The 55621-nt window shown below is 71.8% G+C and carries 57 protein-coding genes (2 of these 57 only partly in view); 18 read left to right on the top strand and 39 right to left on the bottom strand.

Features of this window, described 5'->3' with window-relative positions:
- Together FJ657_RS16365 and FJ657_RS16360 are read right to left on the bottom strand one after the other, a co-directional pair.
- Positions 1–588, bottom strand: the 5' portion of a protein-coding gene (locus FJ657_RS16365) for an NAD(P)-binding domain-containing protein (protein ID WP_141164780.1). It extends 795 nt beyond the left edge of the window; only the first 588 of its 1383 coding nucleotides appear in the window; it begins with the start codon at positions 586–588; its stop codon lies beyond the left edge, outside the window.
- Positions 585–1004: an arsenate reductase ArsC gene (locus FJ657_RS16360; RefSeq protein WP_141164779.1), complete on the bottom strand. Its 420-nt coding sequence runs from the start codon at positions 1002–1004 to the stop codon at positions 585–587. Before FJ657_RS16360 ends, FJ657_RS16365 begins: the two co-directional genes overlap by 4 nt.
- 96 nt (positions 1005–1100) lie before the next feature.
- Between FJ657_RS16360 and FJ657_RS16355 the strand changes: the two genes are divergently transcribed.
- The 9 genes from FJ657_RS16355 to FJ657_RS16315 all read left to right on the top strand — a co-directional run bounded on the left by FJ657_RS16355 (position 1101) and on the right by FJ657_RS16315 (position 8379).
- Complete coding sequence (locus FJ657_RS16355) at positions 1101–1457, top strand: ArsR/SmtB family transcription factor (RefSeq protein ID WP_141164778.1); 357 nt, start codon at positions 1101–1103, stop codon at positions 1455–1457.
- A 128-nt stretch (positions 1458–1585) separates the two neighbouring features.
- Positions 1586–2308, top strand: a complete 723-nt coding sequence (locus FJ657_RS16350) for a VIT1/CCC1 transporter family protein (protein WP_141164777.1) — start codon at positions 1586–1588, stop codon at positions 2306–2308.
- Entirely contained in the window at positions 2309–2986 is a 678-nt protein-coding gene (locus tag FJ657_RS16345; RefSeq protein WP_141164776.1) for a response regulator transcription factor, read from the top strand.
- The gene (locus tag FJ657_RS16340) at positions 2983–4317 is read left to right on the top strand and encodes a sensor histidine kinase (RefSeq protein WP_141164775.1); all 1335 of its coding nucleotides are present in this window, start codon (positions 2983–2985) and stop codon (positions 4315–4317) included. The genes FJ657_RS16345 and FJ657_RS16340 overlap by 4 nt, the downstream gene beginning before the upstream one ends.
- An 89-nt stretch (positions 4318–4406) precedes the next feature.
- Positions 4407–5816, top strand: coding sequence for a ferredoxin reductase family protein (locus tag FJ657_RS16335; RefSeq protein WP_141164774.1), 1410 nt, complete (start codon positions 4407–4409; stop codon positions 5814–5816).
- 2 nt (positions 5817–5818) lie between these two features.
- Positions 5819–6331: an FMN-binding protein gene (locus FJ657_RS16330; protein ID WP_369407415.1), complete on the top strand. Its 513-nt coding sequence runs from the start codon at positions 5819–5821 to the stop codon at positions 6329–6331.
- A complete protein-coding gene (locus FJ657_RS16325) occupies positions 6331–7089 on the top strand; it encodes an FAD:protein FMN transferase (RefSeq protein ID WP_141164772.1) in 759 nt (252 codons plus the stop codon). Before FJ657_RS16330 ends, FJ657_RS16325 begins: the two co-directional genes overlap by 1 nt.
- A 7-nt stretch (positions 7090–7096) precedes the next feature.
- Positions 7097–7534, top strand: coding sequence for a DUF1003 domain-containing protein (locus FJ657_RS16320; protein ID WP_255447403.1), 438 nt, complete (start codon positions 7097–7099; stop codon positions 7532–7534).
- A 512-nt stretch (positions 7535–8046) separates the two neighbouring features.
- The gene (locus FJ657_RS16315; RefSeq protein ID WP_141164771.1) at positions 8047–8379 is read left to right on the top strand and encodes a hypothetical protein; all 333 of its coding nucleotides are present in this window, start codon (positions 8047–8049) and stop codon (positions 8377–8379) included.
- Between the two features lie 53 nt (positions 8380–8432).
- Here FJ657_RS16315 and FJ657_RS16310 read toward each other — a convergent pair whose 3' ends face one another.
- The 6 genes from FJ657_RS16310 to FJ657_RS16285 all read right to left on the bottom strand — a co-directional run bounded on the left by FJ657_RS16310 (position 8433) and on the right by FJ657_RS16285 (position 12296).
- Positions 8433–8732 (bottom strand): hypothetical protein, encoded by a 300-nt coding sequence (locus FJ657_RS16310; RefSeq protein ID WP_181409019.1) that lies wholly within the window; start codon positions 8730–8732, stop codon positions 8433–8435.
- A gap of 76 nt (positions 8733–8808) precedes the next feature.
- The gene (locus FJ657_RS16305) at positions 8809–9591 is read right to left on the bottom strand and encodes an SDR family oxidoreductase (RefSeq protein WP_141164769.1); all 783 of its coding nucleotides are present in this window, start codon (positions 9589–9591) and stop codon (positions 8809–8811) included.
- A 248-nt stretch (positions 9592–9839) separates the two neighbouring features.
- Entirely contained in the window at positions 9840–10655 is an 816-nt protein-coding gene (locus tag FJ657_RS16300; RefSeq protein ID WP_141164768.1) for an ABC transporter permease, read from the bottom strand.
- Positions 10655–11464: an ABC transporter ATP-binding protein gene (locus tag FJ657_RS16295; protein WP_439653950.1), complete on the bottom strand. Its 810-nt coding sequence runs from the start codon at positions 11462–11464 to the stop codon at positions 10655–10657. Before FJ657_RS16295 ends, FJ657_RS16300 begins: the two co-directional genes overlap by 1 nt.
- 71 nt (positions 11465–11535) lie before the next feature.
- Positions 11536–11907 (bottom strand): DUF1048 domain-containing protein, encoded by a 372-nt coding sequence (locus FJ657_RS16290; protein ID WP_141164767.1) that lies wholly within the window; start codon positions 11905–11907, stop codon positions 11536–11538.
- 2 nt (positions 11908–11909) lie between these two features.
- Positions 11910–12296 (bottom strand): PadR family transcriptional regulator, encoded by a 387-nt coding sequence (locus tag FJ657_RS16285; RefSeq protein ID WP_141164766.1) that lies wholly within the window; start codon positions 12294–12296, stop codon positions 11910–11912.
- Positions 12297–12435: 139 nt separating this feature from the next.
- Between FJ657_RS16285 and FJ657_RS16280 the strand changes: the two genes are divergently transcribed.
- Positions 12436–13200, top strand: a complete 765-nt coding sequence (locus FJ657_RS16280; protein WP_141164765.1) for a Pr6Pr family membrane protein — start codon at positions 12436–12438, stop codon at positions 13198–13200.
- Here the strand turns inward: FJ657_RS16280 and FJ657_RS16275 are convergent.
- Complete coding sequence (locus FJ657_RS16275; protein ID WP_219995946.1) at positions 13124–13693, bottom strand: DUF6328 family protein; 570 nt, start codon at positions 13691–13693, stop codon at positions 13124–13126. The genes FJ657_RS16280 and FJ657_RS16275 overlap by 77 nt on opposite strands.
- A 182-nt stretch (positions 13694–13875) precedes the next feature.
- Between FJ657_RS16275 and FJ657_RS16270 the strand changes: the two genes are divergently transcribed.
- Both FJ657_RS16270 and FJ657_RS16265 read left to right on the top strand, forming a co-directional pair.
- Positions 13876–15540 carry a glycoside hydrolase family 31 protein gene (locus tag FJ657_RS16270; RefSeq protein WP_141164764.1) on the top strand — a complete coding sequence of 555 codons (1665 nt, stop codon included), beginning with the start codon at positions 13876–13878 and terminating at the stop codon, positions 15538–15540.
- A 91-nt stretch (positions 15541–15631) separates the two neighbouring features.
- A complete protein-coding gene (locus FJ657_RS16265; RefSeq protein WP_181409018.1) occupies positions 15632–16378 on the top strand; it encodes a GntR family transcriptional regulator in 747 nt (248 codons plus the stop codon).
- A 79-nt stretch (positions 16379–16457) separates the two neighbouring features.
- Here the strand turns inward: FJ657_RS16265 and FJ657_RS16260 are convergent, their stop codons facing one another.
- The 9 genes from FJ657_RS16260 to FJ657_RS16220 form a co-directional block, all read right to left on the bottom strand.
- Positions 16458–17807: an FGGY family carbohydrate kinase gene (locus FJ657_RS16260; RefSeq protein ID WP_141164762.1), complete on the bottom strand. Its 1350-nt coding sequence runs from the start codon at positions 17805–17807 to the stop codon at positions 16458–16460.
- A gap of 112 nt (positions 17808–17919) precedes the next feature.
- On the bottom strand, positions 17920–19428 hold the full coding sequence (locus FJ657_RS16255; RefSeq protein ID WP_141164761.1) for an FGGY-family carbohydrate kinase: 1509 nt from the start codon (positions 19426–19428) through the stop codon (positions 17920–17922).
- 64 nt (positions 19429–19492) lie between these two features.
- Positions 19493–20938, bottom strand: a complete 1446-nt coding sequence (locus FJ657_RS16250) for an FGGY-family carbohydrate kinase (protein WP_181409017.1) — start codon at positions 20936–20938, stop codon at positions 19493–19495.
- 44 nt (positions 20939–20982) lie between these two features.
- Positions 20983–21822 (bottom strand): class II fructose-bisphosphate aldolase, encoded by an 840-nt coding sequence (locus FJ657_RS16245; protein WP_141164759.1) that lies wholly within the window; start codon positions 21820–21822, stop codon positions 20983–20985.
- Positions 21823–21989: 167 nt separating this feature from the next.
- Positions 21990–22556 (bottom strand): SIS domain-containing protein, encoded by a 567-nt coding sequence (locus tag FJ657_RS16240; RefSeq protein ID WP_141164758.1) that lies wholly within the window; start codon positions 22554–22556, stop codon positions 21990–21992.
- A gap of 118 nt (positions 22557–22674) precedes the next feature.
- On the bottom strand, positions 22675–23694 hold the full coding sequence (locus tag FJ657_RS16235) for an ABC transporter permease (RefSeq protein ID WP_219995945.1): 1020 nt from the start codon (positions 23692–23694) through the stop codon (positions 22675–22677).
- A 5-nt stretch (positions 23695–23699) separates the two neighbouring features.
- Positions 23700–25208, bottom strand: a complete 1509-nt coding sequence (locus FJ657_RS16230) for a sugar ABC transporter ATP-binding protein (RefSeq protein WP_141164757.1) — start codon at positions 25206–25208, stop codon at positions 23700–23702.
- Between the two features lie 28 nt (positions 25209–25236).
- Positions 25237–26298 carry a sugar ABC transporter substrate-binding protein gene (locus tag FJ657_RS16225; RefSeq protein WP_181409016.1) on the bottom strand — a complete coding sequence of 354 codons (1062 nt, stop codon included), beginning with the start codon at positions 26296–26298 and terminating at the stop codon, positions 25237–25239.
- 304 nt (positions 26299–26602) lie between these two features.
- Complete coding sequence (locus FJ657_RS16220; RefSeq protein ID WP_181409015.1) at positions 26603–27910, bottom strand: MFS transporter; 1308 nt, start codon at positions 27908–27910, stop codon at positions 26603–26605.
- Positions 27911–28211: 301 nt separating this feature from the next.
- On the opposite strand from FJ657_RS16220, the gene FJ657_RS16215 reads away from it, so the two are divergent.
- The 3 genes from FJ657_RS16215 (at position 28212) to FJ657_RS16205 (ending at position 30907) form a co-directional block, all read left to right on the top strand.
- The gene (locus tag FJ657_RS16215; RefSeq protein ID WP_141164754.1) at positions 28212–28850 is read left to right on the top strand and encodes a hypothetical protein; all 639 of its coding nucleotides are present in this window, start codon (positions 28212–28214) and stop codon (positions 28848–28850) included.
- A 139-nt stretch (positions 28851–28989) separates the two neighbouring features.
- Entirely contained in the window at positions 28990–30072 is a 1083-nt protein-coding gene (locus tag FJ657_RS16210) for a trans-sulfuration enzyme family protein (protein ID WP_141164753.1), read from the top strand.
- Positions 30073–30448: 376 nt separating this feature from the next.
- Complete coding sequence (locus FJ657_RS16205) at positions 30449–30907, top strand: DUF3817 domain-containing protein (RefSeq protein WP_255447400.1); 459 nt, start codon at positions 30449–30451, stop codon at positions 30905–30907.
- Here FJ657_RS16205 and FJ657_RS16200 read toward each other — a convergent pair.
- On the bottom strand, positions 30904–31488 hold the full coding sequence (locus FJ657_RS16200; RefSeq protein ID WP_141164751.1) for an SRPBCC family protein: 585 nt from the start codon (positions 31486–31488) through the stop codon (positions 30904–30906). The two genes, FJ657_RS16205 and FJ657_RS16200, sit on opposite strands and share 4 nt — an antisense overlap.
- A gap of 1 nt (position 31489) precedes the next feature.
- Positions 31490–31831, bottom strand: coding sequence for an ArsR/SmtB family transcription factor (locus FJ657_RS16195; RefSeq protein WP_141164750.1), 342 nt, complete (start codon positions 31829–31831; stop codon positions 31490–31492).
- 143 nt (positions 31832–31974) lie between these two features.
- Between FJ657_RS16195 and FJ657_RS16190 the strand changes: the two genes are divergently transcribed.
- Entirely contained in the window at positions 31975–33207 is a 1233-nt protein-coding gene (locus FJ657_RS16190) for an MFS transporter (RefSeq protein WP_141164749.1), read from the top strand.
- A gap of 31 nt (positions 33208–33238) precedes the next feature.
- On the opposite strand, the gene FJ657_RS16185 is transcribed toward FJ657_RS16190, so the two are convergent.
- The 6 genes from FJ657_RS16185 to FJ657_RS16160 all read right to left on the bottom strand — a co-directional run bounded on the left by FJ657_RS16185 (position 33239) and on the right by FJ657_RS16160 (position 39474).
- Positions 33239–33748 (bottom strand): FBP domain-containing protein, encoded by a 510-nt coding sequence (locus tag FJ657_RS16185; RefSeq protein ID WP_141164748.1) that lies wholly within the window; start codon positions 33746–33748, stop codon positions 33239–33241.
- 369 nt (positions 33749–34117) lie between these two features.
- Positions 34118–35275 carry a bifunctional 2-methylcitrate synthase/citrate synthase gene (locus FJ657_RS16180; RefSeq protein ID WP_141164747.1) on the bottom strand — a complete coding sequence of 386 codons (1158 nt, stop codon included), beginning with the start codon at positions 35273–35275 and terminating at the stop codon, positions 34118–34120.
- Between the two features lie 138 nt (positions 35276–35413).
- Positions 35414–36337, bottom strand: a complete 924-nt coding sequence (prpB, locus tag FJ657_RS16175) for a methylisocitrate lyase (protein WP_141164746.1) — start codon at positions 36335–36337, stop codon at positions 35414–35416.
- Positions 36337–37869, bottom strand: coding sequence for an MmgE/PrpD family protein (locus FJ657_RS16170; protein ID WP_141164745.1), 1533 nt, complete (start codon positions 37867–37869; stop codon positions 36337–36339). The genes prpB and FJ657_RS16170 overlap by 1 nt, the downstream gene beginning before the upstream one ends.
- Positions 37866–38627 carry a GntR family transcriptional regulator gene (locus FJ657_RS16165; protein ID WP_141164744.1) on the bottom strand — a complete coding sequence of 254 codons (762 nt, stop codon included), beginning with the start codon at positions 38625–38627 and terminating at the stop codon, positions 37866–37868. The genes FJ657_RS16170 and FJ657_RS16165 overlap by 4 nt, the downstream gene beginning before the upstream one ends.
- Positions 38628–38733: 106 nt before the next feature.
- Positions 38734–39474, bottom strand: a complete 741-nt coding sequence (locus tag FJ657_RS16160; RefSeq protein WP_255447399.1) for a YitT family protein — start codon at positions 39472–39474, stop codon at positions 38734–38736.
- A gap of 99 nt (positions 39475–39573) precedes the next feature.
- Between FJ657_RS16160 and FJ657_RS16155 the strand changes: the two genes are divergently transcribed.
- Positions 39574–40050, top strand: a complete 477-nt coding sequence (locus tag FJ657_RS16155) for an Lrp/AsnC family transcriptional regulator (RefSeq protein ID WP_141164743.1) — start codon at positions 39574–39576, stop codon at positions 40048–40050.
- Positions 40051–40244: 194 nt separating this feature from the next.
- On the opposite strand, the gene adhP is transcribed toward FJ657_RS16155, so the two are convergent.
- From adhP to FJ657_RS16130, 5 genes are all read right to left on the bottom strand, one after another.
- The gene (gene adhP, locus FJ657_RS16150; protein ID WP_141164880.1) at positions 40245–41273 is read right to left on the bottom strand and encodes an alcohol dehydrogenase AdhP; all 1029 of its coding nucleotides are present in this window, start codon (positions 41271–41273) and stop codon (positions 40245–40247) included.
- 200 nt (positions 41274–41473) lie between these two features.
- Positions 41474–41884, bottom strand: a complete 411-nt coding sequence (locus FJ657_RS16145) for a hypothetical protein (RefSeq protein ID WP_141164742.1) — start codon at positions 41882–41884, stop codon at positions 41474–41476.
- Positions 41885–41979: 95 nt separating this feature from the next.
- A complete protein-coding gene (locus FJ657_RS16140; protein ID WP_219995944.1) occupies positions 41980–42939 on the bottom strand; it encodes a carbohydrate-binding family 9-like protein in 960 nt (319 codons plus the stop codon).
- A 120-nt stretch (positions 42940–43059) separates the two neighbouring features.
- A complete protein-coding gene (locus FJ657_RS16135; RefSeq protein WP_141164741.1) occupies positions 43060–44733 on the bottom strand; it encodes an amidohydrolase in 1674 nt (557 codons plus the stop codon).
- Complete coding sequence (locus FJ657_RS16130) at positions 44730–46157, bottom strand: purine-cytosine permease family protein (RefSeq protein ID WP_141164740.1); 1428 nt, start codon at positions 46155–46157, stop codon at positions 44730–44732. The genes FJ657_RS16135 and FJ657_RS16130 overlap by 4 nt, the downstream gene beginning before the upstream one ends.
- 83 nt (positions 46158–46240) lie before the next feature.
- Here FJ657_RS16130 and FJ657_RS16125 point away from each other — a divergent pair, with 83 nt between their 5' ends.
- Complete coding sequence (locus FJ657_RS16125) at positions 46241–46903, top strand: TetR/AcrR family transcriptional regulator (RefSeq protein ID WP_141164739.1); 663 nt, start codon at positions 46241–46243, stop codon at positions 46901–46903.
- 21 nt (positions 46904–46924) lie between these two features.
- Here FJ657_RS16125 and FJ657_RS16120 read toward each other — a convergent pair whose 3' ends face one another.
- The 8 genes from FJ657_RS16120 to FJ657_RS16085 all read right to left on the bottom strand — a co-directional run.
- On the bottom strand, positions 46925–48163 hold the full coding sequence (locus FJ657_RS16120; protein WP_141164738.1) for an alpha-hydroxy acid oxidase: 1239 nt from the start codon (positions 48161–48163) through the stop codon (positions 46925–46927).
- A gap of 13 nt (positions 48164–48176) precedes the next feature.
- The gene (locus FJ657_RS16115; protein WP_141164737.1) at positions 48177–49658 is read right to left on the bottom strand and encodes a rhamnulokinase; all 1482 of its coding nucleotides are present in this window, start codon (positions 49656–49658) and stop codon (positions 48177–48179) included.
- On the bottom strand, positions 49655–51730 hold the full coding sequence (locus FJ657_RS16110; RefSeq protein WP_439653948.1) for a bifunctional aldolase/short-chain dehydrogenase: 2076 nt from the start codon (positions 51728–51730) through the stop codon (positions 49655–49657). Before FJ657_RS16110 ends, FJ657_RS16115 begins: the two co-directional genes overlap by 4 nt.
- Positions 51727–52893, bottom strand: a complete 1167-nt coding sequence (rhaI, locus tag FJ657_RS16105; RefSeq protein ID WP_141164735.1) for an L-rhamnose isomerase — start codon at positions 52891–52893, stop codon at positions 51727–51729. The genes FJ657_RS16110 and rhaI overlap by 4 nt, the downstream gene beginning before the upstream one ends.
- Positions 52890–53234, bottom strand: coding sequence for an L-rhamnose mutarotase (locus FJ657_RS16100; RefSeq protein ID WP_141164734.1), 345 nt, complete (start codon positions 53232–53234; stop codon positions 52890–52892). The genes rhaI and FJ657_RS16100 overlap by 4 nt, the downstream gene beginning before the upstream one ends.
- A gap of 132 nt (positions 53235–53366) precedes the next feature.
- Entirely contained in the window at positions 53367–54401 is a 1035-nt protein-coding gene (gene rhaS / locus FJ657_RS16095) for a rhamnose ABC transporter substrate-binding protein (RefSeq protein WP_141164733.1), read from the bottom strand.
- Between the two features lie 62 nt (positions 54402–54463).
- Positions 54464–55501, bottom strand: a complete 1038-nt coding sequence (locus FJ657_RS16090; protein WP_141164732.1) for an ABC transporter permease — start codon at positions 55499–55501, stop codon at positions 54464–54466.
- Positions 55498–55621: the 3' portion of an ABC transporter permease gene (locus FJ657_RS16085; protein ID WP_141164731.1), read on the bottom strand. It continues 908 nt past the right edge of the window; the window shows 124 of its 1032 coding nt (coding positions 909–1032); the start codon falls outside the window, past its right edge; it ends in the stop codon at positions 55498–55500. Before FJ657_RS16085 ends, FJ657_RS16090 begins: the two co-directional genes overlap by 4 nt.

Raw genomic sequence — 55621 nt, 5'->3', positions numbered from 1 at the left:
GTGGGTGAGCCGGTCGGCGACCTCGGCGCTGTGTCGAGGGGCGAGTCCGGATGTGGTCACCGGGTTCGGGGTGGAGAAGGTGCCGGAGGCGTCGATGACGGCTCGGGCACGGATCTCGTCGGCGTCACCGCGGGAGTCGACGCGGATGAGGAACGGGGTCGTGTCGCGACCAGCCGTTCGCGTCCGATCCATGCCGTCGCGGGAGACGTTCTCGACGGTGACGCCGTAGCGGATCCGCGACGCGAGCTGCGGGGTCGCAGCGAGCGGCGCGAGGTAGTGCTTCACGAGCTCATGGCCCGTCGGCAGCGCGTCGGGGTGCTGCGGCGTCCAGCCCTGCGCTTCGAGCAGCCGCACCGAGGCGGCGTCGGTGACGTGCCGCCACGGCGAGAAGAGCCGGATGTGGCCCCACTCGCTGATCGCCGCGCCGGCGTGGTCGCCGCGCTCGAGGACGAGCGGCTCGATGCCGCGTTCGAGCAGTTGAGCGGCCGCGGCGAGGCCGACCGGACCTGCTCCGATGATGACGACGGGAAGGCTGGTCTCGCGCTGGCCCGCGACCGCCGCGATAGGCGCGCTGTCGGTGATGGTCATGCTGTCGCCCCCTGGGCGGGGACGATCTCGGCGATGAGGGCCTCGATGCGGCCGCGGATCTCGTCGCGGATGGGGCGGACGTCGTCGAGGGACTTGCCGGCCGGGTCGGTGAGCTCCCAGTCCTCGTAGCGCTTGCCGGGGAAGACCGGGCAGGTGTCGCCGCAGCCCATCGTGATGACGACGTCGGACTCGCGGACGGCATCCACGGTCAGGATCTTGGGCTCGGCATTCGCGATGTCGATGCCGACCTCGGACATCGCAGCTACAGCCATCGGGTTCAGCTGGTCGGCGGGCTCACTGCCAGCCGACAGCACCTCGACGCGGTCGCCGGCCAGCTCGCGCAGCCACCCGGCGGCCATCTGCGAGCGGCCGGCGTTGTGCACGCACACGAACAGCACGGTGGGCTTGTCGGGCATCGGATCCTCCAGACGATCGGTCAGCGCCAGTGTGACCCCGAACATCGATGCTCGTCAATATAGACATTCGTCGATGGATGAGCGCATGATGGCCTCATGCCTGTCGCCGAGCTGCTCCCGATCACCGACGTCTCGGCCGCCGCCTGCTGCGCGCCCCTCACGAAGGAGGCGATCGATCCCGCCGGCGCCGAGACCGTCGCTCGCACCCTGAAGGCGCTCGCCGACCCGACCCGCGTGCGGATCGTCTCGATCGTCGCGTCGCACGTCGGCCAGGAGGCATGCGTCTGCGACCTGCAGGGGCCGCTCGGTCTGTCTCAGCCCACCGTCTCGCATCACCTCAAGGTGCTGATGGAGGCGGGCTTCCTCACCCGCTCGAAGCGCGGCACCTGGGCCTACTACGCGCTCGTGCCGGGGTCGCTCGACAAGATCGCCGATCTGCTGCGCACGGTCTGACCGAAGCCGCGATCGCGCGGTCGTGACTCCGTAGTGCTCGTGTCGCCTCATGAGAGTCCGCACATCTGCGCCCTCGACAGCCCCGGAGGACCTTCGATCCGTCTACTGTGACCGCGAAGGGGGCCCACATGACCGACGCAGCACCGCCGACCCATGCCGATGAGCCGCACGCCGCCGGTGTGAACGGGCGCCTGAACTGGCTTCGCGCCGGGGTGCTCGGCGCGAACGACGGGATCGTCTCGGTCGCCGCGATCGTCGTCGGTGTGGCCGCCGCGACCCCCGCGCTGCCGCCCATCATCGCCGCGGGGCTCGCCGCGCTCATCGGCGGCGCCGTCTCGATGGCGCTCGGCGAATACGTGTCGGTCTCGAGCCAGCGCGACAGCGAGCGGGCGCTCATCGCGAAAGAGGAGCGAGAGTTGCGCAAGCAGCCCGTCGAAGAGCTCGAAGAGCTCACCGAGCTGTACCGCCGCAAGGTCCTCAGCGCCGCGACCGCCCGTCAGGTGGCGACCGAGCTGACCGCGGCCGATGCGCTCGGCGCGCACCTGGAGGTCGAGCTCGGCATCGACCGCGGCGACCTGGTGAGCCCGTGGCACGCCGCCGGCGCCTCAGCGGCGGCATTCACCATCGGCGGCGCGCTCCCCTTCGCCGCGGCGCTGCTGCCCGAGCCGGTGCGGGTGCCCGCGGTCGTCGTCGTCGTGCTCGTCGCGCTGGCGATCACCGGCGCGACCGGCGCGCGCCTGGGCGGCAGCCCCGCCGCGCGGCCGACGCTGCGCGTCGTCGTCGGGGGCGCGCTCGCCCTCGCGGCCACCTTCGCGATCGGGTCGCTGGTCGGCGCGGCGGGGGTGGCCTGAATGGCCCGGATCCTGGTCGTCGAAGACGATCCGGCCATGGCCGCCGTCGTCTCTCGCTCGCTCGCCGACGACGGTCACGAGGCGACCGTCTGCGGCGACGGCATCCAGGCGCTGATCGCCGCCTCGTCGACCGAGTTCGACGCCGCGGCGATCGACGTGATGCTGCCGCAGATGACCGGATTCGAGCTGTGTCGGCAGCTGCGGGCACGCGAGCTCGCCTTCCCGATCCTCATGCTGACGGCGCGCGACGCGGTCGACGACCGCGTGCGCGGCCTCGACTCCGGAGCCGACGACTACCTGACCAAGCCGTTCGCGCTGCCGGAGTTCTCGGCGCGCATCCGGGCGCTCCTGCGCCGTCAGGCCAGCCAGGCGAAGACCCGGCTCGAGCTGGGGAATCTCGCCATCGACCTCGTCGCCAACCGCATCCAGGTCGGCGACGCGCCCGTCACGCTGACCATCCGCGAGCAGGGCCTGCTGAGGGCCCTGCTGACCCGATCGCCGCAGGTCGCGTCGCGGTCCGACCTGCTCGGCGAGGTCTGGGGCACGGCGCACATCGACCCGAGCATCGTCGACCAGTACGTGCGCTACGTGCGCAAGAAGCTGGATGCCGCCGGATCGACCGCCGCGATCGAGACGGTGCGCGGGCAGGGATACCGTCTCGTCGAGGTGACCGCGTGAGGCGATGGCGCATCCGCACCCGACTGGTCGTCGGCACGTCGATCATGGCGGCCCTGCTGCTGACCGTCGCACTGCTCGTGGCGCGTGCCGAGATCACCCGCCTGCTGCACGACAGCGGCGTCAGCCTGGCGCGCTCCGACCTCACGTCGTTCGCGACCGACCTGCAGCGCAACCCCGACGAGGGGCCCGACGCCGTCGCGAACGGACTGCTGATCGTCATCCGCGCGCCCGACGGTACGACCGTGCGCGACACCGCCCCCCACGACGTGCGGCAGGTCATCGCGGCGACGGCCGACGGCACCGACTTCACCCTCGACGACGACGAGGGGCGCTCCTATGTGATCGTGAGCGAGCGCGTCGCGACCAGCGACGGCGTGTGGTCGATGTGGGCCGCGCGCGATGTGTCGTCGAGCCGCTCGGCCGTCTCAGGCATCGACACCGTGTTCCTGCTGACGGGCGCCGGCCTGCTCGTCGTCGTGATCGGCGCGTCGTGGATGCTCGCCCGCGGCGCCCTGCGCCCCGTCGAGGAGCTGCGGCGCCATGCCCAGGCGCTCGACGCCGCCGAGCTGCTGCCCGTCGCCGACAACGACGACGAGCTCGCCCGGCTCGCCGCCACGCTCAACGGCTTCGTTCAGCGCGTGCGCGCGAGCGCGGATCGCGAGCGTCAGATGGTCTCCGACGCCGCGCACGAGCTGCGCACTCCGCTGGCGACGCTGGGGGCCGAACTGGAGCTGACCCGGCGTCGACTCGACGACCCGGCCGGCGTCGAGGCCGGACTCGCGGCCGCGACGACCTCGGTCGATCGTCTGACCGGCCTGGCCACCAACCTCCTCGAGCTGTCGCGACTCGACGACGGCGGCGCCCATGACGCGAGCGAGACGGGCGCCGAGGTGCTGGATGACGTGCTCGCCGCGATCGATCGCGCCCGCGTGCGCGTCGCCGACCTCGACATCGAGATCGACGACGAGGTCAAGCTCGACGACCCCGCGGCACGGTATCGGGTGGAGCCGCTCGCGCTCTCGCGCGTCGCCGACAACCTGCTCGCGAACGCGATCCGCGCCGTCGAGCGGACGGGCCGGATCGTGGTCACCCTCGACGACCACGGCGACGAGATCCTGCTGCGCGTCGACGACGACGGGCCCGGAGCCCCGGAGGACTTCCTGCCGCGGGCGTTCGAGCGCTTCGCACGCCCCGACGACGCGCGGCGCCGACCGGGCAGCGGGCTCGGCCTCGCCCTGGTGCGCGCCGTCGCCGTCGCCGCCGGTGGCGATGCGCGCGTGCAGAACCTCGCCCCCGGGTTCCGCGCCGAGGCGCGTCTTCCGAAGATGTGAGTTCTCTCGCCCGGGAACGTCGTTTCTCGCGGCCCGGCCATAGGCGGCCTTCCGACACTGAGATCCACCCACCGAGGAAGGACCTCACGATGACCGGGCTGCTGACCGCTCCGACCGCGACCGCATCCGCGGCGCCGGCCGTCTCGTCGCGCCTGCGCCGACACCGCCGGCGTCACGCTCGAGCCGACCTGCTGACCATCGTCGCGTGGGCCTCGACCGCGCTCGCGGTCTCGCTCTTCCTCGCCGACGGCGTGACCATCACCGGGCTCGGCGACGCGCTCACCGCCGGCGGGATCATCGCCGGGCTGGTCGGCAGCAACCTCGTGCTGATCATGCTGGTGCTCGCCGCGCGCATCCCGCTCATCGACCGCACGATCGGCCACGACCGGGCGATCGCCGGCCACCGCCGGCTCGGCAAGCCCGCGTTCTACCTGCTGCTCGGTCACGGCGCCCTGCTGACCGCGGGGTACGCCTACAACGACCGCGTGAACGTCGCCGCCGAGACCGCGAGCCTGTTCAGCTCACCCGACATGCCCCTGGCGTACCTCTCGATCGCGCTCTTCGTCGCGGTGATCGTCACCTCGCTGATCGCCGTGCGGCGACGCCTGCGCTACGAGGTGTGGCACCTCATCCACCTGCTCTCGTACGGCGCCGTGATCGCCGCGCTGCCGCACCAGTTCTCGCAGGGCCAGGTCTTCGCCGAGGGCACGGCGCAGCGGGTCTACTGGATCGCGCTCTACGTGGTCGCTCTCGGCTCCATCGTCACCTTCCGCTTCGTCGAGCCGCTCGTGCAGTCGCTGCGCCACCGCGTCGTGGTCGACCGCGTCGAGCGGATCGGCGCCGACGCGGTCTCGATCCACCTGCGCGGCCGGGGCCTCTCGCGGCTGAAGGCCGAAGGCGGCCAGTTCTTCCAGTGGCGGTTCTGGTCGCGGCGCACCTGGTGGCATGCGCACCCGATCTCGCTGTCGTCGGCGCCGACCGACCACTCGGCGCGCATCACGATCCGCGAGCTCGGCGACGGAACCCGCCGCCTGGCGCAGCTCGTCCCCGGCACACCGGTGAGCTTCGAGGGCCCCTACGGCGTCTTCACCGACTCCGCGCGCGGCCGCGACGAGATCGTGGTCGTGACGGCCGGCATCGGGATGACTCCCGCCCGCGCTCTGCTCGAGAGGCTGGAGGCCGCACCCGGCGCCGTGACGGTGCTGGTGCGCGCGTCGGACGCGACCTCGACCTACCTCTGGCAGGAGATCCACGAGATCTGCCGACAGCGGGGATGGCGGTCGTATCTGTCGATCGGCCGCCGCGCCGACGGCGCCGCGGGATGGCTGTCGCAGGAGGACCGCGACCGCGGCGTCACCTTCGACAGCGTGTTCCCGAGGGCCGCCGCGGCGGAGACCTACATCTGCGGCTCCGACGCCTGGGCCGACCTCGTCGAGGCCGAGCTCGAGCAGCGCTCGGCCGACCCCCGTCACATCCATCGAGAGAGGTTCGACTGGTGAACGTGCGCGCGACTCTCGGCGGCGCCTTCGCGGCCCTCGCCGTGCTCATCATCGGGTGGCAGGCCGGAACGGCAGCCTCCCACCCGGCCACCGCCACCACGGCTTCCGGCAGCACCGGCGGCTCGGGCACGTCCGGCTCCGCCGGGTCGGGAACCTTCGCCGGGTCGGGATCCGCGAGCGGGTCGGGAACCTCCGACTCGACCACCGGCTCCTCGTCGGCCGGGTCCGGATCCGGCCTGAAGGACGGCTCGTACACCGGGCAAAGCGCCGACACCCGCTTCGGCGCGGTGCAGGTCGCGATTACCGTCTCGGGCGGGTCGATCACCGACGTGCAGGCGGTACACCTGACCGATCGCGACCAGCGGAGCGTCAGCATCAGCAATCGCGCCGCGCCCGTGCTGCGTCAGGAGGCCATCCAGGCCCAGTCGGCGCAGATCCAGACGGTCTCGGGAGCCACCTACACGTCGGAGGGCTACATCACCTCGCTGCAGTCGGCCCTCGACCAGGCCCGCTGATGCCGACCCGGGTTTTCACCACGATGGGCACGGTGGTGTCGCTGCGCACCGACGAGCCCCTCGCCGACGTGGTCGTGGACTGGGTGCGCGAGACCTTCGACCGCTTCGATGCGCAGTTCAGCCTCTACCGCGACGACAGCGAGATCAGCCGGCTGGCCGCCGGCGACCTGCGCCTCGGCGACACGTCCGACACATTCCGTCGCACCTACGCCGACGCGCTCGAGTGGCGATCGGCCACCTCGGGGCTCTTCACGCCGCACCGCCCCGACGGGGTGATCGACCTGTCGGGCATCGTGAAGGCCGCGGCGATCGCCGATGCCGGCACGATCCTCGACACCGCGGTCACGGGCGACTGGATCCTCAACTGCGGAGGCGACGTGCTGATGCGCTCGAGCGCGCCGACCGCCGTCGGCATCACCGACCCGCACGCACCCGGCCGCATCGCCACGGCTCTGACAGTCGCCGCGCCCCGCCGCGCGGTCGCCTCCTCTGGCAGCGCCGAGCGCGGCGAGCACATCTGGGGTGTCGCGACCGGCATCGCGCAGGCCACGGTCGTCGCCGACGACATCGTCATGGCCGACGTGCTGGCGACCGCGATCGTGGCCGGCGGAACCGAGCTGCTCGACACGCTCACCATGACGCACCGCATCGACGCGCTCGTCATCGCGCCGGATGGGGCGATCTCGGCGACCCCGGGCATCCGGTTGGCGGACCCTAGCTTCACCACCGGCGTTCCTGAGCCGGCCGACCAGAAGTGAGATGCCCATGTCCCGACCGATCACGAACTGGAACGATCAGCACCGCGAACGGCTCACCCGCGGCGATCGCGCAGCTGACATCCTCCGCAACGGGATGGGCAGCTGGGCGTTCGTCGGCGGCTTCGTCGCCTTCATGCTCGTCTGGGCGCTGACGAACCTCACCGGCATCCGATGGGATCCCTATCCGTTCATCCTGCTCAATCTCTTCCTGTCCATGCTCGCCGGACTGCAAGGAGCGATCCTGCTCATCGCGGCTCGGCGTCAGGACGGCGTAGCTGCCGCTCTGGCACAGCACGACTACGAGACCAACGCCGCGGCGAAGATCGAGATCGAGACCCTCATGGCGATCAATCGGGAGCAGCTGAAGATGCTCGCTGAAATACGCACCTCGGCTGTCCTCACCGCTGCGACGGGTGAGGTCGACGCGCACGGTGATCCGCGCTGAACCTGCAGTCGGGTCCTCCCATCGGTGCGAAGCGTCAGCTCGAATCGCCTGCTTCTTACTGATCTTCCTGATCCTTCCTGTTCTTTAAAGGAGCGAGGGTCACAAACTGACCCCCTAGCCGGTCAGAAACTGACCCGCCAGCAGGTCGAGAAGTGACCCCCTAGGCGGGTCGCTTTCTGACCTCGCACGATCGCCCACGCCCACGCTTTGCCCACAATCGTGGGCACTCGAACGATCAACAGCCTGATCACACCACCGGCAATCCACTGAAAAACCGGGCCCTTCGCTCTCCCGCTGCTGTCACGAGGGCGGCCAGTTGCGACTGAAAATCGGAAGGTCACCGGATCGACGCCGGTCGGAGCCACTTCCACGAAAAGCCCCCGGTCACCCGGGGGCTTTCGCTTTGTGCGGGCGGATGCGGCACGACATCGTCTGTCGGTTCGACGAGGCCGCCCGCTAGCGTGGGCGCAGGCCGCGGAGGCGCGGCCGCACGACACGAGCGACGAGAGACGATGCCCGAGCCGCGACCGAGCGACGAGCCGCAGCCCGAGACGGGCGCGCCCGCGCATCCTCGGTCAGGTCAGCGCGCTCAGCACGACTCCCTCGGGGTGTGGTCGCTGAGCCTCGCGGTGCTCGGCGCGATCATGGTCGCGATCCCGATCATCGGCGACGCGCTCTCGCTCGCGCCCGGCATCGCGGCCGTCGTCATCGGACTGCTCGCGCTGCGGCGGCACGAGACCGGAGCGAGCCCCTACCTCGTGCGTCCGCTGATCGGCACGATCGTGGGCGGGCTCGTCGTGGTCGTCGCGGGGATGCTGATGCTCGTCACCGCGCTCGTGCACTGAGCTCGCATCCACCCGCCGTCGACGCGGGGTCTGGGCTTCGCAGGTCTCCGCGGTCAGGCAGAGGCGACGGGGCGCGTGGTCGCGCCGTCGGCGACGGGGCGCGTGGTCGCGCCGTCGGCGGCGGGGCTGCGCTCCGACAGCACCTCGAAGAACGAGCACGGGACGCGGTGGTCGGCGACCCCGCGCTCCCCCGCGACCAGCAGGGCGTCGCCGAGCAGGATCGCGCTGCAGTCCCAGGCCGTGTCGCGCGCGCGGCGGTCGTAGGCGAGGCCCGCGCCGCAGTCGCAGCGCTCCTTCGCCGAGAACACCAGCCGACGCAGCAGCTTCTCGCGCGGTCGGCCGAGCCATTTCATGCCCACGGCGAGCGAGTGTAGAACACGCGCGGCCCGACGTCGAAACCCCCGGCCGGGGGTGTCGACGAACCGGGGCTCAGCGGCCGGGCAGCGAGGCGAGCGCCGCGGAACGCGCGGCGACGAGTTCGTCGTAGCTGCCGTCGCGCTCGGCCCAGCGGTGCATCTGCACCTTCTGCACGAGGATCTCGCGCGGCGTCGGCTCCGAGGCCAGCAGCGCGAGCGTCTCGTCGAGGTAGTCGTCGAGCGGCAGCGCGGCCGGGTTCAGCTCGAGCGCCTCGGGCACGGTCGCGACCGACGGCGGCACGAGCTCGGTGACGTTCACTCCGGTTCCGGCGAGCTGGGCGCGCAGCGCCTCGCTGTAGGCGTGCACGCCGGCCTTCGTGGCCGCATAGGTCGGCATGAGCGGGAACGGCAGGAACGCGATGCCCGAACTGACGGTCACGATGTCGCCGGCGCCGCGCGCGAGCAGGTGCGGGGTGACGGCGTCGATCACGCGGATCGTGCCGAGCAGATTCACCGCGACGGTCGCCTCGGCGGCATCCACGTGAGCCGGGTCGCGCAGGTCTTCGATCAGCATGACGCCCGACATCGTGACCACGAGGTCGAGGTCGGGATGCGCGGTCAGCACCTCGTCGCGGGCGCGGGCGATCGAGGCGGGATCGGCGACATCGATCTCGACGGTCTCGATGCGCGCCAGGTCGGCGTCGTCGGGGTGCGCCGCGGCGAGCGCGGCCACCTTGCTCGTGTCGCGACCGCCGACGATCACGGTGCCGCCCTCGGCGACGAGCCGGCGGGCGAGGCCGAGTCCGATGCCCGAGGTTCCGCCGACGATCCAGGCGGTGCGCGAGCTGATGTCCATGGGATGTCCTCCTCCGCGGTCGATCCGTCGACCGCATGGCCTCATCCCACGCCGACGCGATCCGCTCAGGAAGGACCGCGTCGATCCTGGGGGCGGCAGGACCACCCGGCCCGGCCACCCGGCACCCGGGGTCACGAGTTGCCCAGTTCTGTCGGGTTCGGAGCCCCCAACCCGACCGAACTGGGCAACTCGAAGAAGAGCTCGACACGCGACCTCACGCCCGAGCACAGCACGGGCGACAACGCGGGTCAGCCGAGGCGGCGTCGGTAGATCAGGTTCGCGACGACGTAGGCGACGACGAGCAGCGCGACGCACCAGGCGAGCGCGATCCACAGCTCGGCGCCGACCGGACGCCCCGCGAACAGCGCCCGCAGCGAGTTCACGATCGACGTCACCGGCTGGTGCTCGGCGAACCAGGCGATAGGGCCGGGCATGGATGCGGTGGGCACGAACGCCGAGCTGAGGAACGGCAGGAAGATCAGCGGGTACGAGAAGGCGCTCGCCCCATCCACCGACTTCGCCGTCAGGCCCGGGATCACGGCCAGCCAGGTCAGCGCGAGCGTGAACAGCACGAGGATGCCGGCGACGGCCAGCCAGCCGCCGACGCCCGCGCCGCTGCGGAACCCCATCAGGAGCGCGACGCCCGTGACGATCGCGAGCGACACCAGGTTCGCGACGATCGAGGTGAGCACGTGCGCCCAGAGCACCGCCGAGCGGGCGATCGGCATCGAGCGGAAGCGCTCGACGATGCCGCCCTGCATGTCGAGGAACAGCCGGTACGCCGTGTAGGAGATGCCCGAGGCGACCGTGATGAGCAGGATGCCGGGCAGAAGGTAGTCGACGTAGCCGCCGGCTCCCGCGCCCGACCCGGTGTCGATCGCGCCGCCGAAGACGAACACGAACAGCAGCAGGAACGCGATCGGCAGGAGCGCCGTCGTGATGATCGTGTCGGGGCTGCGCAGGATGTGTGTGAGCGAGCGCCCGGTGAGCGCGGCGGTGTCGCGCAGGGCGTCGAGGGCGCGGTGCGGCGCCGCTGCGCCAGCGGGCACGGTGAGTGCGGACATCAGCTCGGCTCCTTCGTGTCGTGCGGGTCGGACGGTTCGGTGGACGCGACGGGCTCCTGCGGCTCGCCGGGCGCCGTGGTGGCGCGCCCGGTGAGGGCGAAGAACACGTCGTCGAGGGTGGGCTGCTTCTCGACCCACTCGGCTCTCGCCGGCGGCAGCATCCGCTTCAGCTCGGCGAGCGTGCCGTTCACGAGGATGCGGCCCTCGTGCAGGATCGCGATGCGGTCGGCCAGCTGCTCGGCCTCGTCGAGGTACTGGGTGGTGAGCAGCACGGTGGTGCCGCCCGCGGCGAGCTGCCGGACGGTCGCCCACACCTCGCGCCGCGCCTCAGGGTCGAGCCCGGTCGTGGGTTCGTCGAGGAAGATCACGTCCGGATCGCCGATGAGGCTCATCGCGATGTCGAGGCGGCGGCGCATGCCGCCCGAGTAGGTCGCGGCGCCACGGCCGCCCGCCTCGGTGAGCGCGAAGCGGGCGAGCAGCGCGTCGGCGACGTCAGCCGGCTTCGGCAGGTGGCGCAGCCGGGCGACGAGCGCGAGGTTCTCGCGCCCGCTGAGCTTCTCGTCCACGGCGGCGAACTGCCCGGTCAGGCTGATCACCTCGCGCACCGCTGCCGGACGCTCGGCGACGTCGATGCTGCCGACGCGCGCCACGCCGGCATCCGCTTTCAGCAGGGTGGAGAGGATGCGGATGAGCGTCGTCTTGCCGGCGCCGTTGCTGCCGAGCAAGGCGAAGATCTCGCCGCGGCCGACCGTGAGGTCGACGCCGGTGAGCACGGCGTTCTGCTTGTACGACTTAGTGAGGCCGACGATCTCGATCGCCGGGTCGAGCTCGGCGGATGCCGCTCTGGCCGTCGCCGGCGGGGTCGCCGTCGCTGCCGCGATCACGACTCCCCCGCATCCCCGACAGCGGCGTCGATCGACTTCGCGAGCCGCGCCCGTTCGGATCCGATCCAGCTGCCGCCGTCGTAGTTCGCCATGAACGCCTCGGCGAACTCGACCGGCTCGGCTCCGACGAGCTCGCGCACGGTCGTGCCGTCGGCGACGGCCTGCTCGAACAGCTCGGCGAGGTCGCCGAGCATGCGCACGAGCGTGGCGCCGTTCTCGTTCGGCCCGAGGTTCATCACGTAGCGCGCGACGGCGGCTTCGGCTTCGCGGTATCCGCTCGGCAGCGCCTTCACGCGGGTCTTGTACTCGCGGTAGCTCTTCTTGTCGGCGAGGTCGCCGACGACGAGCTCGATGAGGTTCTTGGCCATGGTCAGTCTCCTTCGGTGGTGGTGCCGGTGGCGCCGGTGGTGGTGGATGCGGCGGCGCCGGTCGGTGAGGCGTCGCGCAGGTGCTCGAGCCGCTCGGCGAGGAAGCCCCAGTTGCGCCAGAACTCATCGAGGTAGTCGCGCCCGGCGGCGTTGAGCGTGAACACCTTGCGCGGCGGGCCCTTCTCGCTCGGCACCTTCTCGACGTCGACGAGTCCGCGCTGCTCGATGCGCAGCAGCAGGGCGTAGACGGTGCCCTCGGCGATCTCGGTGAAGCCCTGCTCGCGCAGCCAGGCGGTGATCTCGTAGCCGTAGGCGGCGCGCCCGGCGAGGATCGCGAGCACGATCCCCTCGAGCGTTCCCTTGAGCATCTCGGTGATCTGCTTCGGCATCGGCTCTCCTTCAGTCGGTGACTCCTGCTGCCGCTACTCAGCGTCGCTGCTATTCAGCATCAGTGAGTACCACTAGATAGTAACGTTGAATAGCGGATGCGCAAGAGGTGACTCCGACCGTCGGCGCTAGCGTGAGCGCGTGACGACCTCGCCCGCCGCATCCGCACCGCTCGCCCGCGTCGAGATCGCGCGCCGCGTGAGCTACGCGGTGATCGCGATCGTCGTGCTCGTCGCGTTCGGGCTGCAGTTCTACCTGCTGTTCACGGGCGGCTCGGATGCGAACTCGGGCGAGAGCGGCTCGAGCATCCCCCTCGCCGTGCGCTTCGCACGCCTGTTCAGCTTCTTCACGATCCTCAGCAACGTGCTCGTGCTGATCGCGGCGATCGGCGCCGCGCTCGGCCGCGACGTGCGCCCCGGCGCCGGCCGCGGCTGGCGGCTGCTGCATCTGGATGCGCTGCTCAGCATCGTCGTGACCGGCTCGGTGTTCGGGCTGATCCTGGCGCCCGGGCTGCAGCTGCGCGGCGAGGCCGTCGTCGCGACCGCGCTGTTCCACAACGTCGCGCCGGTGCTGTTCGCGCTCGCCTGGCTGCTGTTCGGCCCGCGACGTCAGTGGAGCATCCGTCTCGCCGCCCTCGCCTTCATCTGGCCGGCGCTGTGGCTGGCGTTCACCTTCACGCGCGGCGCGATCACCGGCTGGTATCCCTACCCGTTCCTCGACGTGAACCAGGTCGGGGCGGGCGCTGCCGCGCTCGGCGCCCTCGCGGTCGTCGCCTACGCCGTGGTGCTGGCCGTCGTCATCCTCGTGATCGACCGCTTCGTGCCGTCGCTCAGCGGGTCGGCGGCTCCGGGAGCCGACGGGCGGCCCGACGCGCCGAAAGCGGCAGGGCGAGCCCCAGCAGGGTAACGACCACCAGGGCGACCGCCCCGGCGATCAGTCCGGCCGCGCGGCCGAGCACGACATCCGCCACCAGCGACGCCGTGCCGGTCAGCACGAGCGCGACGGCGATCAGCGTCACCCGCAGCAGCTGATCGGTGACCCGCACGATGCGCCCCTTCACCTGGTGCCGGAACAGCACCCGGTGCAGGCTGACCGGTGCGAGCGCGAGGATCGTGGCGAGCACGGCAACCGCGACGAGCACGAGATAGAGCGTGCGCTGGTAGCCGTCGAGCTCGGCGAAGCGCGGCTGGAACGCGAGGGTCAGCAGGAAGCCGGTGAGGATCTGTGTGCCGGTCTGAGTGACCCGCAGCTCCTGCAGCAGCTCGCCCCAGTTGCGGTCGAGGCGCTGGTTCTCGGTCTCGGGTCGGCCGTCGGCGACGGCGTCCTCGAAGTCCTCACCGGCGGGATGCGCTTCGCGGTCGGGTCGATCGCCGGAAGCCGGGCGGGCGTCGTCGGTCACACCGCCACGGTAACCGGCGCGGATGCCGCGACTCCCCGCGGTCACCCGACTCGCAGGAGGTCCGCCGACGGCGCGTCCGCGCAATCGTGGTGCGCATTCGGCCTGGGCCGTACCGTCGCGGTCGCTGCGGCACCTAGCGTGCTGGCGGAGCCGTCGCAGCGACGGCCCGTGAGAGGAATCGGATGAACGACGTCGACGTCCCCCTGCTCGCCGACGAGGTGTGGTGGGGAGGCGCCGTGGCCGATGGCACGCTCATGCCGTTCGGCACTGTCGCGCACCGCCGGGATCTGGCTCACAACGCCGGCCTCGCCGCCGACGCGACATCGGGCGCGAACCAGTCGGCGCCGCTGCTGCTGTCGAGCGCGGGACGAGCACTGTGGTGCGATCGGCCGTTCGCGTTCGAGTTCGTCGTCGAGGGGCGACAGCGGGCGCTGCGGGCGAGTCCGGCGGAGTTCGGACGCCGGCCCGCCGACGCCGAGATTCGCGACGGCGACGGACTCGGCGGCGCGGAAGCCCCGTTGCAGCTGATCGAGACCGGCGGCGCACTGCGCGACGCCTTCCTCGCCTCCTCATCGGCCCACTTCCCCGCTGGTCGCGGCGCACCGCCTCGCGAGCTGTTCGCCGGGCCGCAGTACAACACCTGGATCGAGATGCCCTACCTGCCGACGCAGGAGGCAGTGCTCACCTACGCCCGGGGCCTGATCGATGCGGGCTTCCCGCCAGGGGTGCTGATGATCGACGACGACTGGGCCGTCGACTACGGCGACTGGCGCTTCGACCGAACGCGCTTCCCCGACCCCAGAGCGATGACGGACGAGCTCGCGCAGCTCGGCTTCCGCGTCATGCTCTGGCTCGTGCCCTTCGTCAGCCCCGACGGCGCCGTCTTCCGCGAGCTCGAAGAACGCGGGATGCTGCTGCGCGGCGCCGACGGCGACACCGCGATCCGCCGCTGGTGGAACGGATACAGCGCCCTGCTCGACGTCGCCTCGCCCGCCGCCGCCGACTGGCTCGCCGACACCCTGACGGCGTTGCAGCGGGAGACGGGAGTCTCGGGATTCAAGTTCGACGGCGGCGACCTGCGCGACTTCCGCGACGACGACCTGCCCCCGATCGACGCATCCGCTGCCGTCATCTCCCCCGTCGACCGCGTCGAGGCCTGGGTCGCTCTGGGTGCACGGTTCCCCTTCAACGAGTTCCGGGCGAGCTGGCGATCCGGCGGACTGCCGCTGGCGCAGCGCCTGCACGACAAGCCGCCGACCTGGGGCGAGGATGGTCTCGCGGGACTGATCCCGGAGGCGATCGCCCAGGGTCTGATCGGGCATCCCTTCGTCTGCCCCGACATGGTCGGCGGCGGTGAACTGGGCTCGTTCGGCCCGGGCGCCGTGGTCGACCAGCAGCAGTTCGTGCGCTATGCGCAGGTGGCTGCGCTCTTCCCGATGATGCAGTTCTCGCTCTCGCCGGCTCGGGTGCTCGACGAGGACCATCTGGCTGCGGTGCGGAAGGCCTTGGCCCTCCGCGACAGCCTGCTGCCCGAGATCCTCGAGCTGGTGGACGCGGCGGGCGCGACCGGGGAGCCGATCCTCCGTCCGCTCGCCTATCACCACCCCGGATTCGAGCACGTGCGCGACCAGTTCCTGCTCGGCGAGCGCATCCTGGTCGCGCCGGTGCTGGAGCGTGGCGCGACGTCACGCCCGATCACGCTGCCGCCGGGAACGTGGCAGGAGGTCGTCCGAGCGGCGGACGGTCACGAGGCCGGCCCCGGATCGACGCACGTCGCGGGCGACGGCGGACTGCAGATCTCCGTCTCCGTCGATCTCGACGCCATCCCGGTGCTACGCCGGATCTGAGCCCTGAACGCAGCCCCGCGTGTCCGTACACGACGTACCGACAAAACCAGACGGCCAGCCTGTACGCTTCCCGAAACGGACGGGGGATGCAGTGGCGCAGACGATCGAACGCGACTCTCCTGTCGCGTACTACGAGCAGCTGTTCGTGATCCTGCGCGACCAGATCCTCTCCGGCGACATCCCCGCCGACGAGCGCCTGCCCAGCGAGATGGAGCTGTGCCGCGAGTACGGCCTCTCGCGCGCGACGGTGCGACAGACGATGTCGAAGCTCGAGAGCGAGGGCTTCGCGCGCCGCGTCGCCCGCCGCGGAGTCTTCGCCTCCTCGCCCGAGCAGTCGACCGGCTGGACCGTCGAGGAGGGCTTCCTCGAATCGCAGGTGCGCCAAGGCCAGACCGGCGTGACCACCCAGGTGGTGGATGCGCGGCTCGCCGCCCCCGCCCAGCACGTCGCCGAGGCCCTCGAGCTCGCCGACGACGCTCAGGTCTTCGCGCTGCAGCGCGTGCGCTCGCTCGACGGCAAGGTCGCGATGTTCAGCACGAACTGGTTCCCGAAGAGCGTCGGCGAGACGGTCTCGGCCGATGCCGGCGTGATGGACGGCAGCGGCTCGCTCAACGAGACCCTGCGCCGCGCCGGCTTCGTCTCGAACGGGGCCAAGCGCGTCATCCGCGCCATGCGCCCCACCGAGGCCGTGGCCGCTCACCTGCAGATCGATGCCGATCAGCCGGTGCTGCGCGTGCGCTCGCTGTCGTGGGATGCGCGGGGCACCCGCTTCGACTACTACGAGACCTGGGTGCTGACCGACATCATCCCGCTCGAGGTCAGCGTCAGCGCGAACTGACCGCCCTTCCAGGGCGCGGTCCGCGATCCCGATCCGGGAGCCCGGCACCGCCCGCTCGGTGCCGCCCGGCACCGCTCGCTCAGCCGAGCAGGTCGGCCGCGAAGCCGCCGAGCGCGCGGGCCGGATCGGGCGCCCAGCCGAGCGCCTCGGCCGCGAGCAGCGCCGCGCCGACAGCGGTGACCTGCGGCTCGAGCACGGGCGCCGCGCGGTAGCCGTTGACCGCGTTCTTGATGTCGATCCAGCCGGGCGAGCGCGCCCATCCGCCCGCCAGCCGCACCTCGCCGTCGCCGGCGCCGCCGCGGCGCACCGCCTCGACGGCCTCGCGTCCGGCGATCGCGAGCGCGCCGAGCACGGCCGAGGCGCGAGCCCGCGGATCGGCGGGAGCATCGAGCGCGTACGCCGGCTGGCCGCCGCCGTGCACACCGGGGACGAACCAGCCGGAGTCGAGCACCGGCAGCGGCTCGGCGCTGCCGTCGAGCAGGCCGCGGATGTGCCCGGCGACCTCGGGGTTCTGCGAGGCCCACTGCACGTTGCGGGCGAGCTCCTCGACGCGCAGCACGGTCGTGCCCGAGCTGCGGATGCCGGGGGCGATCTCGATCGCCGGCTGCCGCGTGTAGTCGGCCGGCGGCGCGGCGGTCTGCGCGACGACGACCTCGGCCGTGCCCATCGAATCGAGCAGGGCGCCCGGCACCATGCGGTCGACGCCCCAGCCGGCGATGGGATGGTCGTGGCCGCCGACGACCGTGATCGCCTCCGCGGAGACCGCGCCGGCCTCGCGCAGGCGGGCGGACGCGAGCGCTCCGACGACCTCGCCGGTCGCCGCGACCGGCGGCAGCAGCTCGACGTCGCCGAGCGTCGAGCTGACCCGATCGGCATCCCAGCGGCGGTCGCTCGCGTGCCAGGCGCCCGTGCGCGAGGCGAGCGTGTCGCTGAGGAAGGGCCGGCCCGACCAGTGCGCGGCCGGCAGGTCGGTGAGCGAGATCCAGCGGTGCGCGCTCGTCTCGCCGAGCTGCTCGCGCGCCCACACCCAGCCGACGAAGGTGCGCACCGGGTCGCTGTCGGCGTCGAAGGGCTCCGTGCCGCGCAGTCGCGGCTGCAGATCGCGGAACACCGTCTGCCGCCGCGGATCGAACCACGACAGCGCCCGGGTGAGCGGGGTGAGCGCCGCATCCACCAGCACGCCGTCTTCGCCGATGCCGGCCGTGCTGACCGCGTGCACCTCGTAGAGGTCGCCGCAGGCGCTGAGGATCATCTGCTCGATCGCGTCGAGCAGGGCGCGGGCGTCGATGAGCGGGCCGTCGGCGTCGCGCGGCGTTGGCCGGATCACGCGGGCGACCACCGCGCCCTCGGCATCGATCAGCACGACCTTCGCGTTGGTCGAGCCGATGTCGACGCCGCAGGCGACCGCCGTGCGCGTCGTGATCCCCACGAGGCGACGATACCGCCGGGTCCGACTCCCCGAAGAGCGGACCCGGCGGCGCGGGACCTCCGGCGCTCCCCCGAAGAAGCGGCCGGAGGAAGGTCAGGCGATCACGCCGGGCTCAGCCGATCGGCGAGGCCGAGGCCGAGGCCGACGGGATGCCCGCCGCGCTCGACGCCGGGCCGTCCGCCGGCGCGGCCAGCACATCCACGTAGCCGAGCGCGGTCTTCGCCGCCTCGTACTGCGCGCCGACCTGCGGCTCGAACGGCACGGCCGCGAGCTCGTCGACGGCGACCCGCCAGGCGGGGAAGGCGCCCTCGGCCGCGGCGGCGGCCTGCATCGCGGCGCCCATCGTCACGTACTCATCGGGTGCGGGCACGGCGACGGGGATGTCGACGAGCTCGCCGAGGATCGCCTGCACCGCGGGACTCTGAGCGGCGCCGCCGATGAGCAGCAGACGGTTCGTCGGCACCTCGCAGGCGTGCAGCGCATCCAGCATCGCCACCTGGCTCGCGAGCGTGCCCTCGATGACCGAGCGGGCGAAGTTCTCGCGGGTGAAGTTGGCGAGGGATGCGCCGTGCAGCGAGCCGCGGGCGTGCGGCAGGTCGGGGGTGCGCTCGCCCTCGAAGTACGGCAGCAGCGTGAGGCCGCCGGCGCCGGGCGCCGCGGCGAGCGCGAGGTCGCTGAGCTCGTCGAAGGTGCAGCCGAGCAGGCTCGTCGCGAGCTCGAAGTTGCGCGCCGCGTTGAGCGTCGCGACGAGCGGCAGGTGGTCGCCGGTCGCGTCCGCGTAGTTGCAGACGTAGCCGGCGTAGTCGTGCACGGGCCGGGCCGAGCGGGCGTAGACGACGCCTGAGGTGCCCAGCGAGAGCACGGCGTCGCCGGGCTGGATTCCGAGCGCGAGCGCCGCGGCCCCGTTGTCACCGCTGCCGACGCCGATCGGGATCCCCGCCGGGATGCCCGGGATGCCCGCGCCGGTCACACCCGCGCGGTCGAGCGGGCCGAGGATGCGCGGCAGGATCGCCGACCGGCCGAAGGCGTGCTCGAAGAGGTCCATCTCGTACTCGTTGCGCTCGGGCGACCAGTAGCCGGTTCCGCAGGCATCGGAGCGATCTGTGACGAGCTCGTCGAGCCCGGGGCGGCCGGAACCGGGGCCGAAGCCGCGCAGACGCCAGGTGAGCCAGTCGTGCACGATCGCGACGGCGGCGGTGCGCGCGACGGCCTCCGGATGCAGGTCGCGCATGTAGCGCAGCTTCGGCGCCGTGTCGGAGAGCGTGAGCGGGATGCCGGTACGGCGGATCCACTCGTCGCGCCCCAGCTCGGCGTTGAGCGCCATCATGTGCGGGTGCGAGCCGGTGTCGTTCCACTGCGGCGAATCGGCGACGACCTCGCCCGACTCGTCGAGGAAGATCGGCGTGTGCTGCTGGCCGCTCACCGAGACGGCGATGACGTCGTCGAGGCCGCCGGCGCGTCGCACGGCCGTGAGCAGCGCATCCCACCAGCGGTTCGGGTCGATGATCGTGCCGGAGGGGTGCGAGGCCTTGCCCTCGCGCACGGCGGCGCCGGTCTCGAGGTCGCGCACGGTGACCTTGCAGTTCTGGGTGGAGGAGTCGATCCCCGCGACGAGCTTCATCGCTCGGTCTCCGTTCTCGTGGTGCTGTGGTGGTGAGCCGGGTCAGAGTGGTGGGCCAGAGCACTCATGCGGGCAGCGCCTTCAGGTGCTCCCAGACCGGGCGCGCGGCGTCGGCCCAGGCGGTGAGCGCGGCGTGACGCGCGGCATCCGCCGGCACGTCGACGGGGGCGCAGTCGGCCCACGCGCCGGTCTCGCCCGAGGCGAGCAGCTGCGCGCCGCGCGAGACGACCTCGGGGTGGCTCGAGACGCTGAGCGGCACGCCGAGCAGGTCGGCCTTGAGCTGCAGCCAGAGCGCGTTGCGGCTGGCCGGGCCGATCACCTTCACCCGGTCGGGCTGGATGCGGAACAGCTCGAGCACGTCGGCGAACTGCCACGCCATGCCGAGGAAGGCGCCGAAGACGAGCTCGGCGCGGGTGGTGTCGGTGGAGAGCCCGGCGATCGCGCCGCGCGCTCGCGGGTTCTTGGCCGGGCTGGGGCTGCCGCGGAACTGCGGCAGCACGACCGGCACGCGGTCGAGGTCGATGCGGCCGGCGACCCACTCGGCGTGCAGCTCGTAGCAGAGCGCGGCGAGGGATGTCGCATCCACTCCGAGCATCGACTGCAGCGTCGCGAAGGCCGAGCCGCCGGTCGGGATGGAGGCGAAGAGGGTGAAGTCGTCGCCCGTCACGCCGATGCCGTTGGCGAGCTTCGAGCGCTCGGCGTGCTCGTCGACGCTCGGCTCGTCGCGCAGGAACAGCAGCCCCTCGGTCGTGCCGGTCGAGTTGAGCAGCTCGCCGTGCGCGAGCTCGGCGCCGACGGCGCCGACCATGTGGTCGTGCCCGGCGACGTGCACCATGACGCCCGCGCCGAGCCCGAAGCCGCGGGCGCACTCCGGACGCATCGGCACGCCATCGCCGGCGCGCCGCAGTTCGGGCAGCACCTCGACGTGCACGCCGAGCAGCCCCGCGACATCCTGCGACCAGGATGCCGTCGCCAGGTCGAGCGCGAGGGTGCGGCTGGCGAGCGAGTACTCCGACCAGCGCACGCCGGTGAGGCGCGCGGCGATGTACTCGGCGATGTTGAGCCACTGGGCTCCGCGGGCGGCGGGGCCGGCGGCGCGCAGCGCCCAGGCGATCTTCGACAGCCCGTAGTTGCCGCTCACCGGCAGGCCGGTCGTGCGGTAGGCCCGGGTGCGGTCCATCGCGTCGAGCCCCGCCAGCAGCGGCAGACCGCGCTGGTCGTGCCAGAGGATCATCGGCGAGGCGAGGGAGATGTCGGGCAGAACGAGTCCGCCCGACTCCCCCACGCCGGTGATCGCCACGCGCTCGACCGCGGCACGCTGGTCGGCGTCGAGACCGTGGATGAAGTCGCCGATCAGCGTCGCCATCGCGTCGAGGTCGTAGACCTCGCCGTCGGCGTCGCGCACGGTCGGGGTGGGCTGCGAGGTCGAGACCGTCGCCACCCCCTCGGGATCGAAGAGCCCGAGCTTCACACTGGTGGTGCCGACGTCGACCGTGATCGTGGTGAGCACGGCGATCCTGTCCTTGTCGTTCTGCGGCTTGTCGGTTCCGCGGCTTAGGCCACGGAGGGGTTGAACTGGCGGATGCGGCGCTCGACGACCTCCGAGATCGCGACGACCGCGCCCTTCGAGACCCGGATGAGCGAGTTCTCGTTGTTGTTGGCGTTGTAGGCCTCGCCGAAGCTGCGGATCATCGCGTTGCGCAGGTCGCTGGCGATGTTGACCTTGACGACGCCGAACTCGTGCAGGCGGCCGAACTCCTCGGCCGGCAGGCCCGATCCGCCGTGGATGCACAGCGGCACCGGGCTGGCGTGACGCACCTCGTCGAGCAGGTCGAAGTCGATGTGCGCGTTGGGGGCGTAGCCGTGCACGTTGCCGACGGACACGGCGAGGATGTCGTTGCGCACCGCATCCACGAAGGCCTTCGCCTCGTTCGGGTCGGTCATGCTGGCGCGCTCGGGGGCGACGTCGTCCTCCTTGCCGCCGATGCTGCCGAGCTCGGCCTCGAGGGCGATGTCGGGGCCGCACATCTCACGGGCCTTCGTCGAGGTGGCGACGTTGTCGGCGAAGGACGCCTCGGAGTCGTCGATCATGATCGAGGTGAAGTCGGCGGCCAGCGCCTTCTCGACGGCGTCGAGCGACTTGCCGTGGTCGAGGTGCAGCGCGACGGGCACCTTCGTCGTCGCGAGGCGGCGGGCGACCATGTCGTAGATGTACTCGTAGCCCGAGAGCGCGACGTTGGTGGGGGCGACCTGGATGAAGGTGGGCACGCCGACCTTCTCGATGGCGTCGACGATGCCCATGGTCGTCTCGATGTTGGTGGTGTTGAACGCTCCCGCGACGAGACCGCGCGAGACGCACTCGTTCACGACCTCGATTCCGCTGACCAGAGGCATGGGGGTCCTTTCGCTGTGGGATCGCCGCTCGCGGCGCTTCGGGCTAACTGTACCGTCTGTACGTACAAGACGTACGACAAGAGATCTGGGGATCGCCCGCCGGCGACGGGTGGTGAGCGCGCGTGATGAGCCGCGCGCCGCCGCCGACGGGCGAGAGGGTGCGCCGCTTACTCGAAGTTGCGGTGGCGGGCGACCAGATCCTCGAACTTCGCGCCGGTGCGCTGAACGAGCTGGAAGTAGAGCACGTCCCAGAAGATCCAGAGCGACTGCTCGAACAGGCTGCCCATCGGCTGGATCGTCGGCACGAGACCGCTCGGGTCGTCGGCGCCGTAGGTGTGCGCGGGGATCGTGAGCACGATGTCGGCGAGCTTCGCGGTCGGGCCGTCCGGAACCGCGGTCGCGACCAGCAGCGTCGCGCCCGTCTTCTTCACCTGCTCGGCGATGTAGTGCAGGTGGGGGATGTTCGACGGGCCCGTCGGCATGATGAACAGGTCGTCGGCGGTCACCGCCGGCGTCGTGTCATCCCAGCCCCAGTGCACGGTCTTGCCGAAGTGGGTCAGGCGCATCGCGAAGGCCTTCGAGCCGAGGCCCTCGCGGCCGATGCCGAGCACGAAGATGCGCTGGTGCTTCTCGAGCGCGTCGAGCGCGGCCTCGATCTGGTCGAGCGGCACGCGGCGGAACACCTCGCCGAGCTCGGCGACGACGGCGGCGCTGGTCTCACGGAAGTCGGACATGCTGTCCTCCCTTTCAGTTCTGGCGGTTCAGTTCGTTCTGGTCTTGAGGAGCGTCCACGGCCTGATTTCGGCGTGGGCACGGTGGGCCGGCGGCGCGAGGCAGCGCCAGCCCACCGGGTCAGGTACGGCTCGGCCGGGCGCCGAAGCGGCCGACGAAGAGCGCGAGCAGGATGACGCCGCCGTAGACCGCGTTGATCCAGAAGGTCGGCACGCCCGCGAGGGTGAGCACGTTCGTCAGTGTGCCGAGCAGCAGCACGCCCAGCAGCGCGCCGACGATGCGGCCCTGGCCGCCCGTGAGCTGCACGCCGCCGATCACCGCAGCGGCGAGCGCGCTGAAGATCAGGTTCTGACCCATTCCGCTCGTGACCGAGGCGAGGCGCCCGGCGAGCATCAGACCGGCGAAAGAAGCCAAGGTGCTGGCGACGATGAAGGTGGTGATGAGCACCGCATCCACCCGGATGCCCGCGGCACGGGCAGCGTCGGCGTTGCCGCCGATGGCGTACAGCGCACGACCCCAGGCGGCGTAGCGCAGCACGAGCGCGGCGATCACGAACAGGATTCCTGTGACCCAGATCGCGGCCGGGACGCCGAACCAGCGGGCCGAGCCGATGTAGCGGAAGGCGTCGGGCAGCCCGGCGAGTGTCTTGCCCTGGCTGACGCCGAGCGTGATGCCGCGCAGCAGGATCAGCATCGCGAGACTGACGATGAAGGGATCGAGTTTCACCTTCACCACGAGCAGGCCGTTGAAGAGGCCGATGAGCGCGCCGATCACGAGCGTGAGCAGGATCGCCACGAAGGGGTTGATCATCGTGCCGAGTCCGCCCATCGCGGCCGGGATCAGCAGCCAGGCGGCGACCATCGGCGCCAGGCCGACGGTCGACTCGAGCGAGATGTCGAGCTTGCCGGTCAGCAGGATGAAGGTCAGGCCGATGACGACGATGCCGAGCTCGGCCGACTGACGCAGGATCAGCGTGAGGTTCGGCGCCGTGAGGAACGCGGGGCTCACGATCGCGCCGATGACGGCGACGATGATGAGGCCGGGCAGGACGCTGAGCTCGCGCACGTTGCGCACGACGGATCCGAGGAACGGACTGCGCCCTGACGGGACGGTGATGACGGTGGTGCGTGCGCTGTTCACGGGGTTCACTCCAGGCCTTCGATGGCTCGAACGATGTCTTCTTCGGTGGGTTCGGCGAGCTCGGCCGCGATGCGGCCCTCGCGCATGATGAGGACGCGCGAGCTGACGAGCAGCTCCTCGACGTCATCGGAGATGAGCACGACGGCGACACCGTCGGCGAGGGCGCGCAGGATGAGCGCGTAGATCGCGTCCTTCGCGGCGATGTCGACGCCGGCGGTCGGTGAGATCAGCACGAGCACGCGCGGATCGCGGGCGAGCGCGCGGGCGAGCACGACCTTCTGCTGGTTGCCGCCGCTGAGACCGGAGACCGCGAGGGCGGGGTTCGGCGGAACGAGCGCGACGTCCTGGATGAGGGTGCGCGACATCTCGTTCTGCTTGCGCGGCGAGAAGAAGCCCGCCGGTGCGAGCCGGTCCATGACGCCCATGGTCATGTTCTCGGCGACGCTGAGCTGGGGCACGTAGCCGTCCTTGTGACGGTCGGCGGGCACGAAGCCGACGCCCGCCTTCTGACTGGCTTTGACCTTGCCGGTGGGGATGACCTCGCCGTCGGCGAGCACCGATCCCGAGCCGAGCCGGCGCAGACCGGCGATAGCCTCGCCGACCGAGTACTTGCCCGATCCGCCGACGCCGCCGATGGCGACGAGCTCGCCCGGCGCGACGCGGAACGACACGTCGGTGAACGCGCCGCCCTTCTCGGTGGCCGAGCGCAGCTCGAGCGCCGGCGCCGTGTCGGTCGCCGTCGCGGCCGCGCTCTCGACCCGGTGGCGTCGCTGCTCCTGGCCCGCGAGCAGGGCCTCCACCAGGTCGTCGGACTTCACGTCGTCGCCGGTGCGCGACCAGAGCAGCTTGCCGTCGCGCAGCACGCTGGCGGAGTCGCAGATCGCGGTGACCTCGCGCAGGAAGTGCGAGACGAAGACGAAGGTGACGCCGTCGTCCTGTAGCTCCTGCACCTTGTCGAAGAGCCGGCGGATGGCCGAGCCCTCGAGCTGCACCGTGGGCTCGTCGAGCAGCACGATGCGGGTGCCGGCGTCGAGCGCCTTCGCGATCGTGAGCATCTGACGCTCCTCGATCGGGGCGTCGGAGAGCAGCGACTTCGGGTCGAGATCGATGCGCCACTCCGAGAGGATGCGCTCCGCCTCGTTCTGCATCGTGCGCCACGACACCGACGGCCCGTTGCCGGGCAGGCGCCCGGCGAACAGGTTCTCGGCGATCGTGAGGTTCGTGAACACCGACGGACGCTGGTAGACGCAGGCGACGCGCTGCTGCCATGCCTTCGCGTCGGAGGCCGGCGGCGCCTCCTCGCCGAAGAAGCGCACCGCTCCGGTGTCGGGGGTCTCGAGGCCGGTGATCATGCGCAGGAGCGTGGACTTGCCGGCGCCGTTGCGGCCGATCAGTCCGTGCACCTGGCCGGGGAGGATCGAGACGGAGACGTCCTGCAGCGCCTTCGTCGCACCGTAGGTCTTGCTGACGCGATCGATCTGGATCGCGGGAACGGTGGTGGATGGGGTTGTCATGACGTCTCCGTCTCGCTTCCGGTCGGAGTTACTTCGAGGCGCCGAAGGCCTCGAGGGCGAACTTCTTGTTTCCCCAGAGCTCCGGGTCCTCGACGTTGTCCTTCGTCACGACGGGCGTCGGCAGCAGATCGACGAGGTTGCCCTTGCGCTTCTCGATGACGCTGCCGTGGTCGGTCTTGCCGACCTTGAACTTCTCGCCCTTGATCGCGCGCACGAGGTAGTCGGCGCCGTAGTCGATGTAGTCGGTCATCGGCTGCGCGACGGCAGCGTCGAGGTAGCCGTCACGGATCGCGGTCATCGCCATCGGGCTCGCGTCCACCGAGACCTGCACGATGTGCCCCTCTTCGCCGACGGCCTTGAGCTTGCCGAGCGACTTGAGGGTGTCGAGGATGGTGGGGAAGAAGGTCGCATCGCTCTGGTTGTAGATGCCCGCGATGTTGTCGTACTGGTTGAGCGCCGTCTCGATGCCGGTGGCGGCCTTGGCCGGGTCCCACTCGGTGGCGACGTTGACGAGCTTCACGTCGGGGTACTTCTTCTTCATGCAGTCGTTGAAGCCGTTGGTGCGGTCGCGGCCGTTGGAGGTGACCGGGTCGCCGTCGAGCGTGATCACGGCCGAGCCGGCCTTGACGCGCTTGCCCATCTCCTCGCACGCGAGCTCGCCCATGTGCACGTTGTCGGCGCGGACGATCATGGCGATGTTGCCGGAGGCGGGCGCCTCGTCGATCGCGACGATCGGCACGTTCTGGTCGTTCGCGTACTCGATCGCGGGGACGATGGCGTCGGCGTCGCCGACGGAGATCACGAGGCCCTTGGCACCCTTGTTGATGAGCGTCTGGATGTCGGTGATCTGCTGCGCCGGGTCGCGATCGGCGTTGGTCGCCGGGATGGTCGCGTAGCCGAGCTTCTTGAAGCGCTCCATCGAGCCGACGTTCTCGGCGTTCTGGAACGGGTCGGTGTGCGGCTGGGAGTAGCTCAGCTGGGTGTCGGCCGGCTTGGCGTCGCCGCCGGCGGCGGCTCCCGTCGAGCAGCCGGCCAGCAGCAGGGCGCCGACGCCCAGGACCGCCACCCCCGTGATTGCCGTGATTCGCATTGCAGACTTCCTCTCTGAAGTAGCAAGACACGTACGCGATCTCCGTTGATCCGGCATCGTCGCGCGGTCTGTACGTCTTGTCCGTACAGAAAGTACAGCATCTGCACATCCGTGCAAGACAGGCGATGCGGTCTACCCCAGTTCGTGACCGGATCGTGCCTGACGACAGATGCTCACCGGCACCGCGGCGGTGAGCTTGCGATCCGCGCGATCCCGTCGCCGGGAAAAGCAGAACGTCCGGCGGTCGCGCCACACGACCGCCGGACGTTCCGGCCTTGCTTCAGGGCGTCAGACGCCCGGGTTCTCACGCCGAGGTGAGGTCCTTCGCGACCGGGGAGCCGAGGCGCTTGGCCTGGCCCGGGTCCTGGTCGGTGCGCAGCACCAGGGTGACGATCGCGCCGACCACGTAGAGGCCCGCGAACACCCAGATGAGCGCCGTGATGTTCGCCACGCCGCCGAGCAGCGCGACGAGCGCCGGGCCGACGAAGGCCGAGAGTCCCGCGGCGAGGGTGTAGACGGCGAGGGCGCTGCCGCGATCCTCGACCTTGACCATCGACGGCACGAGGGCGGTGAGCGGCACGAAGCCGGCCAGGCCGATGCCGAAGACGGCCCAGCAGATCACGGTGACCCAGAAGTTCGGACCGATCGCGAGCGGCACGTAGTAGAGCGCGAGCACGCCGACGGCGCACATGACGCAGCCGAACCAGGTGACCGTGCGCTTCCAGCCGAAGCGGTCGCCGATGATGCCGAAGAACAGGTTCGCGAAGATGTTCGCCGTGTAGACGATCGTCACGACCAGCAGATAGTTCTCCTGCGTGAAGCCGACCTGCTTGACGAAGAAGAACGGGGCGACCACGAAGAGCGCGAAGTTCGGCGTCGTGTTGACCAGGCGCACGAAGGCGCCGGCCGCGACGCGCTTGTCGCGCCAGAGGATCGTGAGGCCCTTCGCGAGCTCGGACATCGCCCCCGCCGAATCCGGCTGGGTCGGGCCCGCGTGACGCAGATCGCGCACGCCGAAGTACGCGATCAGCAGACCGGCGAGCACGATGACCGCCGCGAGCCAGAAGGTGCCGAGCTCGCCGATGTGCGGGATGGTCCAGCTCGCGACGAGCGAGCCGATCGTGGGCAGGCCCGCGCCGAAGACGAACCAGAACCATCCGACGCTCGAGCCGCGCTGGTGCGCCGGTGTCGCCGTGTTCAGCCAGACCAGGAAGGCGTAGGCGAAGAAGGGGTAGCCGATGCCGCGCAGGGCGTAGGCGACGATCGCGAGCCAGGTCACGTGCGCGCCGATGCCGACCGCGAGGAACACGACCTCGAGCACGACCCAGGCGATGCCGCCGATGAGCATGACGCGGCGCGGGCCGAGGATGCTCGACAGGGTTCCGGCGAACCAGGATCCGACCGCGACGAAGATGCCGTAGAGGCTGATCGTGATCGCGGCCGCGTTCTCCGACAGACCCGGCTGCTCGGCGAGGAAGGTCGACAGGTAGTTCGATTCGACGCCGTCGCCGATCATGAACAGCAGCACCCCGACGAAGCCGAGGAACAGCGGCGCCGGGATGCCGACCCGGTCGAGGAGTCGCGCGGCAGCGTTGCCCGAGCGCTCGGTCATGAAGCATCTCCCTTGATTGCGAGGAAACCGCATCCTTGTACGGCTTGTACGTACAGACTACACACGACGGTCAACGCGGATGCGCACGGGTCCGACGGAGGATCATCCCCCGACTCGCGCCTCGCCACCAACCCCGCGATCTGGGCACGGGGGCACCGTCCCGGCGCGCTCGCCGCCGAGGTGTTCCGGCCGTCGCCGATGCGACGCCCCGGCGCGAAGGAGTATCGTGCGATCGGTGTGCGCACTCGCGCGCGCGACTCGACTTTTCCTCGCCAGCGTGCCCGAACCAGAAGGAGGCGCCGTGAGCTCTTCGACCTTCGCGATCGTCGCGCGTCTCGACGCCGACCGCGCCGACGCCGACGACCTGACCACCGCCCAGCGGATCGTGCGCGACATCGTCGACTACATGGTCGCTCTGGGCGCCCGCTTCGACGCGGTCGCCCACGCCGAAGCCGGCGTGCCGGTGGATGCGGCAGCCACATCCGTCGACTACGTCACCCCCGCGAGCACCTCTCCCGCCCCCGGCGCGCACCGCTTCGAGATCGACGCCACCGGCGATCGCGCGCGCTTCCTCGCGATCGGCATGGTCGAGCTGTCGTCCGCCCTCAGCACCGCCGGCGCGCGCGTCCGCGGCCTCATCGAGCGCCACCGCTGGCAGCCCGACGACGACGGACGCGACGTGATCGCGCCGATCATGGAAGCCCTGCAGCGCCTCGGCGCGACGATCTCGAGCGACAGCGCCGCCTCGGCCGCCGGCACCGCCGGTTCGGCCGCTGGCGCCGGCAGCGCCGCCGTCCCGCTCGTGAGCGGCACCGCCGCATCCACCGCCGACCGCTCGTGGATGCCCGACCTCGACCTCGTGCCCGTGCAGTCGCTGCTCGAGGCCGTGCGTCGTCGCCTCGACCTCACCTCACTCAGCTGGGTGCGCCCGGCCTACTGAGCCGACGGCACCGGGCCTCCGGGTCGCGACGCTCGACGCGGCTGCTCCCGCGGTCGCGGAGACTCGACGAGCCACGACCGCCGAAGCGGACCGGGCCGCGTGTACGACGCAGCCCCCGCGAGGTGCCAGAGTTGACCCGATGAGCACCTCAGCCGCCGAACCCCTGCACCCCGCCACCGCCGCCGTCGTGGCCGGGCGCCCCGAGCCGGTCGCCGACGCGCCCCTCAACACCCCCGTCGTCTTCGCCTCGACCTTCGTCGGGGGCGGCGACCTCGAATACGGCCGCTTCGGCAACCCGACCTGGACGGCGCTCGAAGACGCCATCGGCGCACTCGAGGGCGGCGACGCTCTCGTCTTCGCCTCGGGCATGGCCGCCACCAACGCAGTGCTCGCGACCCTGCCGATCGGCGCGAAGGTCGTCGCCCCGACGCACGCCTACCTCGGCTCGCTCACGCAGCTCGACGAGGGTCAGGAGCGCGGCGCGCTGACCCGGGTCTACGTCGACATCTCCGACACGGATGCCGTGCTCGCCGAGCTCGACGACGCCGCCGTGCTCTGGATCGAGTCGCCCACCAACCCCGCCCTCGAGGTCGCCGACCTCGCGACGCTGCTCGCCGCCGCGCACGCGAAGGGGGTGCTCACCGTCGTCGACAACACCTTCGCGACGCCGATCCTGCAGCGTCCGCTCGAGCTCGGCGCCGACGTGGTGCTGCACTCGGCCACCAAGTTCCTGTCGGGCCACAGCGACGCCGTGCTCGGCGCGCTCGTCGTGCGCGACGCCGAGCTGAAGGCTCGCCTGATCAGCCGCCGCACCATCCTCGGCGCCACGGCCGGCCCGATGGAGGTCTACCTCGTGCTGCGCGGCCTGCGCACGCTGGCGCTGCGCGTCGAGCGCGCGTCGGAGAACGCGGCCGCGCTGGTGGAGCGCCTGTCGGGTCACCCCGCGCTGACCGAGCTGCGCTACCCGGGCTTCGGCGCGATCATCGCGCCCGTCTTCGCGGATGCCGCGAGCGCCGAGCGCTTCGTCGCCGCCGCCCGCCTGGCGCGCTTCGCGACCAGCCTGGGCGGGGTCGAGACGACCCTCGAGCGCCGCCGCCGCTGGTCGGGCGAGGTCGTGACGATCCCCGAGGGCCTCGTGCGTGTGTCGGTCGGCATCGAGCACATCGACGACCTCGCCGCCGACCTGACGCAGGCACTCGACGCGGCGGTCGCCGGCGCCTGAGGCCCTGCGCCGCACCCTGCACAGCGCTCCCCGCGGCGCGACTCCACCCGCATGCTCCCCGAGTTGCCCACTTCCGCGGCGTGCCGCGCTCGGCATCCCGCGGAACTGGGCAACTCGTGAATGCGCGCGGACGACTCTCCGCGAGTTGCCCACTTCGTTCGGGTTGGGCTGCCGTAACCCAGCCGAAGTGGGCAACTCGACGGCATCCATGACCCGGTGACCCCGAGTTGCCCGCTTCCGCGGCATGCCGGCCTCGGGATCCCGCGGAAGTCGGCAACTCGGGGTCACATGCCCGGGATCACCGCGGCGGGGTCTCCCAGGGGGCATGGATAGCGTGGATGCGCCGCCTGACGCCCTCCCGGAAAGGACCGCGCTGGTGACCTCACCCGCAGCACCTGACGCCGCATCCACGTCGCTCGTCGACCCGACTCCGCCCGAGCGCACGCCGCGCGGGCTGCTCAGCCGGCTCGCCACGCCGAGCGATTCAGCCACGCGGGTCAGTCGCCTCGGGCGCATCTTCATCGCGATCGCCACGCTCGAGGCGGTGACCTGGGCGGGGCTGCTCGTCGGGATGTTCCTGAAGTACGTGACCGAGACCACCGACCACGTCGTGACCGTGTTCGGCACGGCGCACGGCGGGGCGTTCCTCGTCTACGGCGCGCTGTCGATCGTGTGCGCGATCGCGTTCCGCTGGCGCTGGTGGGTCACCCTGCTGGCGCTGGCCGCGGCGGTGCCGCCGCTCGTGACCGTGCCGCTCGAACTCTGGATGCGACGTCGCCGGCTGCTGCATCGCGAGCCGGCTGCCGCATCCACCACGGTCGGTACGCCCGCCTAGTCCGACTCCGCGACGCCGCCGCCCCCGGCACCGCCGATCGCGGCGCCCTCGACCCCGGCGCCACCGATCTCGGCGCGCAGCCGGGCGACGGTCTGCTGCCATCCGGGCCGCATCGCGCCGAGCAGCTCGCGCGCCACGTGCTCGTCGAGGTGCACCGGGAAGTCGAGGTCGAGCGTGAGCAGCGTGCCCGGCGCGCCGTCGACCTCGGCGTCGACGAAGGTCAGCGTGGTGACGGGGGCGTCGTCGATCGCGGGTCCGGCGAGCTCGGGCCATCCGCCCACCGCGCCGAAGACGAAGACGAGCCGTTCGTCGGGGACGATCTCGCGGTAGACGCCGCCGGTCACGTAGCGCGTCTCGGCGTCGATGACCATCGTCTGCCGCCAGGCGCCGCCCACGCGCAGGTCGACCTCGGTCGGCTCGGCCGGGCGGGGCTGCTCGTCGTTGAAGAACCAGTCGAGGTGCGCGGGGTCGGTCCAGGCGCGGAACACCCGGTCACGCGGAACGGGGAAGCGCCACGTCAGGGTGAAGCCATGGCGCTCGGTGGCGGCGGGTCCGGTGGATGCGGGGGCCGGGTCGGTCATGTCACTGCTCCTTCGCGGTGGGTGAGGCGGATGCGCGCAGCTGCGCGTCGAGCCGGGCGAGCCGGCTGCCGAAGAAGCGGCGGTACGGCTCCATCCAGGCGTCGGCGTCGGCGAGCGCGGCCGGCTCGAGTCGGCAGGGGCGCCAGCGGGCGTCGCGTCCGCGGCTGATGAGTCCGGCATGCTCGAGCACCTTCAGGTGCCGCGAGATCGCGGGCAGGCTGATGTCGTGCGGTGCGGCGAGCTCGGTCACGGTCGCCTCGCCTTCGACGAGCCGGGCGAGCATGGCGCGCCGGGTCGGGTCGGCGAGTGCGGCGAAGGTGCCGCTGAGTGCGTCGTCGGCCATCGCATCCTCACTTAACGAATGTGTTAATTATGCGCGCCGATGCCGACCTGTCAAGGATCCGGCCGACGCCCACGGTCCACTCCCCCGCGATCGGCCCGCCGCCGGCAACGCGGTCGCAACCGCCGCCGCCCTAGGCTCGAGCAGTGAGCGACGCACCCGGTCCCGACGGAGGATCCCGCGCATCCACCGGCATCGCGGCCACGCACGGATGGCTGCGCGTCGCGCCGATCGTCGTCGCGCTCGCGTGGGGTGGCAACCACTTCGTTCCGCTCATGCAGCTCTACGAGCGTGTCTACGGCTACTCGACCGTCGAGGTCGACCTCTTCCTCGCGTTCTACGTGATCGGCCTCGTACCCGGCTTCGCACTGGCGGGCGCGTGGAGCGACCGCTGGGGCCGCAAGCCGGTCATGCTCGGCGGGCTGGTGATCGGCGTGGCCGGCAGCGTCATCCTCGCCACCGCCAGCTCGAGCGTGGTCGGGATGAGCGTCGGCCGTCTCGTGTGCGGCGTCAGCGTCGCGGTCGGCATGGTCGTCGGCAGCAGCTGGATCAAGGAGCTGTCGGTCGCGTCCGGTCACTCCACGGCGGGAGCTCGTCGTGCGGCGCTGTCGCTGACCGCCGGCTTCGGCGGCGGCGCCGGGATCGGCGGGGTGCTCGCGCAGTGGGCGCCGCTGCCGACGGTGCTGCCCTACGCGGTGCAGATCGCGGCGACGATCCTCGCCGGCGTCGTGCTGCTGCGGGCGCCGGAGACGCGGATGCCCGACCCGACCGTGCGCTCGCTGCTCGGCGATCTGCGCATCCCCCGTCACGCCCGCCGCCGTTTCGTGCGCACCGTGCTCCCGCTCGCGCCGTGGGTCTTCGCGGCGCCGGCGCTCGCCTTCGCGGTCGGACCGAGCCTCGTCGCGGGCGAGACGGGTGAGCTGCGCGTCGGCTTCGCGACCCTCGCGACGGTCGTCACGCTGGGCACGGGCACGGTCGTCCAGCTGCTGTCGGCGCCGATCGCCCGGCTCACGCGCGGCCGCCACGGCGTGCTCGGCATGGCGCTGATCGCCGTCGGCGCGGTGCTGCTCATCCCCGCGGCCGTCACCGGTTCGATCCCGGCGGTGCTCGTCGCGGCCCCGCTCTTCGGCGCCGGCTACGGCCTCTGCATGGTCTTCGGCCTCGCCGCCGTGCAGGACATGGCGACGCCGCACGACCTCGCCGGCCTCACGGCGGTCTACTACTCGATCACCTACGCCGGCTTCTTCCTGCCGGCGCTGCTCGCGGTGCTCGCCCCGCTCGTGTCGTTCGCGGGCGCGCTCATCGGCACCGCGGTCGTGCTGCTGGGATGCGCGGCGCTCGTCGTGCGCGGCCTGCGCCGCGGCTGCGCGGGGGTCTAGAACCCGTCCGCGCCGCCGCGGAGCGCGGCCGTCACTCGCCCGCGGTGACCGCCCGCGCGAAGTTCGCGGCGTGCTCGGCCAGGCGCTGCATCCGCTCGCGCTTCGCGGCCTCGATGTCGTAGCCGATGTAGGCCGGCGGCGGCGGGGTGCGGACGTTCGCCGAGCACTCGAACTCCGAGCAGAGCAGGGTGCCGAGGGTGTCGCCCTTGCGGCCCGCGGCGCCGGCGCGCTTCGCGCTGAAGAAGACGACGTCGTTGGGCAGGCGCACATCCTGGCACCACGAGCACTGCGCACGGGTGCGCGGGGCGGCGTCGGCCTGACGCAGCAGGACGCCGACCAGACCCTGCCCGTCGGGGGCGGTCTCGTCGGGCACCGGCAGCACCAGGTAGGCGCGGCGGGCGAGCTTGCGGTCGCGCCAGCCGAGGTAGTCGAGCTGACCGAAGTCGATCTCGTCGAGCTCGGGCAGGGTCAGCGAGGCGACCTCCTTGCGGGAGGCGTTGACGAAGGAGGCGCGGAGCGCCTGCTCATCGATGGGGAACATGGGAGTGAGGCCTTTCGGATCCGCTGCGCGCGAAGGCGCGGCGTGAACGGAGTCCGGCGACACGACGGCGACGCTGCGCGCGCACGAGGGCAGCGTCATCCGGGACCGGGGCGACGCGGGGTCGCGCGCGCGAGCGGTTCGGGATGCGGGCCGTCGAGATGCGAGCCGGACGGGAGGAGAGGTGGATGCGCGGGGTCGCGAGACCGCGACTACCTGGTGCCGGCGCAGAACGCGCCGGCGACCTCCTCACGCCCGTGGGGCGTCGTGTTCCCGTTCTTCACGCCTCCAGGCTACGCCCGCGCGTCAACCCCGCGCCGGCACATCCGCCGTCTGCTGCCCGCCACGATGCCCCGATCCGAGACCCGCTTCTTACTCCCCCAAGTGGCGCTCGTCGGGGCCGACGTACTGCGAGAGCGGGCGGATGAGGGCGTTCGCCTCGAGCTGCTCCATCACGTGCGCCGTCCAGCCGACGACGCGCGCGGCCACGAACAGCGGCGTGAACGTCTTCGTGTCGAAGCCGAGCAGGTGGTAGGCCGGGCCGCTCGGGTAGTCGAGGTTCGGCTTGATGCTCTTCTTCGCATCCATCGCGTCGGCGAGGCGGTGGTAGAGCGCGACGAGCTCCGGCCCGCGGTCAGCGGGGACCTCGGCGCCGCCGGCGCCGCGGAACTCGCCCGATTCGACGAGCTTCTCGAAAGCGGCCTGCATCGTCGGCACGCGCGAGTCGCCGTTCTTGTAGACGCGGTGGCCGAAGCCCATGATCTTGCGCTTCTCGGCGAGCGCCGCATCCAGCCACGCCTCGGCGCCGTCGGCCGAGCCGATCTCGTCGAAGACGTCCATCACGGCCTCGTTCGCGCCGCCGTGCAGCGGGCCCTTGAGAGCGCCGATCGCCGCGACGACCGCCGAGTGCAGGTCGGCGAGCGTCGACGTGACGACGCGCGCCGTGAAGGTCGAGGCGTTGAAGGAGTGCTCGGCGTAGAGCACCATCGACACCCGGAACGCCTCGGCGGCCGCGTCGCTCGGCTCGTCGCCGAAGGTCATCCAGAGGAAGTTGCGCGAGTAGTCGAGGTCGTCGCGCGGCGCGACCACGTCGAGTCCGTGGCGGCGACGCTGGTCGTAGGCGACGATCGCCGGGATCGCCGCGAACAGCCGCTCCGACTTCGCCAGATTCGCCTCACGGCTCGCGTCGGCGGTCTGCGGGTCGTTCGCGCCGAGAACGCTGACGGCGGTGCGCACGACATCCATCGGATGCGCGCTCGTCGGCGTCAGATCGATCGCCGCCTTCACGTTGTCGGCCAGGGCGCGGCCGGCCCGCTCGCGTGCCGTGAACTCCGCCAGCTCGGCCTCGCTCGGCAGCTCGCCGTGCCAGATCAGCCAGGCGACCTGCTCGTAGGAGAGCGACGCCGCCAGCTCCTGCACGGGATAGCCGCGGTACAGCAGCGAGTTCGTCTCGGGGTTGACCTTCGAGATCGAGGTCGTGTCGACGACGACGCCCGCGAGGCCCTTCTTGATGTCGGTCGTGTCGGTCATGTCGCTCCTTCGCGGGGCCTCGTGAGGCGGATGCGCCCGGTGCGGGCGGCGGTCTAGGTCAGTGTGCGCCCACGGGCGCACGGTTCACAGGATGGATGCGCGGCTCTCGCCCGGCGCTCAGCCCGGCGCCGCGCATCCTCAGGCCTGACGGTTGTTCGTGAGGTCGAAGGTGAAGATGCCCGCGTCGAACTCCGAGTAGCCGGAGTAGTCGACGAGCTCGTAGAGGCGGGCGCGGGTCTGCATGCTCGGCACCTGGCTCTGCAGCGAGCCCTCGGCCGCAAGCGCGTCGAGCCCGCGCTCGGCGGCGCCCATCGCCAGGCGCAGCAGCGACACCGGGAAGATCACCAGGTTCACGCCGACGCTCGCGAGCTGCTCCACCGTGAAGAGCTCGCTCTTGCCGAACTCGGTCATGTTCGCCAGCACCGGCACGTCGACCGCGGCGCGGATCGCGGCGAACTCCTCGAGCGTCGCCATCGCCTCGGGGAAGATCGCGTCGGCGCCCGCATCCACCAGCGCCTTGGCCCGGTCGACGGCGTCGCGCAGCCCCTGCTCTCCCCCGGCGACGCCGCGGATGTCGGTGCGCGCCATGATCAGGAAGTTCGCGTCGCGTCGCCCGGCCGCCGCGGCCGCGATGCGCTTCAGCGCGGTCGACTCGTCCACGACCTCCTTGCCGTCGAGGTGGCCGCAGCGCTTCGGGTTCACCTGGTCTTCGATGTGGATGCCGGCGACGCCCGCATCCTCCATCAGCTGCACCGTGCGCGCGACGTTCATCGGCTCGCCGAAGCCGGTGTCGGCATCCACCAGCGTCGGCAGGTCGGTGACGCGCGCGATCTGGCCCGCACGCTGCGACACCTCGGTCAGCGTCGTCAGGCCGATGTCGGGCAGGCCGAGGTCGGCGCTGAGCACGGCGCCCGAGACGTAGACGCCCTCGAAGCCCTTCTCCTGGATCAGCTGCGCGCTCAGCGGATTGAAGGCGCCGGGCAGCCGCAGCAGCTTCCCGCTCGCGAGCGCGGCCCGGAACGCCGCACGCTTCTCGTGCGGCGGGAGCGTCGACTGCAGCATCAGAACAGTCCCTTCGGGGAGTCGGGCAGGGCGCCGATCGGGGAGCCCTCGGTCACGCTGACGGTGAGCCCGCCGAGCTCGGCGGCGGTCAGCTCGGGCAGGCGCTCGGCCAGCGCCAGGAAGCGCTCGATCTCCGCGCCGGCGAGCACCGGCTCGGCCAGCTCGCGGAACTTGCGCACGTAGTCGGCGCGGGCGAAGGGCCGAGCGCCGAGCGGATGCGCATCCGCCACCGCGATCTCGTCGACGATGCGGCGTCCATCGGTCAACTCGATCTCGACGCGACCGCCGAAGGCCTTCTCAGCCGGATCGATCGAGTGGTAGCGGCGCGTCCACTCCGCATCCTCGGTCGTCGTGATCTTGTGCCACAGCGCGACCGTGTCGGGGCGGCCCGCCCGCTCGGGGGCGTAGGAGTCGGCGTGGTGCCAGATGCCGTCCTGCAGGGCGACGGCGAAGATGTACGGCACCGAGTGGTCGAGCGTCTCGCGGCTCGCGGTCGGGTCGTACTTCTGCGGGTCGTTCGCGCCCGAGCCGATCACGTAGTGCGTGTGGTGACTCGTGGCGATGAGGATGCTCGCCACGTTCGCGGGGTCGCGCAGCTCGGGATGCTCGGTTCCGAGCTTGCGGGCCAGGTCGATCCAGGCCTGCGCCTGGTACTCGGCCGAGTGCTCCTTCGTGTACGTGTCGAGGATGCCGCGCTTCGCCTCGCCCGCGGCCGGAAGCGGGACCTCATAGCGCGCATCCGGCCCGTCGAGCAGCCAGCCGATCACGCCGTCTTCGCCCTCCCAGATCGGGCTCGGGCTGCTCTGCCCGCGGATCGCCCGGTCGACGGCCTCGATCGCCATCTTGCCGGCGAAGGCGGGGGCGTAGGCCTTCCACGTGGAGATCTCGCCCTTGCGCGACTGCCGGGTCGCCGTGGTCGTGTGCAGCGCCTGCCCGATCGCCTGGTAGATCACGGCCGGGTCGAGGCCGAGCAGCGTGCCGATGCCGGCGGCGGCGCTCGGGCCGAGGTGCGCGACGTGGTCGATCTTGTGCTTGTGCAGCGAGATGGCCTTCACCAGGTCGACCTGGATCTCGTAGCCGGTCGCGGCGCCGCGCACGAAGGCGGCGCCATCCCTCCCGGTGTGCTGCGCGACAGCGAGGATCGGCGGGATGTTGTCGCCCGGGTGCGAGTAGTCGGCCGCGAGGAAGGTGTCGTGGAAGTCGAGCTCGCGCACGGCCACGCCGTTCGCGAAGGCGGCCCACTCGGGACTGAAGCGGGTGGCGCCCGTGCCGCTCGGGTCGACGCCGAACACGGTGGCGCCGGGGGTCTTCGGGTTCGCCTCGGCCTGCCCGCGCGCGGCGACGACGGGCGCGCGGCCGAGGCTCGCGGTCGCGACGGCGGCGTTGTCGATCACGCGGTTGATGATCATGTCGACCACCTCCGGCTCGACGGCGACCGGGTCGGCGGCGACCTCGGCGACCTTCCACGCCAGCTGCTGCTCGCGGGGCAGCGGCTCCTCGCTGCGGTAGACGCGCAGGGGGTGCATGTTCATGGGCGGCCTTTCGTCGGGGCGGATGCGGGGGAAGCAGGGGCGGCGCCCGGCGTCGGCGCGGCGGACGCGGCGCCCGGCATCGGCGTCGGCGCCGGTGCCGCGGCCGTCGCGGCGGCGGATGCCGACTCGGCGCGGTCGAGGGTCGCGAGCAGGTGGGCGAGCGAGGCGCGCAGGTGCACGGTCGTCGCGGAGGCGGCGAGCACCTCGTCGCGATCGCGGATCGCGGCGCAGATCAGCCGGTGCTCCTCGGCCGCGCGCAGCAGCCGGTCGGCGTCGTCGGCCGCGTTGCGGCGGGCGCGCTGCAGGTGGGTGCGGATGCCTGCGAGCGCGGCCCGCAGCGCGGAGTTGCCCACCGCATCCGCCACCGCCGCATCGAAGTCGGCCACGACCGCGTAATACGCGTCGACGCCGCCCTCGTCGAGCGTGGATGCCGCCGCCGCGAAGCGATCGGCGAGCGTCGCGAAGACGGCCGGCTCGCCGCGGCGGGCCGCGAGGCGTCCGGCCTGCACCTCGAGCGGCTCGCGCACCTCGAACTGCTCGCGCACGCCGTCGGCCGACACGGCGGAGACCACAGCCGTGCGGCGGGAGGTGTCGACGAGGCCTTCCATCGAGAGTCGGGCGAGCGCCGAGCGCAGCGGCGTGCGCGAGACGCCGAGCTCGGCCGCGAGGTCGATCTCGCTCAGCACCGAGCCGGGGCGGCGACGCCAGGTGACGATGTCATCCCGCAGTCGCTCGTAGGCCGCCTCGCTCGCACGCATCGGGGACACCCTACGCTTCTGTATCCCGAGCGTGCATCCTGCGCCATTGAAGACGGCTTCGATTCACGTCCTGTATACCGAGGCGCCCGGATGAACCTGAGCGCGATCAGCCGCCCGTGTAGCGACCGGGGCGGTGGTTGAGGGCGACGATGCCGTTGAGCACGATGGCTCCGGCGGCCGAGACCGCGAAGACGAGGGGCGGCAGGACGGTGAGGGCGACGACGAGCACCGCCGCGTCCATGGCGAGCATGAGCCAGCCGGCGCGCCAGCCGAAGCGGTCCTGCAGGATCAGCGCGAGGATGCCGAACCCGCCCACGCTCGACTTGTGCCGGAACAGCGCCAGCACCCCCATTCCGCACAGCACGTTGCCCGCGATCGCGGCGTAGATCGGCGGCAGCTCGACCGGCGGCCAGAGCAGCGCGTGACCGGCGGCGCCGAGCGAGACGCCGACGATGCAGAGCAGCGAGCGCAGCGTGAAGCTCCAGCCGCGGCGGCCGATCGCGAGAGCGAGGAAGGGCAGGTTGACGAGCGCGAACAGCAGCGGGAACGACCATCCCGTCGCGTAGCTGATCGTCAGCGCGACGCCCGCGGTTCCGCCGGTGACGACACCGCCCGCCTTGAGCACGAAGAGTCCGAGGGAGACCAGCACGACGCCGACGAGCAGACCGGCGACGTCTTCGACACGGCCGTGCGGGATCGGGATGGCTGGGGCCGGTTCGGGATGCGGCGCCGGTGCGTCGGGATGCCCCGGTCCCGAGAGGTGCGGACGGGCCGGCTCGTGCGCCGACGGAACGGAGGCCGGGACCGCGGGGGTGGCCCAGCGCGGGAACGGGATGCGGAGGGTCACGCGTCGATCATCGACGCAGGTGCGCGTGAGGCTCCACCGATCCGGCCCGGATGCATCGATCTGCTTGCTCTGCTGTGGCTGACTGAGCAGAATGCGCACATGGATCGCATCGATCAGCTCGACGCCCGCATCCTGCGTGCCCTCGACGACGACCCCGCGGCGACGACGGTCGCGCTCTCCGCGACGCTCGGCGTCGCCCGCAACACGGTCACCGCGCGGCTCGCCCGGCTGCAGCGCGACGGGGTGCTCGCGACGCCCGGCGCCCGCGTCGATCCGCGCGCCCTCGGCTACGACCTCGTCGCGTTCGTCGAGGTCGTCGTGAGCCAGGGCAACGCGCAGCCGGCGCTCACCGAGCTGGCGCGCATCCCCGAGGTGATCGAGATCAACGCGACCTCCGGGCGGGCGGATGCGCTCGTGCGGGTCGTCGCGCGCGACACCGCCGACCTCTACCGCGTCACGAACGCGATGCTCGAGACACCCGGCGTGCTGCGCTCGAGCACGGCGATCGTGCTCACCGAGGCGCTGCCGCTGCGTGTGGCCCCGCTGCTCGACCGCCGCGCGTCGGGCGAGGGCTGACCCCGCGCGCGTTCCGCACATCCCGACGGCGCGAGGCGGGCACGGAGCGGTCGAGGCGCGCCGCGGGGTCGAGTGCGGGCCGGGCGTGATGAGCCGCCCGGCCCGGTCGTGAGGGCGGAGAGAGGATGCGCATCCCCTCTCCGCCCGGCGGTCGCGTCAGCCTGCGGACCCGACGCGACCACCGGATCCGCGACTCAGGCGGCCGACGCCCCGTCGAAGCGCATGACGATGCGGCCGTCGATCTGGCCGCGTTCCATGCGCTCGAAGATGTCGTTGATGTCGTCGATCGACTCGACGGCCACGGTCGGGTGGATCTTGCCCTGCGCGTAGAACTCGAGCGCCTCGGCGAGGTCCTGGCGGGTGCCGACGATGGATCCGCGGATCGTGATGGCGCGCAGCACGATGTCGAAGATGTTCGCCGGGAAGTCGCCCGGCGGCAGGCCGTTGAAGACGATCGTCGCACCGCGGCGGGCGACGCCGAGCGCCTGGCCGAAGGCCTTCGGGTGCACGGCCGTGACGAGCACGCCGTGGGCTCCGCCGGTGTGCGCCTGGATGTACTCGGCGGGGTCGTGCTCGGCCGCGTTGACGACCAGCTCGGCGCCGTGCTTCTTCGCGAGGGCGAGCTTGGCGTCGTCGATGTCGACCGCGGCGACGCGCAGCCCCATCGCGACCGCGTACTGCACGGCGATGTGGCCGAGCCCGCCGATGCCCGAGATGACGACCCACTCGCCCGGGCGGGCCTGGGTCATCTTGAGTCCCTTGTAGACCGTGACGCCGGCGCACAGCACAGGCGCGACCTCGACCGGGTCGGCTCCGGCGGGGATGCGGGCGGCGAACTTCTCATCCACCAGCATGTACTCGCCGAAGCTGCCGTCGACGCTGTAGCCGCCGTTCTGCTGCTCCTCGCAGAGCGTCTCCCAGCCGGTGCGGCAGTACTGGCAGTTGCCGCACGCCGACCACAGCCAGGCGTTGCCGACGATCTGGCCGACCTCGAGCAGCGTGACGTCGTCGCCGAGCGCGACGACCTCGCCGTAGCCCTCGTGTCCGGGGATGAGGTCGCCCTTCGGCGCGACCGGCCAGTCGCCCTTGGCGGCGTGCAGGTCGGTGTGGCAGACGCCGGTCGTGTGCACCTTCACGAGCGCCTGGTGCGGACCGGGCGTCGGGATGGGCACCTCGGCGATCGTCAGCGGGGCGCCCGGCGCGGTGACGACAGCGGCGCGCATGGTGCCCGAGGGGACGGCGCCGCGCTGGGCGGCGGGGGCGGGGATCGTGGTCGACATCGACTCTCCAGACTTCCTTGTCGTGGTGGCGCCGCGTCGAAGGGGGATGCGGCACCGCCGACGGTAGGCAGGCCGGGGTTGCGGGCGGTTGCGGTCCGGATGCAACGCCTGCACCGGCGGGGCGGCGCCGACTCGTCGAACCGCTACCCGCCGATCCCCCCGTGGATGCCGAGAGTCACCACCAGATAGCCGATGGCGAGAACGAGATAGGCGGCGCCGGCTGCGACGCCGATGCGACGGCGCGACACGGCCCCGACCTGGACGGCTGCGGCGGAGACCAGCCCGATGAGCACCGCCGTCACGACCGCTGACGCGAGCGCGGTGATGGCCGACTCGAGCGCGGCGTGCACGCCGGATCGACAGCCGAGCGCGTCATCGCCGCACCAGCCGAGGGTTCCCACGACGAATCCGACCGCACCGAGCAGCAGCACGAGCGGGACGGTCCAGAGCAGCCGGGCCCACCGCGGGCGTGGGGCCGGTCGGCGTCGCGCGGATCGGGGCTCGACGGCGAGCCAGACATCGGACCGGCGCGGGCCGGGTCGGGGATCGGTCACGGGACGGGGTCGCATTCTCAAGGTTGGTCCCCACGCTAGCGATTCACGAGAGATCGTCACCGCCCGCGTTGAGAGGCCACGGTGACGGGCGCGGGTCAGACCTCGTCGGCGCCGAAGCGGACGCGGGGGAAGAGCTCGGGGAGGTGAGAATCCCAGACGCCGTGCGGGCTCCACGACCAGCCGCCCGAGTCGTCGGGGCCGTGCTTCGCGACGTTGAAGCGCGAGACCTCGATGCGCCAGGCGTCGCCGGGGTTCGGCGGCACGGCGAAGCGCGGGGCGAGCGGGGCAGGCGGGGCGGGCGGGGCGGCCTCGGCATCCGCCCGCGCCAGCACCTCGAGGGACGACCACGGCACGGCGATCTCGACGCTCCACCCGCGGTCGACCTTCGACGGGTCGTTCAGGGTGCCGTCGACGTGCACGGCGGTGCGGAGCCCGGGCAGATCCCAGCCCCAGAACCCGGTGCGCAGTCCGCCCGGATGCGCGTAGCCGACGCCGTCGAACGCGAGGGCCTGCGGGTGGTCGGCGTGCAGCTCGGGCGGGGAGTCCGGCCCGAACGGCGTGCGCGACCGACCCCAGGCGAAGAGCACCTCGTAGATCGTGCCCAGCGCGTTGATCTCGAGCTCGTAGTACGCGCCGCGCCCCGCGGGCCCCTCGCCCGCGGCATCCGGCCCGGCGATGAACAGCTCGACGTCGTCGTCGCGCCAGATCTCGCTGTCGCGCTCGGTCAGCGTCGCCGTGACCTCCGGCTGCTCGACCCAGCATCCGACGTAGAGATGCTCGTCGTCCCAGAGGATCGCGGCCTCGGTCGCGAGGGCGGTGGATGCGCCGCTCACGAGATCGACGAACCGCGGCGAGCGCGGGGCGCGCTGCCAGCACGGTGCGGCGAGGCGTCCGTCGAGGGCCGGCGGCTCGGTGACCCGCAGCGCCGTGTACTCCGGCGGAGCGGCGACCGACAGCCGCTCGCTCGATTTCTCGACGCCCTCGACCGCGAAGACCGCGTCCCCCGACTCCTCCGGGCCGCCCGGGCCGTCCGCCATCCCGCTCGCGTCGCTCATGCCGGGAGGCTAGCCCGCCGCCCCGCCGAGGTCACGCGCCGGTAACCCGGGTCGCCCGGGTCGCGCCGCCCGCCCGAGTCGCGCCGCGAGCCAGCCGTCCGCCCGCGCATCCGCTCGCGCTCACTCCGCGCGATAGCGCGTCCGCCCCGCGACGATCGTCTCCACGACCCGAGCCTCGAGCAGCGAGTCGGGGCCCTCGACGAAGGGATCGCGGTCGAGCACGATCAGATCGGCGGCGAATCCGGGCGCGATCCGTCCGCGCCATGAACCGTCGCCGATCGACGCGGCGGCATCGCGGGTCGCGTGGCCGAGCGCACGCTCGAGCGGAAGGGCGAACTGCGGATGCGTCGCCGGCACCGCGCGGTCGAGCGCCGAGGCGCGGGTGGTCGCGACGTACATGTTCGCGAGCGCCGCGTAGGGCGCCGTGGGCGCGTCGGTTCCGAAGGCGAGCAGCGCCCCGGCGTCTTCGTACTCCGGCCACGGGAAGGCGCGCTCGACCCGCTCGTCGCCGAGCATCGCCGCCCAGTTCGCGAAGATCGCCGGGTCGGAGTGCACGGGCTGCATGGATGCGGTCACCCCGAGCCGCGCCATCCGCGCCGGGGTCTCGGGCGCCGCGTACTCGAGGTGCTCGATGCGGTGCCGGCGCGGCCGGTCGCCGTTGACGTCGATCGCGCGTTCGAGCGCGTCGAGCGCGATGTCGCTGGCCCGGTCGCCGATCGCGTGCTGGGCGATCTGCAGGCCCGCCGCATCCGCCGCCACGACGACGGGCGCGAGCTGCTCGAGCGGCCAGATGGGTCCGGCGTTCGAGCCGTCGCTGTAGGGGTTCCGCATCGCGGCCGTGCAGGCGTCGATGACGCCGTCGAGCACGAGCTTGATGCCGATGACCCGCAGCCACGACGACGCGGATGCCGCGGCCAGCTCCGCTGCGCGCGCCACCTGCGCGAGGTTCGCGGCGTCGTCGCCGCGGTTCTCGATCAGCCAGTGCCCCGAGACCCGGATCGGCAGCTCGCCGCCACGACGCTCGGCCGCCCGCTGCAGCGCGGCCAGGTCGTACTCGTCGAGCATCATGTCGACGACCCCGGTGACGCCCGCGGCGAGGTAGCTCTCGATCGCGCGCTCGGCCGCCGCATCCCGGTCGGCATCCGTGGTGATCGCATCGAGGTAGGTGCGGGCGTGCAGCGTTCCGGCGGTCTCGAGCAGCAGGCCCGTGGCGTCGCCCGCGGCGTCGCGCACGATCTCGCCGCCGTGCGGGTCGGGGGTGTCGCGCGTGATGCCGAGCACCTCGAGCGCGGCCCGGTTGACCCAGCAGGAGTGGTAGTCGTTCGCGTCGAGGAAGACGGGCACATGGCCGACGACCTCGTCGATCATCGCGGCGGTCGGGCGTCCGTCGGGTACGGCGTCGAAGAGCCATCCGCGCCCGCGGAGGATCGTCGCGTCGGGGTCGGCGGCACGCGCCGCGCGCAGCCGCTGCTGGATCTCTGGGAGGCTGCGAGCGTCGTCGAGGTTGACCTGCGCGATCGCGGTGCCCATCATCACCAGGTGCACGTGCGCGTCGGTGAAGCCGGGCATGAGCAGGCGGCCGTCGAGGTCGACCGTGCGGTTGGCGGCGGGGGCGTCGGATGCGGCCCCCACCCAGGCGATCTCGGCGCCGTCGACGAGCACGGCGCCGGCAGCGCCGTCGATGCCAGCACCCGCACCCGCCGGCGTCGCTCCCGCCGGCGTCGCTCCCGCATCCGAGCCCGCCCCGTCATCACCGGTGAAGACGCGGGCGTTCGTGTACAGCGTGGTCGTCATGACCGCGCCTCCTTTCCGAGTGCGGTGCGCTTGAGCACCGCGTAGAGGACGGCCGAGGCGAGCATGCCGAGCGGCACCGACAGGTCGATGCCGCCGAGCGCCGCGGCGACGGGTCCGGTCGAGACGTCGGTCGACAGGCACAGCGCGGTGACCGCGCCGCCGGCGACGACCGCGATCACGCCGGGCAGCGACCATCCGCCGCTGAACCAGTACGCGCCTCCGCGTCGCTCGTCGAAGAGCTGCACGCCGTCGTAGGCGAAGCGCCGACGCACGACGTCGACGACGAAGACCGCCATCGACGGGCCCGACACGATCACGAGGAACTGCATCATCAGGTTGACCGCGTCGAGCAGGCTCGACGAGAGCACGAGGTAGATCGTGAGGGCGGTGCCGACGACGCCGACGATGACGGTCGCGGGGATGCGCTGCAGCTTCAGTCCGATCGACTGCAGCGACATGCTCGAGGTGTAGGCGGTCATCGCGTTGAGCGCGATCGTGTTGAGCACGACGCCGATCACGAGCACCGGGCCGAGCCAGGCCGGCAGCGTGTCGAACAGCGCGGCGTCGATGCCGCCGGCGATCTGCTGCGCGCTGAGTCCCGTCGCGAGCAGCGCGCCGAGGGCCGTGAAGACGATCGCGGGCAGCGCTCCGCCGAGGGCCGTGGCGGCGACGATGCCGCCCGGGCGGGTCTCGCGCGGCAGGTAGCGCGCGATGTCGGGGCTGTTGATGAACGACAGCGGCGTCGAGGCGAGGATCGTGAAGCCGACGCTGACGGCGGCCCAGAGCGGCACCCCGTGCAGGGTCTCGGGGGCGCGGTACGACCAGTCGACGGTCGGCACGATGAACACCGCCACCAGCACGAACACCACGAAGATCGCGGCCGCGATGAACGGGTAGATGCGCAGGATCAGGCCGTGGCCGAAGATCGCGACGAGCACGGTGACGGCCGAGATCACCAGGGTGACGGCGATCGGCGTCCACACCGGGTCGTCGATGCCGACGCGGCGCAGCAGGTCGGCGCCCATGAACGATGAGCCGAGCCAGGTCAGCGCGAGGAAGACCGCGCCGATGAACCAGCCGACCAGCACGACGAAGACCTTGTTGCCGAGAAGTCCGTACATCGCGCGGGTGACGACCGAGCCGGAGGTGCCCGACGAGGGTCCGCTGACGGCGATCAGGCCGGGCAGCACCCAGAACGTCGAGGCGGCGACGATCACGAGCATCGCCTGCCAGATCTCGAGCCCGAGCAGCACGAGGGTCGCGCCGACGGTGAAGTTGAGGATGCTGAAGCTGGGCGCCGCCCAGATCAGGAACAGGTCGCGCGCACGACCGTGCCGCTCGGAGTCGGCGATGAGCTCGATGCCGCGCGTCTCGGGCCGGGCGGCCGAGTCGACGTGCTCCTCGAGCTGCGGAGATGGGGACATCGTCGTCCTTCCGGGAGAGGATGCGGGCTTATTGGCCATACGACCAATGGACTGTTGGTCAGTCATTCAATAGCCTGGATGCCATGCCGTCAAGCCCCGTGCCGAGCCGACCTCCCGGCCGCGCGTCGAGTCCGACCGCCGGTCGCATCCGCAAGCGACCCGAGGAGCGCCGCGAGGAGATCGTCGACGCGGCCGCCGCGATCGCCCTCGACGCGGGCATGGAGCGCATCACCCTGCGCGCCGTCGCGGAGCGCCTCGGCGTGCGGCCGGGCCTGATCACGCACTACTTCCCCGCGGCGGAGGACCTCGTCGTCGAGGCCTTCTCGCGCGCCTCGGCGAGCGAGCGCGAGCTGTTCTTCCCGGCCGACGAGCGCACGCCCATCCAGCGCCTCGCGCACTTCGTCGACCACATGGAGCGCGGGCTCTCGGCGCCCCTCGCCCGGCTCTGGCTCAACGCCCAGCACCTCTCGCGCTTCGTGCCGGCACTGGATGCGGCCCTGCAGCAGCAGGACGCGCTCGACCGCGAGCGGCTGAGCGGCATCCTCGCCGACGGCATCGCCTCGGGCGATTTCGCCGAGGTGGACGTCGAGACGGCGAGCCAGCGCATCCTGCTCGCGGTCGACGGCACGGGCTCGTACATCAACAGCTCGGCCGAGCTCGGCGCCGTGCGGCGGGGCTTCGTGGCGGACGTCGCCGAGTGGACGCTCGGCCTCGAGCCGGGCGCGCTGCGGCGCGCGCTCGGCTGAGCGGCGCCCGCCGGCTCCAGGTCAGGCGCGGGGGCGGGGCACGAGACGCTCGAGCTGGGTGACGTGGCGCGGCTCGAGCTCGGCGAGGGAGGCGACGCCGAGCAGCTTCATGGTGCGCTCGATCTCGCTGCGCAGGATCTCGATCGTGCGATCCACGCCCTGGCGCCCGCCGGCCATGAGGCCGTAGAGGTACGCCCGCCCGATGAGCGTGAACTTCGCGCCCAGGGCCACCGCAGAGACGATGTCGGCGCCGTTCATGATCCCGGTGTCGAGGGCGACGGTCGTGTCCCTGCCGACCTCGCGCACGACCTCGGGCAGCAGGTGGAACGGGATCGGCGCCCGATCCAGCTGACGCCCGCCGTGGTTCGAGAGCACGATCCCGTCGACGCCGCGGTCGGCGAGAGCCCGCGCATCCGCCACGCTCTGCACGCCCTTCACGACGATGTTCCCGCTCCACAGACCGCGGATCACGTCGAGGTCCTCGAACGAGATCGTCGGATCCATGGCCGAGTCCAGCAGCTCGCCGACCGTGCCGCCGGTCGAGGTGAGCGAGGCGAACTCCAGCTTCGGGGTGGTGAGGAAGTCGATCCACCACCACGGGCGCGGCAGGGCGTCGATGATCGTGCCCGGCGTCAGCTGCGGCGGGATCGAGAAGCCGTTGCGCTTGTCGCGCAGGCGCGCGCCGGCGACCGGGGTGTCGACCGTGAAGAACAGGGTGTCGAAACCCGCCGCATCCGCCCGCCGCACGAGCTCGTAGCTGATCTTCCGCTCGCGCATGACGTAGAGCTGGAACCAGTTGCGGCCCGTCGGATTCGCCGCCCTCACGCCCTCGATCGAGGTCGTGCCGAGCGTCGACAGGGTGAAGGGGATGCCTGCCGCCTCCGCCGCGCCGGCCCCGGCGATCTCGCCCTCGGTCTGCATCAGCCGCGTGAAGCCGGTCGGCGCGATGCCGAACGGCAGCGCCGACGGCCCGCCCCAGATCTCGCAGCTCGTGTCGACCTTCGAGACGTCGCGCAGCACCGACGGGTGGAACTCCACATCGCGGAACGCCTGGCGCGCCCGCCGCAGCGACAGTTCCCCCTCCGCCGCGCCGTCCGTGTAGTCGAACGCCGCCGTGGGCGTGCGGCGCTTCGCGATGCGCCGCAGATCCTCGATCGTCAGCGCCGAATCGAGACGGCGCTTGCGCCCATCCAGCTCGGGCTTCTTGAACTTCATCAGCTCGAACAGCTCAACGGGACGCGGGAACTGGCGGGTGACCATGGATGCGGATCCTTCAGTGGGTGGTACGAGGACGATAGGTCGTGAGCTCGCTCGACGCGATCACGAGCGCGCGCAGCGCCTCGAGGTCGCCGCGCACGAGCCCGAGGGCGCGGGCCTGCACGAGCACGTTGCCGAGGGCGGTCGCCTCGGCCGGGCCGGCGACGACCGGGAGCCCGGTCGCGTCGGCCGTGAGCTGGCAGAGCAGCGCGTTGCGGCTGCCGCCGCCGACGATGTGCACGACCCGCACCGGCTGGCCGCTGAGGCGGGCGGCCTCGTGCACGGCGCGGGCGGATGCGGTGGCGAGCGAGGCGAGGATCGCGCGCACGAGCTCGGGCCGGGTCGCCGGCACGGGGCGGTCGTGCGCCGTGAGCCAGGCGGCGATGCGCGCCGGCATGTCGCCGGGGGCCGTGAACGCCGGATCGTCGGCGTCGAACTCGGCGACGCTGACGGCGGGCACCTCGGCCGCGGCCGCGAGCAGAGCGCCGAGCTCGGGGCGCACGCCGCCGTCCTCCCGCTCCCACTCGCGGATGCTCTCGGTCAGCAGCCAGAGGCCCATGACGTTGTGCAGGAACCGGGTGCGCCCATCCACGCCGCCCTCGTTCGTGAACCCGGCCCGGCGGGCCTCCTCGGTCACGACGGCGCGCTCGGTCTCGACGCCGACCAGCGACCAGGTGCCGCTCGAGATGTAGGCGAAGCCGGGCTCGGTCGCGGGCACGGCGACGATCGCCGAGGCGGTGTCGTGCGAGCCGACGGCGATCACGCGGGCGCTCGTGTCTCCGACGCCGCGCGCGGCCGTCGCGGTGAGTGCGCCGAGCTCGGTGCCGGCATCCACCAGCGGCGGCAGGATGCGCGGCGGGATGCCGAGGCGCACGGCGAGGTCGCGGTCCCAGTCGGCGGCGCCCGAGCCCGCGGCCGCGGCCGACGTCGCGGCGACGCCGAGCAGCCCCGTCGTCGACGCGTTCGTGCGCTCGGCGACCTCGGCCCCGGTCAGCCAGTGCGCGAGCAGGTCGGGCAGCAGCAGCAGCCGGTCGGCGAGGTCGAGCACGCCGGCCTCGCGGTCGGCGTCGAGCTGGAACAGGGTCGTGAAGTCGAGATGCTGCAGGCCGTTGCGGGCGTAGAGCTCGTCGGCGGCGACGCGGGCGTGCACGCGCGGAACCGCGGCGGCCGTGCGCTCGTCGCGGTAGGCGTAGGGCGTCGAGAGCAGTCGCCCGCCGCGCAGGAGCGCGTAGTCGACCGCCCAGGAGTCGATGCCGATCCCGGCCAGGTCGGGGGCGGCGCGGGTGGCCGCGGCGAGGCCCTCGACCGCATCCCGGTACAGCTCGAGCACCGACCAGTGCAGCCCGTCGAGGGTGCGCACCGGACGGTTCTCGAAGCGGGCGACCTCGTCGAGGTGCACGCGCGCCGACGATCCGGCGCCGTCGACGCGGCCGACGACGACGCGACCCGAGGTCGCCCCGAGGTCGACGGCGGCGACGGCGCCGGATCGACCGGTCATCGCAGGAACGCCGCGGCGACGCCCGAGTCGACGGGGATGTGGAGCCCGGTCGTGCGCGAGAGCTCGGGCCCCGTGAGCACGAACACCGCATCGGCGACGTTCTCGGGAACGACCTCGCGCTTGAGGATCGTGCGGTTCGCGTAGAACTGCCCGAGGTCCTCCTCCGCGACGCCGTACGTCGCGGCGCGGTTCGCGCCCCAGCCCGAGGCGAAGATGCCCGAGCCGCGCACGACCCCGTCGGGGTTGATGCCGTTGACGCGGATGCCGTGCTCGCCGAGCTCGACCGCGAGCAGGCGCACCTGGTGCGCCTGGTCGGCCTTCGTCGCCGAGTAGGCGATGTTGTTCGGCCCGGCGAAGACGGAGTTCTTCGACGAGATGTAGATCACGTCGCCGCCCATCCCCTGCTCGATGAGCGCCTTCGCGGCCGCCTTCGAGACCAGGAACGAGCCCTTCGCCATGACGTCGTGCTGCAGATCCCAGTCCTTCTCGGTGGTCTCGAGCAGCGGCTTCGACAGCGACAGTCCGGCGTTGTTCACGACGAGGTCGATGCCGCCGAAGGCGAGCAGCGTCGCATCCATCGCGGCCTGCACCCCCGCCGCGTCGGCGACGTTCGCGGCGACGCCGATCGCGACATCCGTGCTGCCGAGCTCGGCCGCGGCCGCCTGGGCCTTCTCGAGGTCGAGGTCGGCCACGACGACGCAGGCGCCCTCGGCGGCGAGCCGCGTCGCGATCGCCTTGCCGATGCCGGATGCCGCGCCGGTCACGAAGGCGACACGGCCCTGGTGGGTCTTCGGCTTCGGCATGCGCTGCAGCTTCGCCTCCTCGAGCGCCCAGTACTCGATGCGGAACTTCTCGGCGTCGTCGATCGGCGTGTAGGTCGACACCGACTCGGCGCCGCGCATGACGTTGATCGCGTTGACGTAGAACTCGCCGGCGACGCGGGCGGTCTGCTTGTTCGCGCCGTAGCTGAACATGCCGACGCCGGGCACGAGCACGATCAGCGGATCCGCGCCGCGCATCGCCGGACTCTCGGCCGTCGCGTGGGCGTCGTAGTAGGCGGTGTAGTCGGCGCGGTAGGCCTCGTGCAGCTCCTTCAGGCGCGCGATCGAGTCCTCGACGGACGCGTCCGCCGGCAGGTCGAGCAGCATCGGCTTGACCTTGGTGCGCAGGAAGTGGTCGGGGCAGCTCGTGCCGAGCGCGGCGAGCGCGGGCGCCTTCTCCGCGGCGAGGAAGTCGAGAACGACGTCGGCATCCGTGAAATGCCCGACCATGGGCTTGTCGTGCGAGGCGAGGCCGCGGATCGTCGCGGCGAGCGCCGCCGCCTTCGCGTGCCGCTCCGCTGCAGGCAGGGCGCCGAAGCCCTCGCGCGCCGGGCCGAAGGGCTCCGCCGAGCCGTGCTCGGCGAGGTAGGCCTCGGCCGTGTCGATGATCCAGCGCGAGCGCTCCTCGGCCTCGTCACTCGTGTCGCCCCAGGCGGTGATGCCGTGGCCGCCGAGGATGCAGCCGACCGCATCCGGGTTCGCGGCCTTGATCGCGGCGATGTCCAGACCGAGCTGGAATCCGGGACGACGCCACGGCACCCAGGCCACGCGTCCGCCGAACGCCGCCGCCGTGAGCGCCGGGCCGTCGGCCGCGGTCGCGAAGGCGATGCCCGCATCCGGGTGCAGGTGGTCGACGTGCGCCGCATCCACCAGCCCGTGCATGGCCGTGTCGATCGACGGGGCCGCACCGCCCTTGCCGTGCAGGCAGTAGTCGAAGGCGGCGACCATCTCGTCTTCGCGCTCGACGCCGGGATAGACGCCCTGCAGCGCGCGCAGCCGGTCGAGGCGCAGCACCGCGAGGCCCGACTCGGTGAGAGTGCCGAGGTCTCCGCCGGAGCCCTTCACCCAGAGCAGCTCGACCGGCTCGCCTGTGACGGGATCGGTCTCGACGCCCTTCGCCGAGGTGTTGCCGCCCGCGTAGTTCGTGATGCGCGGTTCCGAGCCGAGGCGGTTCGACCGCGCGATGAGCTCGTGCTTCGCCGCGCCGCCCGCCGAGGCGCCGCCGTCCGTGCCGATGACGTCGCCGCTCACGCGCCCCATCCCGCCTGCTCGCCGCCGACGCGCGACGCCGCGATGCCCGCGCCGTAGCCCGACTCGGCGTAGGCGCGCATCGGGTCGGCCGGCAGCCCGCGCGACTCGCGCCACTCGGCGAGCGCCGGGCGCACATCCGTGTAGAAGGCGTCCATGAGGATGCCGTGGGCGCCGAGCACGTCGCCCGCCGTCTGCGCGGCGTCGAGCGCGCCCCGGTCGACGAGCAGCGCGCGCGCCGTCATCTCCTGCACGTTGAGCACGCTGCGGATCTGGCCGGGGATCTTGTCCTCGACGTTGTGGCACTGGTCGAGCATGAACGCGACATCCGAGCCGGCGCCGTAGCCGCCGCCGCGGATGACCTCGACGAGGATGCGGAACAGCTGGAACGGATCCGCCGCCCCGACGATGAGGTCGTCATCGGCGTAGAAGCGCGAGTTGAAGTCGAAGCTGCCGAGCTTTCCCAGGCGCAGCAGCTGCATGACGATGAACTCGATGTTCGTGCCCGGCGCGTGGTGACCCGTGTCGAGGCACACCATCGCCTTCGGCCCGAGGGCGCTCACCTGGGCGTAGCTCGTCCCCCAGTCGGGAACATCCGTGTGATAGAACGCCGGCTCGAAGAACTTGTACTCGAGCACGAGGCGCTGGTCGTCGCCGAGGCGGTCGTAGATCTTCTGCAGCGAGTCGGCGAGGCGGTCCTGACGGCCGCGCACGTCATCCTGACCCGGGTAGTTCGTGCCGTCGGCGAGCCAGATCTTGAGGTCGCGCGAGCCGGTCTCGTTCATCACGTCGATGCACTCGAAGTGGTGATCGATCGCCTTCTGGCGGATGCGGTCGTCGCGGTGGGTGACGCTGCCGAGCTTGTAGTCGTCGTCCTGGAAGGTGTTCGAGTTCACCGTGCCGAGGGCGACGCCCTCGTCGGCGGCGTGACGGGCGAGCGCGCCGAAGTCGTCGACCTTGTCCCACGGGATGTGCAGCGCGACCTTCGGCGCCAGTCCGGTCAGCCTGTGCACCTGCGCGGCGTCGCTGATCTTCTCGAAGGGATCGCGCGGAACGCCCGGCTGCGCGAAGACCTTGAACCGCGTGCCCGAGTTGCCGAACGCCCACGAGGGCAGCTCGATCGCCTGCTCCGCGAGCCGCGGGGCGATGTCAGAGAAGTCGGTCATGAGGCGGTGCTCCTGGTCAGCTGGTCGTCGAGGGAGAAGACCTCGTCGAGCACGCGCATCCCCTGATCGGGGCGGCCGTCGAGGTCGAGGAAGTAGTGGGCCGACTCGGCCTCCCACGCGGTGGCGATGGGCGAGGCGGCGAGGTAGGCGGTGGAGGCGGCGAGGTCGTCGACGGTGAAGACGCCCACCAGCTCGCCGTCGTCGGCGAGGAAGATCGTGTAGTCGCGGCGGCCCGAGGCGGCGATCTCGCGCAGCATCTCGTCGGGCACGGCGCGGTGGCGCTCGCGGTACTCGTCGACGAGCTCGGGTCGCACGCGCAGGCGGAAGCAGACGCGGGACATGGTGCTCTCCTCCGGTCGGTGCGGGTGTTCGGGTGGCGGCGCTGCCCGACAGCTCGGCTGTCGCAGCGGCGGATTCGCGGGTGGATGGGGTGGCCCGGGCGCGACGCCCGGGCCACCGGACAGGTCAGCGGCTCAGAACTTGAAGTCGCCGATGTTGTCCTTGTTGAAGACGAACGGGTCGCCGAGGAGCACGGTGCCGTCCTTGCCGACCTTGTACTCGCCGAGGTCGCCGGCCTTGAAGCTGTCGCCCTCCTTGCCGGTGATGTCGCCGTCGATGAGCGCCTTCGCCGCGTAGGCCGCGAGGTAGCCGAGGTCACCCGGGTTCCACAGGGCGAACTCCTCGACCGTGCCGTCGGTCACGTACTCGCGCATCTGGTTCGGCGTGCCGAGACCGGTCAGCTTGACCTGGCCCTTGAACGACGAGGTCGAGAGGTAGCGCGCGGCGGCCGCGATGCCGACGGTGGTCGGCGAGACGATGCCCTTGAGGTTCGGGTGCGACTGCAGCAGACCCGCCGTCTTGTCGAAGGATGTCTGGTCGTCGTCGTCGCCGTAGACGACATCCACGAGCTTGACGTTCGGGTGGTTCGCCTCGAGGTCCTTCTTCATGAGGTCGATCCAGGCGTTCTGGTTGGTCGCGTTGGCGGCGGCCGACAGCACGGCGATCTCGCCGCTGTCGCCGATCTCCTTGGTGATCAGGTCGACCTGCACCTTGGCGATGCCCTCGGCGGTGGCCTGGTTGATGAACAGGTCGCGGCAGTCGGCGCTCGTGTCGGAGTCGAAGGTGACGACCTTCACGCCGGCGTCGCGGGCCTGCTTGATGGCGTCGCAGGGGGCCTTCTGGTCGTTGGCCGACATGACGATCGCGCCGACCTGCTTCTGGGTGAGCGTGTTGATGTAGCTCACCTGCGCGTCGGGCGAGGCCTTCGCGGGGCCGACCTCGGCGTAGGTGCCCTTGAACTCCTTGATGGCCTTCTCGCCGCCGGCGTCGGAGGTGTCGAAGTACGCGTTGCCGAGGTTCTTCGGCAGGAAGGTGATCTGGTAGTTCTTCGAGCCGTCGCCCGATCCGGAGTCGCCGGTGGACGCGGCGCAGCCGGTGAGCAGCAGGGCGGCCGAGGCGAGCACGGCGACGCCGGCGATGCGCAGGCTGCGGGTGCTGGTGGGGAGCATCAGTGGTCCTCTCGAGTGGATGTGTGGTGCAGGTGGTGGGTGGTGCTGGGTACCGCTGTCGGTCAGCTCTTGACGATGCGAAGCCGGCGGAAGCGCAGCTTGCCGAGCAGACCGGCGATCACGACGGAGAGCACGAGCAGCACTCCGGTGACCACGTTGATGACGTCGGAGGTGATGCCGGCGAGGCGCAGCGCGCTGGCGATCGCTCCGATGAGGAGGGCCCCGGCGAGCACGCCGGGCAGGGCGCCCCGGCCGCCGAAGATCGACACGCCGCCGAGCAGCACGGCCGCGACGACCGACAGCTCGAGGCCCGTGGCGTTGTCGCCGCGGGCGCTGCCGAAGCGCAGCGTGTAGTAGGCGCCGGCGACGGCCGAGACGAGCCCGGCGAGGGCGAACAGGATGATCTTGGTGCGGGTGATGCGCACGCCCGAGAAGGCCGCCGCATCCGCGCTGAGGCCGATCGCGTAGACGCCGCGGCCGAAGGGCGTGAAGTGCAGCAGCAGTCCGAAGACGAGCGCGAGCACGACGATGAGCACGGTCACGATCGGCAGCGGGGTGCCGGGGATGTTGCCGGTCGCGAGCGAGGTCCACTCCGACGGGAAGTCGGTGATCGCCTTCGAGCCGAGCAGTCCCTGCGCGATTCCGCGGTAGAGCGCGAGCGTGCCGATCGTGACGGCGAGCGAGGGCAGCCCGACGACGGTCACGAGCACGCCGTTGACGAGGCCGGCGACGAGCCCGACGATCAGCGCGACCAGGAAGGCGGCGCCGAAGGCCCATCCCTGCTGGGTGAGGATGCCGATGAGCGCGCTCGAGAGCCCCATGACGCTCGCGACCGAGAGGTCGATCTCGCCGGTGATGATGATGAGCGTCATCGGCAGCGCGATGAGCAGCACGGGCGCCATGTCCTGCAGCAGGAAGGTCAGCGTGATCGGCGCCGCGAAGTGCGGCACCTGGGTGTAGCCGACGATCCAGACGAGGATCAGCAGCGCGATCACGGCGGCCTCGCGCGAGAGCAGCACGCGGCGCCACAGCGGGCGGCCGTAGTCGCGGTAGGCCCGGGTCTCGCCGGTCGAGCCGGCGGCGGATGCGGTGGTGCTCATGCTGCCGAGTCCTCCATGACCGTGAGCTTTCGGGCTTGTCGCAAGGCGAGCAGGCGGTCGAGGATGATCGCCGCGATGATCAGCACGCCGACGACGGCGCCCTGCCAGAAGTCGGGGATG

Origin of the sequence: Schumannella soli, from assembly GCF_006517435.1 — a bacterium.
GTDB classification, from domain to species: Bacteria; Actinomycetota; Actinomycetes; order Actinomycetales; family Microbacteriaceae; genus Schumannella; species Schumannella soli.
The sequence above is the reverse complement of the archived record's forward strand: the minus strand, read 5'-3'. Positions and strand labels throughout refer to the sequence as shown.

Coding starts and splice junctions, on each gene's coding strand:
- FJ657_RS16245 (WP_141164759.1), bottom strand. CDS start 21,822: ATGCCTCTGGTCAGCGGAATCGAGGTCGTGAACGAGTGCGTCTCGCGC.
- FJ657_RS16285 (WP_141164766.1), bottom strand. CDS start 12,296: ATGCCGAAGCAGATCACCGAGATGCTCAAGGGAACGCTCGAGGGGATC.
- FJ657_RS16290 (WP_141164767.1), bottom strand. CDS start 11,907: ATGGCCAAGAACCTCATCGAGCTCGTCGTCGGCGACCTCGCCGACAAG.
- FJ657_RS16255 (WP_141164761.1), bottom strand. CDS start 19,428: ATGAAGCTCGTCGCGGGGATCGACTCCTCCACCCAGAACTGCAAGGTC.
- FJ657_RS16115 (WP_141164737.1), bottom strand. CDS start 49,658: ATGACCGGTCGATCCGGCGCCGTCGCCGCCGTCGACCTCGGGGCGACC.
- FJ657_RS16170 (WP_141164745.1), bottom strand. CDS start 37,869: ATGAACATGCACCCCCTGCGCGTCTACCGCAGCGAGGAGCCGCTGCCC.
- adhP (WP_141164880.1), bottom strand. CDS start 41,273: ATGCGCGCCGCTGTCGTCACCGCGCCGGGCGCCCCGCTGACGATCGCC.
- FJ657_RS16125 (WP_141164739.1), top strand. CDS start 46,241: ATGCCGTCAAGCCCCGTGCCGAGCCGACCTCCCGGCCGCGCGTCGAGT.
- FJ657_RS16090 (WP_141164732.1), bottom strand. CDS start 55,501: ATGAGCACCACCGCATCCGCCGCCGGCTCGACCGGCGAGACCCGGGCC.
- FJ657_RS16355 (WP_141164778.1), top strand. CDS start 1,101: ATGCCTGTCGCCGAGCTGCTCCCGATCACCGACGTCTCGGCCGCCGCC.
- FJ657_RS16100 (WP_141164734.1), bottom strand. CDS start 53,234: ATGTCCCGCGTCTGCTTCCGCCTGCGCGTGCGACCCGAGCTCGTCGAC.
- FJ657_RS16200 (WP_141164751.1), bottom strand. CDS start 31,488: ATGACCGACCCGGCCCCCGCATCCACCGGACCCGCCGCCACCGAGCGC.
- FJ657_RS16305 (WP_141164769.1), bottom strand. CDS start 9,591: ATGGACATCAGCTCGCGCACCGCCTGGATCGTCGGCGGAACCTCGGGC.
- FJ657_RS16120 (WP_141164738.1), bottom strand. CDS start 48,163: ATGGTCACCCGCCAGTTCCCGCGTCCCGTTGAGCTGTTCGAGCTGATG.
- FJ657_RS16335 (WP_141164774.1), top strand. CDS start 4,407: ATGACCGGGCTGCTGACCGCTCCGACCGCGACCGCATCCGCGGCGCCG.
- FJ657_RS16320 (WP_255447403.1), top strand. CDS start 7,097: ATGTCCCGACCGATCACGAACTGGAACGATCAGCACCGCGAACGGCTC.
- FJ657_RS16210 (WP_141164753.1), top strand. CDS start 28,990: ATGAGCACCTCAGCCGCCGAACCCCTGCACCCCGCCACCGCCGCCGTC.
- FJ657_RS16155 (WP_141164743.1), top strand. CDS start 39,574: ATGGATCGCATCGATCAGCTCGACGCCCGCATCCTGCGTGCCCTCGAC.
- rhaS (WP_141164733.1), bottom strand. CDS start 54,401: ATGCTCCCCACCAGCACCCGCAGCCTGCGCATCGCCGGCGTCGCCGTG.
- FJ657_RS16165 (WP_141164744.1), bottom strand. CDS start 38,627: ATGCGTGCGAGCGAGGCGGCCTACGAGCGACTGCGGGATGACATCGTC.
- rhaI (WP_141164735.1), bottom strand. CDS start 52,893: ATGACCGACTTCTCTGACATCGCCCCGCGGCTCGCGGAGCAGGCGATC.
- FJ657_RS16185 (WP_141164748.1), bottom strand. CDS start 33,748: ATGTTCCCCATCGATGAGCAGGCGCTCCGCGCCTCCTTCGTCAACGCC.
- prpB (WP_141164746.1), bottom strand. CDS start 36,337: ATGCTGCAGTCGACGCTCCCGCCGCACGAGAAGCGTGCGGCGTTCCGG.
- FJ657_RS16315 (WP_141164771.1), top strand. CDS start 8,047: ATGCCCGAGCCGCGACCGAGCGACGAGCCGCAGCCCGAGACGGGCGCG.
- FJ657_RS16220 (WP_181409015.1), bottom strand. CDS start 27,910: ATGACCGAGCGCTCGGGCAACGCTGCCGCGCGACTCCTCGACCGGGTC.
- FJ657_RS16225 (WP_181409016.1), bottom strand. CDS start 26,298: ATGCGAATCACGGCAATCACGGGGGTGGCGGTCCTGGGCGTCGGCGCC.
- FJ657_RS16300 (WP_141164768.1), bottom strand. CDS start 10,655: ATGTCCGCACTCACCGTGCCCGCTGGCGCAGCGGCGCCGCACCGCGCC.
- FJ657_RS16230 (WP_141164757.1), bottom strand. CDS start 25,208: ATGACAACCCCATCCACCACCGTTCCCGCGATCCAGATCGATCGCGTC.
- FJ657_RS16350 (WP_141164777.1), top strand. CDS start 1,586: ATGACCGACGCAGCACCGCCGACCCATGCCGATGAGCCGCACGCCGCC.
- FJ657_RS16130 (WP_141164740.1), bottom strand. CDS start 46,157: ATGTCCCCATCTCCGCAGCTCGAGGAGCACGTCGACTCGGCCGCCCGG.
- FJ657_RS16345 (WP_141164776.1), top strand. CDS start 2,309: ATGGCCCGGATCCTGGTCGTCGAAGACGATCCGGCCATGGCCGCCGTC.
- FJ657_RS16360 (WP_141164779.1), bottom strand. CDS start 1,004: ATGCCCGACAAGCCCACCGTGCTGTTCGTGTGCGTGCACAACGCCGGC.
- FJ657_RS16325 (WP_141164772.1), top strand. CDS start 6,331: ATGCCGACCCGGGTTTTCACCACGATGGGCACGGTGGTGTCGCTGCGC.
- FJ657_RS16135 (WP_141164741.1), bottom strand. CDS start 44,733: ATGACGACCACGCTGTACACGAACGCCCGCGTCTTCACCGGTGATGAC.
- FJ657_RS16270 (WP_141164764.1), top strand. CDS start 13,876: ATGAACGACGTCGACGTCCCCCTGCTCGCCGACGAGGTGTGGTGGGGA.
- FJ657_RS16180 (WP_141164747.1), bottom strand. CDS start 35,275: ATGACCGACACGACCGACATCAAGAAGGGCCTCGCGGGCGTCGTCGTC.
- FJ657_RS16140 (WP_219995944.1), bottom strand. CDS start 42,939: ATGAGCGACGCGAGCGGGATGGCGGACGGCCCGGGCGGCCCGGAGGAG.
- FJ657_RS16195 (WP_141164750.1), bottom strand. CDS start 31,831: ATGGCCGACGACGCACTCAGCGGCACCTTCGCCGCACTCGCCGACCCG.
- FJ657_RS16240 (WP_141164758.1), bottom strand. CDS start 22,556: ATGTCCGACTTCCGTGAGACCAGCGCCGCCGTCGTCGCCGAGCTCGGC.
- FJ657_RS16310 (WP_181409019.1), bottom strand. CDS start 8,732: ATGAAATGGCTCGGCCGACCGCGCGAGAAGCTGCTGCGTCGGCTGGTG.